General features: G+C 64.6%; 52 protein-coding genes (2 of these 52 cut by a window edge). 18 read left to right on the top strand and 34 right to left on the bottom strand.

Annotated features, from left to right (window positions below; all coding sequences use genetic code 11):
• The 3 genes in view from CH294_RS16145 to CH294_RS16135 are tightly spaced (at most 13 nt apart) and all read left to right on the top strand, a layout consistent with a single transcriptional unit that may run on beyond the window.
• A protein-coding gene (locus CH294_RS16145; RefSeq protein WP_094738504.1) for a lipid droplet-associated protein crosses the window boundary here: on the top strand, nt 1–136 show its 3' portion. Its footprint begins 464 nt before the window's first position; 136 of the gene's 600 nt are visible here — the last part of the coding sequence; its start codon lies off the left edge, out of view; the stop codon is at nt 134–136.
• Nucleotides 133–1,395, top strand: a complete 1,263-nt coding sequence (xseA, locus tag CH294_RS16140) for an exodeoxyribonuclease VII large subunit (RefSeq protein ID WP_094738503.1) — start codon at nt 133–135, stop codon at nt 1,393–1,395. The genes CH294_RS16145 and xseA overlap by 4 nt, the downstream gene beginning before the upstream one ends.
• A 13-nt stretch (nt 1,396–1,408) precedes the next feature.
• Nucleotides 1,409–1,633, top strand: a complete 225-nt coding sequence (locus CH294_RS16135; RefSeq protein WP_032380531.1) for an exodeoxyribonuclease VII small subunit — start codon at nt 1,409–1,411, stop codon at nt 1,631–1,633.
• Here the strand turns inward: CH294_RS16135 and CH294_RS16130 are convergent.
• Nucleotides 1,630–2,202: a DUF4245 domain-containing protein gene (locus CH294_RS16130; RefSeq protein ID WP_032402964.1), complete on the bottom strand. Its 573-nt coding sequence runs from the start codon at nt 2,200–2,202 to the stop codon at nt 1,630–1,632. The genes CH294_RS16135 and CH294_RS16130 overlap by 4 nt on opposite strands.
• A 135-nt stretch (nt 2,203–2,337) precedes the next feature.
• Between CH294_RS16130 and glpX the strand changes: the two genes are divergently transcribed.
• Both glpX and CH294_RS16120 read left to right on the top strand, forming a co-directional pair.
• Nucleotides 2,338–3,378 carry a class II fructose-bisphosphatase gene (gene glpX, locus CH294_RS16125; protein ID WP_032402963.1) on the top strand — a complete coding sequence of 347 codons (1,041 nt, stop codon included), beginning with the start codon at nt 2,338–2,340 and terminating at the stop codon, nt 3,376–3,378.
• 32 nt (nt 3,379–3,410) lie between these two features.
• Nucleotides 3,411–4,814 carry a class II fumarate hydratase gene (locus CH294_RS16120; protein ID WP_094738502.1) on the top strand — a complete coding sequence of 468 codons (1,404 nt, stop codon included), beginning with the start codon at nt 3,411–3,413 and terminating at the stop codon, nt 4,812–4,814.
• Between the two features lie 134 nt (nt 4,815–4,948).
• Here CH294_RS16120 and CH294_RS16115 read toward each other — a convergent pair whose 3' ends face one another.
• Nucleotides 4,949–5,806 (bottom strand): acyl-ACP desaturase, encoded by an 858-nt coding sequence (locus CH294_RS16115; protein ID WP_037153528.1) that lies wholly within the window; start codon nt 5,804–5,806, stop codon nt 4,949–4,951.
• A 173-nt stretch (nt 5,807–5,979) separates the two neighbouring features.
• Here CH294_RS16115 and CH294_RS16110 point away from each other — a divergent pair, with 173 nt between their 5' ends.
• Nucleotides 5,980–7,527, top strand: coding sequence for a serine hydrolase (locus tag CH294_RS16110; RefSeq protein ID WP_249305325.1), 1,548 nt, complete (start codon nt 5,980–5,982; stop codon nt 7,525–7,527).
• 26 nt (nt 7,528–7,553) lie between these two features.
• Nucleotides 7,554–7,931, top strand: a complete 378-nt coding sequence (locus CH294_RS16105; protein WP_094738555.1) for a limonene-1,2-epoxide hydrolase family protein — start codon at nt 7,554–7,556, stop codon at nt 7,929–7,931.
• A 150-nt stretch (nt 7,932–8,081) separates the two neighbouring features.
• Here the strand turns inward: CH294_RS16105 and CH294_RS16100 are convergent, their stop codons facing one another.
• The 3 genes from CH294_RS16100 to CH294_RS16090 all read right to left on the bottom strand — a co-directional run bounded on the left by CH294_RS16100 (nt 8,082) and on the right by CH294_RS16090 (nt 12,367).
• Nucleotides 8,082–9,407, bottom strand: coding sequence for a PhoH family protein (locus tag CH294_RS16100; protein ID WP_170944747.1), 1,326 nt, complete (start codon nt 9,405–9,407; stop codon nt 8,082–8,084).
• A 420-nt stretch (nt 9,408–9,827) separates the two neighbouring features.
• On the bottom strand, nt 9,828–11,111 hold the full coding sequence (gene glyA / locus CH294_RS16095) for a serine hydroxymethyltransferase (RefSeq protein ID WP_037153536.1): 1,284 nt from the start codon (nt 11,109–11,111) through the stop codon (nt 9,828–9,830).
• A 59-nt stretch (nt 11,112–11,170) separates the two neighbouring features.
• Nucleotides 11,171–12,367: a DUF885 domain-containing protein gene (locus CH294_RS16090; RefSeq protein ID WP_094738500.1), complete on the bottom strand. Its 1,197-nt coding sequence runs from the start codon at nt 12,365–12,367 to the stop codon at nt 11,171–11,173.
• A gap of 153 nt (nt 12,368–12,520) precedes the next feature.
• On the opposite strand from CH294_RS16090, the gene coaA reads away from it, so the two are divergent.
• Both coaA and CH294_RS16080 read left to right on the top strand, forming a co-directional pair.
• Complete coding sequence (gene coaA, locus CH294_RS16085) at nt 12,521–13,456, top strand: type I pantothenate kinase (RefSeq protein WP_176457345.1); 936 nt, start codon at nt 12,521–12,523, stop codon at nt 13,454–13,456.
• Nucleotides 13,457–13,470: 14 nt separating this feature from the next.
• Nucleotides 13,471–16,125 carry a LuxR family transcriptional regulator gene (locus CH294_RS16080; RefSeq protein ID WP_094738499.1) on the top strand — a complete coding sequence of 885 codons (2,655 nt, stop codon included), beginning with the start codon at nt 13,471–13,473 and terminating at the stop codon, nt 16,123–16,125.
• Here the strand turns inward: CH294_RS16080 and CH294_RS16075 are convergent.
• Nucleotides 16,094–16,864, bottom strand: a complete 771-nt coding sequence (locus CH294_RS16075; protein ID WP_094738498.1) for an AfsR/SARP family transcriptional regulator — start codon at nt 16,862–16,864, stop codon at nt 16,094–16,096. The genes CH294_RS16080 and CH294_RS16075 overlap by 32 nt on opposite strands.
• 143 nt (nt 16,865–17,007) lie before the next feature.
• Complete coding sequence (locus CH294_RS16070) at nt 17,008–17,790, bottom strand: isoprenyl transferase (protein ID WP_032380521.1); 783 nt, start codon at nt 17,788–17,790, stop codon at nt 17,008–17,010.
• A 132-nt stretch (nt 17,791–17,922) separates the two neighbouring features.
• Here CH294_RS16070 and CH294_RS16065 point away from each other — a divergent pair, with 132 nt between their 5' ends.
• Complete coding sequence (locus CH294_RS16065; protein WP_032380520.1) at nt 17,923–18,588, top strand: hemolysin III family protein; 666 nt, start codon at nt 17,923–17,925, stop codon at nt 18,586–18,588.
• 7 nt (nt 18,589–18,595) lie between these two features.
• Here CH294_RS16065 and CH294_RS16060 read toward each other — a convergent pair whose 3' ends face one another.
• From CH294_RS16060 to mca, 4 genes are all read right to left on the bottom strand, one after another.
• On the bottom strand, nt 18,596–19,534 hold the full coding sequence (locus CH294_RS16060) for a GGDEF domain-containing protein (RefSeq protein ID WP_052077447.1): 939 nt from the start codon (nt 19,532–19,534) through the stop codon (nt 18,596–18,598).
• 97 nt (nt 19,535–19,631) lie between these two features.
• A complete protein-coding gene (locus tag CH294_RS16055) occupies nt 19,632–21,656 on the bottom strand; it encodes a thioredoxin domain-containing protein (protein WP_094738497.1) in 2,025 nt (674 codons plus the stop codon).
• Nucleotides 21,656–21,928 (bottom strand): hypothetical protein, encoded by a 273-nt coding sequence (locus tag CH294_RS16050; protein WP_032401989.1) that lies wholly within the window; start codon nt 21,926–21,928, stop codon nt 21,656–21,658. Before CH294_RS16050 ends, CH294_RS16055 begins: the two co-directional genes overlap by 1 nt.
• Nucleotides 21,925–22,800 (bottom strand): mycothiol conjugate amidase Mca, encoded by an 876-nt coding sequence (gene mca / locus CH294_RS16045; protein ID WP_170944756.1) that lies wholly within the window; start codon nt 22,798–22,800, stop codon nt 21,925–21,927. Before mca ends, CH294_RS16050 begins: the two co-directional genes overlap by 4 nt.
• Nucleotides 22,801–22,903: 103 nt before the next feature.
• Between mca and CH294_RS16040 the strand changes: the two genes are divergently transcribed.
• Together CH294_RS16040 and greA are read left to right on the top strand one after the other, a co-directional pair.
• Nucleotides 22,904–23,344 carry a DUF4307 domain-containing protein gene (locus CH294_RS16040; RefSeq protein ID WP_032401988.1) on the top strand — a complete coding sequence of 147 codons (441 nt, stop codon included), beginning with the start codon at nt 22,904–22,906 and terminating at the stop codon, nt 23,342–23,344.
• Nucleotides 23,345–23,568: 224 nt separating this feature from the next.
• Nucleotides 23,569–24,063: a transcription elongation factor GreA gene (greA, locus tag CH294_RS16035; protein WP_008714076.1), complete on the top strand. Its 495-nt coding sequence runs from the start codon at nt 23,569–23,571 to the stop codon at nt 24,061–24,063.
• A 68-nt stretch (nt 24,064–24,131) separates the two neighbouring features.
• On the opposite strand, the gene CH294_RS16030 is transcribed toward greA, so the two are convergent.
• The 5 genes from CH294_RS16030 to ilvA all read right to left on the bottom strand — a co-directional run bounded on the left by CH294_RS16030 (nt 24,132) and on the right by ilvA (nt 31,137).
• Nucleotides 24,132–24,953 (bottom strand): endo alpha-1,4 polygalactosaminidase, encoded by an 822-nt coding sequence (locus CH294_RS16030; RefSeq protein WP_094738496.1) that lies wholly within the window; start codon nt 24,951–24,953, stop codon nt 24,132–24,134.
• The gene (locus tag CH294_RS16025) at nt 24,953–25,747 is read right to left on the bottom strand and encodes an ABC transporter permease (RefSeq protein WP_032380514.1); all 795 of its coding nucleotides are present in this window, start codon (nt 25,745–25,747) and stop codon (nt 24,953–24,955) included. The genes CH294_RS16030 and CH294_RS16025 overlap by 1 nt, the downstream gene beginning before the upstream one ends.
• Nucleotides 25,744–26,712, bottom strand: a complete 969-nt coding sequence (locus tag CH294_RS16020; protein WP_032401986.1) for a daunorubicin resistance protein DrrA family ABC transporter ATP-binding protein — start codon at nt 26,710–26,712, stop codon at nt 25,744–25,746. Before CH294_RS16020 ends, CH294_RS16025 begins: the two co-directional genes overlap by 4 nt.
• 55 nt (nt 26,713–26,767) lie before the next feature.
• The gene (locus tag CH294_RS16015; RefSeq protein WP_094738495.1) at nt 26,768–29,899 is read right to left on the bottom strand and encodes an arabinosyltransferase domain-containing protein; all 3,132 of its coding nucleotides are present in this window, start codon (nt 29,897–29,899) and stop codon (nt 26,768–26,770) included.
• A 74-nt stretch (nt 29,900–29,973) separates the two neighbouring features.
• Nucleotides 29,974–31,137: a threonine ammonia-lyase gene (gene ilvA, locus CH294_RS16010; RefSeq protein WP_283164508.1), complete on the bottom strand. Its 1,164-nt coding sequence runs from the start codon at nt 31,135–31,137 to the stop codon at nt 29,974–29,976.
• 182 nt (nt 31,138–31,319) lie between these two features.
• Here ilvA and CH294_RS16005 point away from each other — a divergent pair, with 182 nt between their 5' ends.
• From CH294_RS16005 to CH294_RS15995, 3 genes are read left to right on the top strand one after another with little or no spacing between them, the layout of a single operon-like run.
• Entirely contained in the window at nt 31,320–32,261 is a 942-nt protein-coding gene (locus CH294_RS16005) for a DUF6286 domain-containing Asp23/Gls24 family envelope stress response protein (protein WP_170944746.1), read from the top strand.
• Nucleotides 32,258–32,809: a hypothetical protein gene (locus CH294_RS16000; RefSeq protein WP_094738492.1), complete on the top strand. Its 552-nt coding sequence runs from the start codon at nt 32,258–32,260 to the stop codon at nt 32,807–32,809. The genes CH294_RS16005 and CH294_RS16000 overlap by 4 nt, the downstream gene beginning before the upstream one ends.
• 24 nt (nt 32,810–32,833) lie before the next feature.
• A complete protein-coding gene (locus CH294_RS15995; RefSeq protein ID WP_141215847.1) occupies nt 32,834–33,223 on the top strand; it encodes a hypothetical protein in 390 nt (129 codons plus the stop codon).
• Nucleotides 33,224–33,372: 149 nt separating this feature from the next.
• Here CH294_RS15995 and CH294_RS15990 read toward each other — a convergent pair whose 3' ends face one another.
• The 17 genes from CH294_RS15990 to CH294_RS15910 form a co-directional block, all read right to left on the bottom strand.
• Nucleotides 33,373–35,901 carry a polynucleotide kinase-phosphatase gene (locus CH294_RS15990; protein WP_094738491.1) on the bottom strand — a complete coding sequence of 843 codons (2,529 nt, stop codon included), beginning with the start codon at nt 35,899–35,901 and terminating at the stop codon, nt 33,373–33,375.
• Complete coding sequence (locus CH294_RS15985; protein WP_249305321.1) at nt 35,898–37,208, bottom strand: 3' terminal RNA ribose 2'-O-methyltransferase Hen1; 1,311 nt, start codon at nt 37,206–37,208, stop codon at nt 35,898–35,900. The genes CH294_RS15990 and CH294_RS15985 overlap by 4 nt, the downstream gene beginning before the upstream one ends.
• A gap of 282 nt (nt 37,209–37,490) precedes the next feature.
• On the bottom strand, nt 37,491–38,681 hold the full coding sequence (tuf, locus tag CH294_RS15980; RefSeq protein ID WP_032380840.1) for an elongation factor Tu: 1,191 nt from the start codon (nt 38,679–38,681) through the stop codon (nt 37,491–37,493).
• A gap of 102 nt (nt 38,682–38,783) precedes the next feature.
• Complete coding sequence (fusA, locus tag CH294_RS15975) at nt 38,784–40,886, bottom strand: elongation factor G (protein WP_032380505.1); 2,103 nt, start codon at nt 40,884–40,886, stop codon at nt 38,784–38,786.
• Nucleotides 40,887–40,981: 95 nt separating this feature from the next.
• The gene (rpsG, locus tag CH294_RS15970; RefSeq protein WP_003941856.1) at nt 40,982–41,452 is read right to left on the bottom strand and encodes a 30S ribosomal protein S7; all 471 of its coding nucleotides are present in this window, start codon (nt 41,450–41,452) and stop codon (nt 40,982–40,984) included.
• A 1-nt stretch (nt 41,453) separates the two neighbouring features.
• A complete protein-coding gene (rpsL, locus tag CH294_RS15965) occupies nt 41,454–41,828 on the bottom strand; it encodes a 30S ribosomal protein S12 (protein ID WP_008714048.1) in 375 nt (124 codons plus the stop codon).
• A gap of 293 nt (nt 41,829–42,121) precedes the next feature.
• Nucleotides 42,122–42,649 (bottom strand): DUF3558 domain-containing protein, encoded by a 528-nt coding sequence (locus CH294_RS15960; RefSeq protein ID WP_037153558.1) that lies wholly within the window; start codon nt 42,647–42,649, stop codon nt 42,122–42,124.
• A complete protein-coding gene (locus CH294_RS15955) occupies nt 42,646–43,167 on the bottom strand; it encodes a DUF3558 domain-containing protein (protein ID WP_032401979.1) in 522 nt (173 codons plus the stop codon). Before CH294_RS15955 ends, CH294_RS15960 begins: the two co-directional genes overlap by 4 nt.
• Before the next feature lie 89 nt (nt 43,168–43,256).
• Nucleotides 43,257–44,660 carry a guanine deaminase gene (locus CH294_RS15950; protein ID WP_094738554.1) on the bottom strand — a complete coding sequence of 468 codons (1,404 nt, stop codon included), beginning with the start codon at nt 44,658–44,660 and terminating at the stop codon, nt 43,257–43,259.
• A gap of 60 nt (nt 44,661–44,720) precedes the next feature.
• Nucleotides 44,721–45,347: a TetR/AcrR family transcriptional regulator gene (locus CH294_RS15945; RefSeq protein WP_032380839.1), complete on the bottom strand. Its 627-nt coding sequence runs from the start codon at nt 45,345–45,347 to the stop codon at nt 44,721–44,723.
• Between the two features lie 25 nt (nt 45,348–45,372).
• Complete coding sequence (locus CH294_RS15940; protein ID WP_094738489.1) at nt 45,373–46,125, bottom strand: enoyl-CoA hydratase family protein; 753 nt, start codon at nt 46,123–46,125, stop codon at nt 45,373–45,375.
• Nucleotides 46,125–47,285, bottom strand: a complete 1,161-nt coding sequence (locus tag CH294_RS15935; protein ID WP_094738488.1) for an acyl-CoA dehydrogenase family protein — start codon at nt 47,283–47,285, stop codon at nt 46,125–46,127. Before CH294_RS15935 ends, CH294_RS15940 begins: the two co-directional genes overlap by 1 nt.
• Nucleotides 47,282–49,255, bottom strand: coding sequence for a biotin carboxylase N-terminal domain-containing protein (locus tag CH294_RS15930; RefSeq protein ID WP_094738487.1), 1,974 nt, complete (start codon nt 49,253–49,255; stop codon nt 47,282–47,284). The genes CH294_RS15935 and CH294_RS15930 overlap by 4 nt, the downstream gene beginning before the upstream one ends.
• Before the next feature lie 4 nt (nt 49,256–49,259).
• Nucleotides 49,260–50,858, bottom strand: coding sequence for a carboxyl transferase domain-containing protein (locus CH294_RS15925; RefSeq protein WP_094738486.1), 1,599 nt, complete (start codon nt 50,856–50,858; stop codon nt 49,260–49,262).
• Nucleotides 50,855–52,003 (bottom strand): acyl-CoA dehydrogenase family protein, encoded by a 1,149-nt coding sequence (locus CH294_RS15920; protein WP_094738485.1) that lies wholly within the window; start codon nt 52,001–52,003, stop codon nt 50,855–50,857. The genes CH294_RS15925 and CH294_RS15920 overlap by 4 nt, the downstream gene beginning before the upstream one ends.
• Complete coding sequence (locus CH294_RS15915; RefSeq protein ID WP_094738484.1) at nt 52,000–53,694, bottom strand: acyclic terpene utilization AtuA family protein; 1,695 nt, start codon at nt 53,692–53,694, stop codon at nt 52,000–52,002. The genes CH294_RS15920 and CH294_RS15915 overlap by 4 nt, the downstream gene beginning before the upstream one ends.
• Nucleotides 53,691–54,488, bottom strand: a complete 798-nt coding sequence (locus CH294_RS15910; RefSeq protein ID WP_094738483.1) for a TIGR03084 family metal-binding protein — start codon at nt 54,486–54,488, stop codon at nt 53,691–53,693. Before CH294_RS15910 ends, CH294_RS15915 begins: the two co-directional genes overlap by 4 nt.
• A gap of 100 nt (nt 54,489–54,588) precedes the next feature.
• Between CH294_RS15910 and CH294_RS15905 the strand changes: the two genes are divergently transcribed.
• Nucleotides 54,589–55,656 carry an endonuclease/exonuclease/phosphatase family protein gene (locus CH294_RS15905; RefSeq protein ID WP_094738553.1) on the top strand — a complete coding sequence of 356 codons (1,068 nt, stop codon included), beginning with the start codon at nt 54,589–54,591 and terminating at the stop codon, nt 55,654–55,656.
• Nucleotides 55,657–55,663: 7 nt separating this feature from the next.
• Nucleotides 55,664–56,062 carry an ASCH domain-containing protein gene (locus tag CH294_RS15900; protein ID WP_094738482.1) on the top strand — a complete coding sequence of 133 codons (399 nt, stop codon included), beginning with the start codon at nt 55,664–55,666 and terminating at the stop codon, nt 56,060–56,062.
• Here CH294_RS15900 and CH294_RS15895 read toward each other — a convergent pair.
• Nucleotides 56,029–56,580, bottom strand: a complete 552-nt coding sequence (locus CH294_RS15895; protein ID WP_094738552.1) for a VOC family protein — start codon at nt 56,578–56,580, stop codon at nt 56,029–56,031. The two genes, CH294_RS15900 and CH294_RS15895, sit on opposite strands and share 34 nt — an antisense overlap.
• Before the next feature lie 189 nt (nt 56,581–56,769).
• On the opposite strand from CH294_RS15895, the gene CH294_RS15890 reads away from it, so the two are divergent.
• Nucleotides 56,770–57,671: the 5' portion of an HNH endonuclease signature motif containing protein gene (locus CH294_RS15890; RefSeq protein WP_094738551.1), read on the top strand. The gene runs 886 nt beyond the window's last position; only the first 902 of its 1,788 coding nucleotides appear in the window; its start codon is at nt 56,770–56,772; the stop codon falls past the right edge of the window.

Genomic DNA, 57,671 nt, shown 5'->3' with positions numbered 1-57,671 from the left:
GCAGCTGCGCGCACGGCTGCGCACACTCTCGGTCGAGGACCTCGAAACTCTGCTGGACTACGAGAACGACACGCTCGCCCGCGCGCCGTTCCGGACGATGCTGGCCAACCGAATCACCACCGCCAAGGCCAAGTGAGCACTCCCCCACCTCAGTCCGGTCCTACCCAGCCAGGCGCGAGCACCGCCGAACAGCCATGGCCGGTGCGTACCGTCGCGATGAAGGTCGCCGGCTGGATCGACAAACTCGGCAGCATCTGGGTCGAGGGGCAACTCACCCAGATCAACGCCAGACCCGGCACCCGCACGGCCTTTCTGACGCTGCGTGATCCGTCGGCCGACATGTCGTTGTCGGTGACATGTTCGCCTCAGCTACTCGACCGCTCGCCTGTTCCGCTGACCGAGGGCGCACGCGTCATTCTCTACGGCAAACTGTCGTTCTTCACCGGCCGCGGAACCATTTCGCTGCGCGCCACCGACATTCGCGCTGTGGGCGTCGGCGAACTGCTCGCCCGCATCGAACGTCTCCGAGCTCTGCTCGCCGCAGAGGGGTTGTTCGACCCGCGCCTCAAGCGACCGTTGCCGTTTCTGCCCGGCACCATCGGACTCATCACCGCCAGGGCCAGCGCAGCCGAGAAGGACGTCCTCACCGTCGCCCAGAGGCGTTGGCCTGCGGTTCGATTCGAGGTCCGCAACACCCCGGTTCAAGGACCTCAGGCGGTGCCGGCGATTCTCGACGCGCTGAAAGACCTGAACGAAGACCCCGCTGTCGACGTCATCATCCTGGCCCGCGGCGGTGGCAGCGTCGAGGATCTGCTGCCGTTCTCGGACGAGGCTCTGTGCCGCGCCATCTCTCGGGCCACCACACCGATCGTCAGCGCGATCGGTCACGAGCCCGACAGTCCGCTCAGCGACCACGTCGCAGACCTGCGCGCCGCAACCCCCACCGATGCCGCCAAACTCGTGGTGCCCGACGCCGTCGCCGAACAAGCGCTGGTGTCGGAGCTGAAGTCCAGAAGCGCTGCAGCTCTGCGTAACTGGGTCGAGCGCGAGGCACGTGGCCTCGATATGCTCCGGCACCGACCGGTATTGGCAGATCCATTGGCCTCCCTCGAACAACGTCGCGAGGAGATTCGACGGCTGACCGACGCGGCTCGACGCGACGTGCAGCGCGAACTCACCACCCAGGACACGCTCGTCGAACATCTGCGGGCGCGGCTGTCGACGCTGGGACCGGCTGCCACACTTGCTCGGGGCTACGCCGTCGTGCAGCGGGTGGTGGCGGGCTCCGATCCCGAAGTGCTGCGTTCGGTGGAGGACGCGCCGCCGGGTACACAGATCAGAGTGCGGGTGGCCGACGGTGCCGTCACCGCCGCAGTGATGGGCCGAGTGAAATGACGAAGGAGATTCGATGAGCGAGAACGAAGACAAGCCGGTATCGGAACTGGGCTACGAGGAAGCCCGTGACGAACTGGTGGGAGTGGTGAGGATTCTCGAGCAGGGCGGGCTCGATCTCGATGCGTCCCTGGCTCTGTGGGAACGCGGCGAGCAACTGGCATCGCGCTGCGAGGAACAGCTTGCAGGCGCCCGCAAGCGGATCGAGACCGCGCTCGCGAGCACCGAGAAGGACGGCTAGGGAACGAGCGGTTCGGTGGCCTCGAGGATCGACGCGAGAGTGGTGAAGTCCTCGGTGGTTGCGGTGCCGCCCAGCAGTATTCGGACGTCACCGAAATCGGAGACCCAGTAGTTTCGCGAACCTTCCTCACCGTATACCACCCAATCTCGACCCGACACGTTCTGTGCGCCCGACGCGTACGCAGTTTCACTTCCGGCCACGAACGGAACCAGCTGTTCCTCGGACGCCGAAGACTGGGTCAGTTGCAGGTAGGCACCGGTACCGGTGATGTATCCGACAGTCGATACCGCTCCGCCGTTGTCGCCGGAGATGGTCGCGCGACTGCCCGAGTTGGGCGTCCAGCCCTCGGGAACACTCGGATTACGCACCGGGAAGCCGATTTCGGATGCGTCGTACTGCAACGCGGTGTTCACGTCGAAGTTGGGGATGGGCCCCTGCTTGGGGCCACCGGGGCTCAGCGAGCACTGGCTGGCCACACCCGCGATCAGCAAACAGGCAATGACCAGCGGAATGAGCGACCAGACCATGTCGCGGTTGTTGTTGAGAATCCGAGGTTTGCTGTTCGCCACTTCACCAGTATCCCCTCTGCGCGGCAGTGCTCGGTCGGCGCGTACCTCACAGTCGACCCGACCCCACCGCAGGCATCACAGAAGTGGGATAATCGCGCCTGGGTAACACCCCACCAACCAGGAGGCTACAAACCGATGACGGCCAGCACCGAGTCCACTCGCGCCATGGCGCCAGATCGCAACCTCGCACTCGAACTCGTACGCGTCACCGAGGCCGGTGCGCTCGCATCGGGCCGCTGGGTCGGTCGCGGCGACAAGGAAGGTGGCGACGGAGCAGCGGTCGACGCCATGCGTCAGTTGGTCGCCTCGGTCTCGATGCGCGGCGTCGTCGTCATCGGTGAAGGCGAGAAGGACGAAGCGCCGATGCTCTACAACGGCGAAGAGGTCGGCAACGGCAACGGACCGGACGTCGACTTCGCCGTCGACCCCGTCGACGGAACGACGCTGATGGCCAAGGGCATGCCCAACGCCATCTCGGTCCTCGCCGTCGCCGAGCGTGGCGCGATGTTCGACCCGTCCGCCGTCTTCTACATGGAGAAGATCGCCGTCGGTCCCGATTACGCGGACGTCATCGACATCACCGTCCCCGTCGCCGAGAACATCGCTCGGATCGCCAAGATCAAGAAGGGATCTGCGTCCGACGTCACGGTGTGCATCCTCGATCGCCCGCGGCACGCCGAACTGATCCAGCAGGTGCGCGACGCCGGATCCCGCATCCGGTTGATCTCCGACGGTGACGTGGCCGGTGCGATCGCCGCCGCTCGTCCCGACTCGGGCACCGACATGCTCATCGGAATCGGCGGCACGCCCGAGGGCATCATCGCCGCCGCCGCGATGCGGTGCATGGACGGTGCCATCCTGGGGCGTCTGGCACCCACGGACGACGACGAGAAGCAGAAGGCCATCGACGCGGGCCACGACCTGGACCGCGTCCTCGACACCAAGGACCTCGTCTCGGGTGAGAACGTCTTCTTCACCGCCACCGGCGTCACCGACGGTGACCTGCTGCGCGGCGTTCGCTATGCAGGCGGCGGCGCGCACACCCAGTCCATCGTCATGCGATCCAAATCCGGCACCGTGCGCATGATCGACGCCTACCACCGCCTCGAGAAGCTGCGCGAATACTCCTCGGTCGACTTCGACGCCGACGAATCCGGCCAAGCACCGTCCTTCTGATCCCTGAAACCACGACTGGCAAAGTAAGGCTCATGACGCAGACAGACGAACAGCAGTTCCGGATCGAACACGACACCATGGGAGAGGTTCGCGTTCCCATCGACGCACTCTGGCGTGCCCAGACTCAGCGTGCGGTGGAGAACTTCCCCATCTCGGGACGTCCGCTCGAGCGCACCCAGATCCGCGCAATGGGTCTGCTCAAGGCAGCCTGCGCACAGGTCAACAAGGACCTGGGCCTGCTCGACGGCGCATTGGCCGACGCGATCATCGCGGCGGCCACCGAGATCGCCGACGGCAAGCACGACGACCAGTTCCCGATCGACGTCTTCCAGACCGGCTCGGGCACCAGCTCCAACATGAACGCCAACGAGGTCATCGCGTCGATCGCCAAGGCGAACGGCGTCGAGGTGCACCCCAACGATCACGTGAACATGTCGCAGTCCTCCAACGACACGTTCCCGACGGCCACCCACGTCGCCGCAACCGAGGCAGCAGTCACCTCACTGGTGCCCGCGCTGAAGCACCTGCACGAGGCACTGGCCGCCAAGGCAGTCGAGTGGAGGACCGTCGTGAAGTCCGGCCGCACCCACCTCATGGATGCCGTGCCGGTCACCCTCGGCCAGGAGTTCGGCGGCTACGCCCGTCAGATCGAGGCCGGCATCGAGCGCGTCGAGGCCACCCTGCCCCGACTGGGTGAGCTCCCCATCGGCGGCACCGCCGTCGGCACCGGCCTCAATGCACCCGACGGCTTCGGCCCGAAAGTTGTTGCAGAACTGGTCAAGTCGACCGGCATCGACGCACTCACCGCAGCCAAGGATTCGTTCGAGGCACAGGCCGCACGCGACGGACTCGTCGAGGCATCGGGCGCACTGCGCACCATCGCCGTGTCACTGACCAAGATCGCCAACGACATTCGCTGGATGGGATCGGGACCGCTCACCGGACTCGGCGAGCTCGCCCTCCCCGACCTGCAGCCCGGTAGCTCCATCATGCCCGGCAAGGTCAATCCCGTTCTGCCCGAAGCTGTTACGCAGGTCGCCGCACAGGTCATCGGCAACGACGCCGCAGTTGCCTTCGGTGGCGCATCGGGTGCATTCGAGCTCAACGTGTACATCCCGATGATGGCGCGCAACGTCCTCGAATCGTTCAAGCTGCTCGCCAACGTCTCGGTGCTCTTCGCCGACAAGTGCGTCGTCGGCTTGGTTGCGAACGTCGATCACCTCAAGACTCTCGCCGAGTCCTCGCCGTCCATCGTGACGCCACTGAACTCGGCAATCGGCTACGAGGAAGCGGCAGCCGTCGCCAAGCAGGCACTGAAGGAAAAGAAGACGATCCGTCAGACGGTCATCGACCGCGGACTGATCGGCGACAAGCTCAGCGAGGCAGAACTCGACAAGCGCCTCGACGTCCTCGCCATGGCGAAGGTCAAGGACTAGCTTTCCCGCTCGCCCAGCCGGACCCCTGAACGCGCCCGCCCCCGGTGGGATCAATGTGGGTTTCAGTCACTCAGACTGCAACAAAGTCGCATTGATCCGCCGGGGGCGGGCGCTTTCGAAAGGGGCGGAGAACCTCAGGCCAGGTGCGCGAGTTCCTCGCGTGCCTTCAGGCCGTCCTCGCCCAGATCGGTGCGATCGAAGATCTTCCAGCCGGCGAGCAGGGGCTTGAAGACCTTCTCGCGTTCCTGATCGGCGTCGTAGATGCCGGCTTCGGCGAGTGCGACGGTGCTGTTACCGCGCTCGGGCAGGTCGACGACGGGGATCGCGAACCCGTTGACGCGATCTGCGATTGCGCGCGCGGCCTGATCCGGCACCACGGCGAAGGCCTCATTCAGGATGTTGGCGTAGAACGTCGACTGCAGTGCATCGTCGTCGGCGATCTTGCCGAGGATGGTAGCCAGGACCGGATCCTTGCTGAGGGCAACCGTGTTGCGGTGACGCAGCGCGGCGGCAGCTTCCTCGATGGCGAAGTGGGCCAGGATATCGAGCAGATGATGGCTCGGCGCGTCGTAGCCGAGTGTCATGTGCTCCATCCGGACGCGCTCGAGCGCGACCGGATCGACGGCGCGGGTGAGTACCAGGAAGTTGCGCAGCACGATCGACTGCCGGTTCTCCTCCGACGTCCATCGGCCGGTCCACTTCCACCAGGCACCGAGGCCGGTGAGTGCATGGGCCAGTTCGCGGTGGTAGGCGGGCAGGTTGTCGGCCACCAGGACTGCAACCGTTGCGGCCAGGATTTCGACGTCGCTGAGGTGCGACTGCTCGGGCGTCCAGTCCTCGCCGCCGAGGAAGGCGAAGTTCTTGCCCTCGTCGAACGGTGCCAGGTCGTGGGGGTGCCACTCGCTCGCTACCTCGATGTGGCGTCGTAGATTCTCTTCGACCGCGGGCTCCAAACGGACCAGCAGATCACCGTCGGACAGGTTCGTAGACATGTGGTAACCGTAGCGCCTGCACTCCAGCGCCCGACGTCATGCCCCTGACCTCTGTGATTTCTCCTAACACCAGGTGGACGCAGGTCTATTCTCAGTGCATCCAGCCATCGACGTGAGGACTTCTCGTGATGCGGTCGGGTCGAAATTTTCTGTGTCTTTGTGTTGCGTGCTCGATGATCGTGCTGGTCGGGTGCTCGAACGACGCACCCGCCGCAGAAAGTCCACCGACCTCCGAGCCGGCGCCGACCGAGGATCTGTCCCCCGGCCAGGTCGCCGGCGTCGACGTTCCGGCCGGCCGCATCGACGAGGCCGTCGGCAAGCTCGATGGCATCGCCGATGAGCTGATGGCGTCGTCGAACATTCCGGGTATGGCCATTGCCGTCGTGCACGGTTCGGACGTCGTCTACTCCAAGGGCTTCGGCGTTCGCGAGATGGGCAAGGACGACAGGGTCGACGCCGACTCGGTGTTCCAGCTGGCCTCGCTGTCCAAGTCGGTGGGTGCGACTGTGGTTGCGACGCAGGTGGGCGCGGGCGTGATCGACTGGTCGACGCCGGTTGTCTCGCAACTGCCGTGGTTTGCGCTCGACGACCCGTGGGTGACTCAGAACGTCACGGTCGGCGACTTCTACGCGCACCGAAGCGGTCTGCCCGAGCACGAGGGCGATCTGCTCGAGGACCTCGGCTACGACCGCAGGCAAATCCTGGAGCGGTTGCGCGAGGTGCCCCTCGACCCGTTCCGGTCCACTTACCACTACACCAATTTCGGGATCACCGCCGCAGCCGAGGCCGTCGCTGCGTCGTCGGGCAAGGACTGGGACACCCTCAGCCAGGACACCATCTACGGCCCGCTCGGCATGACCTCGACCAGCTCGTCGTTCTCGGACTACATCGCCAGGGCCGACCGAGCCGTGCCTCACGTCCTCGTCGACGGTGAGTATCAGGCCAAGTATCAACGCGAACCCGATCCGCAGACCCCGGCCGGTGGCGTCAGCTCGTCGGTGAACGACCTCGCGAAGTGGCTGAAGATGCTCATCGCCGACGGCACCTACGACGGGGCGAAGATCGTCGATCCCGACGCTCTCCTTCCTGCCGTCAGCGCGCAGATCGTCTCGAGCCCATCCGCATCACCGGATTCGCGCGCGGGCTATTACGGGTACGGATTCAACGTCTCCACCAGTGCGGCCGGACGCACGACGGTGAGCCATTCGGGAGCCTTCGCGCTGGGGGCGGGCACCAATTTCCTGTGGATTCCGTCGCTCGATGTCGCCATCGTTGTCCTGACCAACGCCGCGCCCCTCGGCATCGCCGAAACCGTGACCGCTGAGTTCGCGGACCTCGTCCAGTTCGGCGAGGTGCGTGAGGACTGGCGAACACTGTACAAGAATGCCTTCGCCGGAATGAGTGAGCCGGAAGGCGAGCTCGCAGGTAAGACCGCGCCCACGAATGCCGCTGCACCACAGCCTCTCTCGTCGTACACCGGCGTTTACCAGAACACGTACTGGGGGCCGGCGACGGTGACCGAGGTCAACGGTAAGTTGGTGTTGTCCCTCGGACCGAACTCGACTTCGTACGAGTTGTCGCCCTGGGACGGTGACACGTTCACGTTCGAGCCGACCGGTGAGAATGCGCCCGACGGAACCATTTCCCAGGCGACGTTCAACGCGAACACGGTCACACTGGAGTTCTTCGACGGCGATGGATTGGGGCGATTCACCAAGTGACCGACACACAGCAGGCAACCGAGATCGTGGAAGATCTGTTCGACGCGTTGAGGCTTCGCGACACCGATCGCGCACTGGCCCTTCTCGACGACCGCGTCGTGTGGCACAACGTCGGGCTTCCGAAGGTGCGCGGCACCTCGAATGTCGGCAGGTTCCTGGCATTGCTGGCCAAGCCGACGTTCGGCTTCGACGTCACGATGCACAACATCGCAGCCGATGGAAACGTCGTCCTCACCGAACGCACCGATGCCCTGATCTGGCGTCGGCTTCGAATCGAGTTCTGGGTGTGCGGAACCTTCGAGTTGCGCGACGGCAAGGTGGCCGTGTGGCGAGACTACTTCGACACCGTCGATTTTCTGAAAGGTGTTGCACGAGGGGCACTACGGGCTGCGGTGGGCCGGTGACCCAGGTGAGCGGAACTTCGTAGTGGGCTACTAGGCAGGCAGGAGTGGAGCCTGCGGAATGACCACGCAACAGGAGTGGAGCCTGCGGAATGACCATGCGGCAAGAGTGGAGCCTGCGGAATGACCCGCAGGCTCCACGCTTACCTATGGTCAGGCTCCCGAAGGACCGAACTCCTCCAGCATTTCCGTCACCAGTGCGGCGATCGGTGAACGCTCACTGCGGGTGAGGGTGATGTGCGCGAAAAGCGGGTGTCCCTTGAGCTTTTCGATGACGGCGGCAACACCGTCGTGTCGCCCGACGCGCAGGTTGTCTCGCTGCGCGACGTCGTGTGTGAGTACGACGCGTGAGCCCGAACCCAGTCGCGACAGTACCGTCAGTAGCACGTTTCGCTCGAGAGACTGCGCCTCATCGACGATGACGAAGGAATCGTGCAGCGACCGACCGCGAATGTGCGTCAGCGGCAACACTTCCAGCATTCCGCGGGCGATGACCTCCTCCATGACCTCCGGGCTCGCGAGGCCTTCGAGGGTGTCGAAGACCGCCTGGCCCCACGGCCCCATCTTCTCGCTCTCACTGCCGGGGAGGTAGCCGAGCTCCTGGCCACCGACGGCGTAAAGAGGCCGGAACACAACAACTTTCCGATGCGAGCGACGTTCGAGGACGGCCTCGAGTCCGGCCGTCAGCGCCAGAGCGGACTTGCCGGTGCCGGCCTTTCCACCGAGCGAGACGATGCCGATGCTCTCGTCGAGCAGAAGATCCAGCGCCACTCGCTGTTCTGCCGAACGGCCGTGCAGGCCGAATGCCTCACGCTCACCGCGTACGAGCTGAATCTGCTTGTCGGGCGTGACGCGGCCGAGCGCACTCTGCCGTCCGGCAAGAAGTCGAACTCCCGTGTGGCACGGCAGGTCTCGCGCCTCTGCGAGGTCGATGACACCGTCGTTGAACAGTGTGTCGACCGCCTCGGACGGCACGTCGAGCTCGGTCATGCCGGTCCAGCCGGACGGCACCACGTCGTGAGCGTGGTACTCGTCGGCGGGAAGACCGACAGCACCGGCCTTGACGCGCAACGGAATGTCCTTGCTGACCAGCACGACGTCCTTGCCCTCAGCCGCCAGATTCAGGGCGCACGCGAGGATTCTGGAGTCGTTGGAGTCGGTACGAAAACCGACGGGAAGCACCGAAGGATCGGTGTGATTGAGCTCGACTTGCAGTGTGCCACCGGATGTTCCGATGGGAACCGGCTGGTCGAGTCGGCCGAATTCGACGCGAAGGTCGTCGAGCATGCGCAAGGATTCCCGCGCGAACCATCCCAATTCGTGATGGTGGCGTTTGCCCTCCAACTCGCTGATCACGATCAACGGAAGTACCACATTGTGCTCGGCGAACCGGATGACTGCCCATGGATCCGAGAGCAGGACCGAGGTATCGAGCACGAATGTCCGAAGAGGGGCGGAAACGGAGCGTGAAGTGGTCACGTGGGGCTCCTACGTCTGCGCGGCACCGCGCAAACTCTGTCGATCGGCCGGTCGGGTCCGATGTGTCAGGTGACACGAGGACCGGGTACCGGCCCTCTCGCGCTCACTAGCTCAGTCACGTATCAGAACCTCCCGCACAGGTAGCTTCCCCGCTGCCTGTTACTGCCGACGGTACCGCCGAACTCGAGGTTCGGCTCGCTGGAAGTCTGGCGTGTCGGTGAACAACGCGTTACGTCGACATCGCCCCAGGTCGCCGGCAGACCGGTGACGAAAGTGCCCTCCCCCGGGTGGATCAATGCGACTTTGTTGCACTCAGATCGACTGAAAGCCACATCGATCCGACGCGGATGGGTGAATGGACCACTGCACACGTCTGGGCGGTGTAATGGTCCATTGACGCGGGCGGGGTGGGCGCGTCGATCAGCCCAACAATCCCCAGTCTTCGAGGCCCTCGTACAGGGGCTTGCTCTGCGCAAGTTTCACGACACGTTCCTTCAGAGCGTCGGTGGCCTGACCGGTCGCCAGGGCGGTACCGATGATGTCGGCGACCTCGGTGAACTCGGCCTCGCCGAATCCGCGGGTGGCCAGTGCACCGGTGCCGATGCGCAGGCCGGAGGTGACCATCGGGGGGCGCGGGTCGAAGGGCACAGCGTTGCGGTTCACGGTGATGCCGACCTCGTGCAGGAGGTCTTCGGCCTGCTGGCCGTCGAGCTCGGAGTTGCGCAGGTCGACGAGCACGAGGTGGACGTCGGTGCCGCCGGTGAGGACCGAGACGCCCTTGTCGGCCACGTCGGAACCGGTGAGACGCTCGGCGAGCAGCGATGCGCCGAGCAGGGTGCGCTCCTGGCGCTCCTTGAACTCCGGCGTCGCCGCGATCTTGAAGGCGACGGCCTTGGCAGCGATGGCGTGCATCAGCGGCCCGCCCTGCTGTCCGGGGAACACTGCGGAGTTGAGCTTCTTGGCCCATTCCTTCTTGGCCAGGATGATGCCGGAGCGCGGTCCGCCGAGGGTCTTGTGCACCGTCGAGGAGACGACATCGGCGTACGGCACGGGCGACGGGTGTACCCCTGCTGCAACGAGTCCGGCGAAGTGCGCCATGTCGACCCAGAGCAGCGCGCCGACCTCGTCGGCGATGGACCGGAAGGCTGCAAAATCCTGGTGGCGCGGGTATGCCGACCAGCCGGCGATGAGCACCTGAGGCTTGGCGGAGATGGCCTGCTTGCGCACCTCGTCCATGTCGATGCGGTGATCTTCTTTGCTGACGCCGTAGGACTCGACCTCGTAGAGCTTGCCCGAGAAGTTCAGCTTCATACCGTGCGTGAGGTGGCCGCCGTGAGCCAGGTCCAGGCCCATGATCTTGTCGCCGGGGTTGATCAAGGCCATCAGCACCGCGGCGTTCGCCTGCGCGCCGGCGTGCGGCTGCACGTTGGCGAACTCGGCACCGAAGAGTTCCTTGGCGCGATTGCGGGCGAGATCCTCGACGATGTCGACGTGCTCGCACCCGCCGTAGTAACGGCGGCCCGGGTAGCCCTCGGCGTACTTGTTGGTCAGGACACTGCCCTGGGCCTGCAGCACCGCACGGGGGACGAAGTTCTCCGACGCGATCATTTCCAGGGTGTCGCGCTGACGTCCCAGCTCACCGGCCATCGCCTCGGCGACCTCGGGATCGAGTTCGGCCAGTGACAGGTTGTTGACGTCAGTCATAACAGGAGTCTCCAAAAGACAGCAGAAAAGGGGGCAGCACAGTAAGGGACTCGGCCAGTTTACGAGACGCGTAGTGCGCCCGGTGTCAGTGGCTCGTCGAGGAGCCTGCCGAACAGTTGCGCACGCTCGCTGACGGTCGTTCCCTGGTCCAGCCAACCGGCCAGCAGCTTGTAGCCCTCGACGTAAGTGCTGATGTACGCCCGCCACAGCGGTGAGGACAGAAAGCGCAGGCTGTGCCGGGCGCGCTGAGGTGAGGCCAACGACCACCGCTCCAGGTAGGCGGCCACATCGTCCTCGCTCTTGTGCTGGTCGTGCAGCAACAGCGCGGCGTCCTGACGCACCCCCAACAGCTGACTCGACGCAGCAGAGAGGCGCTCGGCCTTCTCACCGTCGAAGCGCAGTCCGAGGTCGGCGTAGATCTCTTGCGCCCACGCGCCCCAGCCTTCACCGACGATCGCGCCGAGAGCATGGTCGGCCAGCCCCTCGGCCATCAGGCACTGCGGAGTGTTGACCACGAACAGCGTCTGCTCGAGCTGGCCTGCACCGACGAGCCCCGTCTCCTTGCGGCAGTGCTCGGTGTGATGTCCGGGGTACGACTCGTGCGCGATCAGGTGCGGCAGATTGGCCATCTGCTGCTCGATGTCGGAGTTGATCGCGACGGTGGACTGGAAGTTGCCGAGGTAGTAGTTGAATCCGGACCAGGGCTTGTCTCCGACGACCTCGTAGGTGACCTTCTCGGTGTCCGGCAGCGTGTACTCGGCCCGGACGCGGTCGCGTAGCGCGGACGAGAACGCCTCGACGCAGTCCTGCAGTCGGTCGGCCGGAATGACGTCGGCACGGCGATGGGCGATCAACCGGTCGCTCAACGAGCCGGGACCGGCGAGAACCTCGTCCATCTTGCGGTGCGCCTGCAGGTACTGGTCCTGATCGCCGGGGGCGATGCGGACATCGAAGTAGGCGTCCACCTCGTCGACGAACCCGATGTCCTCGCCGGCGAACTTGCGCGCCGAGCACTCGAGAGCGCGCAGGTGGACGTCGAGGAACGTGGTGCGCTCGGGTGTCAGATCGACGTTGCCGAGCTCTGCGCGCAGCGTCTGTGCTCGACGGACGAGCTCACGAGGCTCCGGCGCGGGGGCGTTCTCGGTGATTCTGCGCAACTCCGGATCGCCGGTGTATGCGTCGACGAAGCCGTCTTCGAGGCGGTCGAAACTGAGGCCGAGCAGCAGGTATTCGCGTACCAGGGAAGCAGCATCCATACCCGAACCCTAGTACGGCGAACGACCCCGCCCGTGCGCGATCCACCGGCACCGAGCACAATCGGAAACCATGCGACTCGCGCTCCACGGGAGCTCAGCCGGACCCTCAGCATCTCCGATGTGGCAAGAGTGGAGCCTGCGGAACGACTGTGGTTGGAGCCGTGCGTGAGCGAGTCCAGCCCGTACGTCGAGTTCGACCGTGTGCAGTGGCGCACGCTGCGCCAATCCACGCCCTTGGTGCTCACCGAGGAAGAACTGATCGGGCTGCGCGGTCTCGGTGAACAGATCGACCTCGACGAGGTGGCCGAGGTCTACTTGCCCCTGGCGCGTTTGATCCACCTCCAGGTCGCGGCCCGGCAGCGGCTTTTCGCTGCGACTGCAACGTTCCTCGGCGAAAAGCATCCCGATCGTCAGGTCCCCTTCGTCATCGGTGTCGCGGGCAGCGTCGCCGTCGGCAAGTCGACGACAGCCCGTGTGCTGCAGGCACTCCTGGCCCGATGGGACCATCATCCGCGGGTCGACCTCGTCACCACCGACGGATTCCTGTATCCAACGGCCGAGCTCATGCGTCGAGGGATCCTGCACCGCAAGGGTTTTCCCGAGAGTTACGACCGGCGCAAGCTGCTCAGGTTCGTCACCGAGGTCAAGTCCGGGACCGAAGAGGTGGGCGCGCCTGTCTATTCACACGTCTCGTACGACATCGTCAAGGGCCAGTACCACATGGTCCGGCAGCCCGACATCCTGATCGTGGAGGGACTCAACGTATTACAGACCGGGCCTCGGTTGATGGTCTCGGATCTGTTCGACTTCTCCATCTACGTCGACGCTCGAATCGAGGACATCGAGAGCTGGTACGTCAAGCGTTTTCTCGCGTTGCGCAAGACATCGTTCACCGATCCGTCCTCGCATTTTCACCATTACGCCGGCCTGTCCGACGACCACGCGCAGATCGCCGCCGAGGATCTGTGGCATTCGATCAACCTGCCGAATCTGGTGGAGAACATCCTGCCGACGCGACCGCGAGCGACCATGGTGTTGCGCAAGGACAACGACCACGCGATCAACCGGCTGCGCCTGCGGAAGTTGTAGACCATAATCCAGCAATGACGCTGGAAAGGCGCACGATCGGCGAGGTTCCGCTGATCGGTCGAGACGACGAGTCGGCGCGAATTCTGCATGCCGCCCGCACGTACGGCGGAATGGCGGTCAAAGCCGCGCCCGGAGTCGGCCGTACCCGACTGCTGACCGAGGCGGTGCGGTCGCTGGTGCGTCTCGGCTGGCATCCGCACCGAGTGGTGACGGTGATGCCGACCGGCACCGGATTCGTCCCCGTCGAATCCGACCGGGCGCTGGCCGCCGCTCTGGCCGAGGCGCACAGCGGCCGACGCACGGTCGTGGTCATCGACGACGCCCAGTGGCTGGCCGATTCGACCATCGAGCTCCTGGCCCGCCGCATCGGCTCGAAGGACCTGTTCATTCTGCTCAGTGTCAGTGCCGGCCGACGTCGCACCCCGGTGCTCGACGGCCTGTGGAAGGACGGCCTGGTCGACCGCATCGATCTGGAGCCGCTCAGCCCCGAGCAGAGCCGATCCCTGGTGGAGTCCATGCTTCGTCGAGATGACGAGATCGTGGACAGTGCGGCACTTTTCGCCGTCACCGCATTGTCCGCGGGAAATCTGGTCGTGCTGCGTGATCTGGTGACAACCGCGGTCGAGCGGCAGGCGCTGACCGTCTCGTCGCGCGTGTGGCGACTCGCCTCTCCCCTGCCCGTCTCCGCCGGACTGGCCGATGTGGTGCGCGATCATCTGGCCGAGGTGGTCGCGCTCGCCGACTATGCGGCAGCCACCGAGATCGCCGATGCGCTCGACATCGTCGCCCTGGCCGGTTCCCTGGTGTTCGGAGCCGCTGCCGCGGTGATCGACCCGCGTCTGATCGAGGAACTCGAATCGGCCGGCGTTCTCACCGTCCGCACCGAGCACAACGTCGACCGGGTGACGTTCGCGACGCCGATTACCGCACAGGTACGTACCGAAGACATGGCCACGCTGCGCAGACGACGGCTGAGCCTGACGGTGGCCGACGCTCTCGACGCCTCCACCGACGGCCTCGGCCCCCGCGAGCGCGTCATCGCCGCACTGCTGCGCATCCACGCCGGCGTCGCACTCGATGCGCAGACGGCTGTGGAAGCGGCCCGGTTGTCGTGGCGTTTCGTTCCTCCCGAGACGACGCTCGAGCTGGCCTCGGCTGCTGCCGAGGCCGGCGGCGGGTTCGACGCTCAGCTGATTCTTGCGACCGCAGAGAGCCAGCTCGGCCTGACCGCATCGGCTCAGCAGCGACTCGACGAGCTACTACGCGGGTCCGACAACGACATCCGGCGCGCGACGGCGGTGCGCGCGTGTACCGACAACATGGTGCTGCGGCTGGCGGATCCGACGCGGGCGCTGGCCCTGAACGCGAGTACCGAGCTCGCCATCGTCGACCCCGGTATCCGAACGCAACTACGAGCGCAGCGTGGCCTGATGATGCACGCTATCGGCGATACTGCCGGCGCATTGGCCCTGCTCGAACCGCTGATGGACGACCTGGAGGGTGCGACGCTGATCTCGGCCAGTTTCGCCGTTGCCGCCGGGGCCACCGTCGTCGGCCGGTTGTCGGCCGCGTTCTCGGCGCTCGCCCGCGTGCAGCCCGAACCCGACAATCCGGCGGCAACGGTCTTGGATCTGACGCGATGCTTCACGATCGCCTGTGCCGGCAACTTCGAGGAGGCGTCGGCGCTCGCTCGGTACCGGTACGACGAAGCGGTGGAACAGTTCTCGCCGTTGCAGCAGGCGTGGTTCGGGTGGGCCCGCGGAGGTGTGTTGCTCTCGCAGGGCCACGCGGCCGAGGCGATCCGCTGGTGCTCGGAGGCCTACACGCTCGCGGGCACCCTCGGCCAGCGGTCGATGGAGCCGATGGTGGCGTGCGATCTGGTCCGTGCTCTCGCACTCGCCGGACGCGCAGAGGAGGCATCGGATCTCATCGCGGCCGCTGACCTCGACAACCCGGCCTCCCCTGCATTGTTCGGAGCTCGCGGGACCCGGCTCGCGGCACTGGGCTGGGCTGCGGCGGCGCGAGGAGACGTCGGCCGGGCGCGCGAGCTGCTCGTCGCCTCGGCCGAGGCGCACGCCGCCATCGACCATCATCTTCCCGCTCTGTTCTCCTACGTCGACGCCGCCCGCTGTGGCGCGGCGGCCGCGGTGCTGGCCCCCGTCCACTCCCTGGCGAGTCTGATCGAGGGTGACCTGGTCCGCACCGAGGTACGCATGGTCGAGGTTCTCGCCGCATCGCCCGGGTCGGATAGTTCGGCTAGTTCGGTATCGGAGCATGGGGTGGCCGAACAGGCGGTGTCCGTGGCTGCGAGCGCCGAGAAGCACGGCCTGGACCTGCACGCCGCAGAGATGTACTTCCATGCACGAAATCTTCTGTTGCGCAGCAACCCTCGCGCAGCCGCAACCGCAGGAAGGCAGGGCCACGTGCTCACCGAGCGGTGTGGACATCCGAGCACCCCGCTCCTGCGCGGAACACGAGACGCGGCTCTGACCACCCGCGAACGTCAGATCGCGACCCTCGCTGCTTCCGGCCTGTCGAACCGCGACATCGCCGACGCCGTCGTGCTGTCGATCCGCACCGTCGAGACCCACCTCAATCGCATCTTCGGGAAGCTGGGCATCAGCACCCGCGCCGAGCTCACATCGCTACGAGGCTCACTGCTCGATTGACCGAACCGCCGGTGTACAGAGAGGCCTCGATGTCGAGCAGGTAGCGCGACGGAGCCACCCCGAGTTCGGCCCGCAGAATCGTCTCGGCACGACGAAAGGCAACCACCGCCTCGGCCGTCCGGTGCGACCGATCGAGGGCGATCATCAGCTGGCCCCACAGGTGTTCGCGCAACGGCGAGACCCGTAGTGCGCGCTCGATCTCGGCGATCACCGTCTCGTGTCGACCGAGGTGGAGGCGGGCCTCGAATGCCGATTCCAGCACCACGGCGCGCACCTCGTCCAGATGCACCCGCTCGTCGACGGCGAAGCCCAGATCACCGAACTCGACGAAGGCGGGGCCTCTCCACAACGCCAGCGCACGACCGAACTGACCGTCTGCCTCGGCAAACCGGCCGCGCCCGAATGCATCACGGCCGCGGGCCGCGAGCATCTCGAACTCACGCAGATCGACTCGGTCTGCACCCAGGTCCAAGCGGTAGCCCCAGGACGTCGTGACGAGCCGGGCACCGTCGTCCGCACCGAGGACTCGCCGCAGATTCGCCACGTACGCACGCAGCGACGCCAACGCCTTGGCCGGCGGACGACGATCCCAGACGAGATCGATCAACCGGTCGAATTCGACGACGTTCCCCGCTTCCACGAGCAGCACCGCCAGCACGGCCCGCTGCTTGAGCCCACCGAGCGCCTTCACGCCGATCCCGTCGCGCACCACCATGGGTCCGAGCACGTTGTAGTCCACGATCGGAAATTTTCCGAGCCTCGCGCCGATCGCGCCACAGATTACGTAGCAGTACAGAGGTAAGTACGTAGTGCGTCGCCCCGGGTCGTGAGTGGAAATTCGTAGCAGGCTACGAGGTCCTGTGCACGTCAGATACCGAAGCGTCAGATACCGAAGCGCCGGTGTCTGGCGGCGAAGTCTCGCAGAGCGCGCAGGAAGTCGACGCGACGGAATTCGGGCCAGTAGGCCTCGGTGAACCAGATTTCCGAGTACGCGCTCTGCCACAGCAGGAAGCCGGACAGTCGCTGTTCGCCCGACGTACGGATGACGAGATCGGGATCGGGCTGGCCGGAGGTGTAGAGGTGACTGTCGATGCCGTCGACGTTGATGGAGGCGATCAGGTCGTCTCCGGTGACGCCCTCGGCGATCTTCTCGCTCACCAGGGATTGCACTGCATCGGCGATTTCTTGTCGACCGCCGTACCCGACGGCGACGTTGACGTGTGTTCCGGTCCGTCCCTCGGTGAGCGCGGCCGCTTCTTTGAGTCGACGCGCGGTCGACGCGGGCAGCAGGTCGAGGGTGCCCACGAGCTTGACGCCCCAATTCATCTCGGGCCCGCAGATTTCCTCGACGACGTCGGTGATGATATCGAGCAACGAATCCAATTCGTCGGCGTCTCGGCGGAGGTTTTCGGTGGAGAGCAGGTAGATGGTGGCCATCTCGATTCCGGCGGCGTCGCACCAGCCGAGCATTTCGGCGATCTTCAGGGCGCCCATGCGGTGGCCGTGCGCGACGTCGGTGAACCCGTTCTCGCGCGCCCAGCGGCGATTGCCGTCGCACATCACTGCCACGTGCCGCGGGTGCTGCACCCCTTCGAGCTGGCTCAGCAGACGCCGCTCGTACACGTTGTAGAGAACGCCGCGCACCTTCTGCGGAATGATCACCACTACTTCGTCACCGCTGCTCTCATCACCACGGAGGATTACCTTACGCCGACGTCTGCGAGCGGGCGGCCGGTACAGTAGCGTCTGAACCTACGGTTGCGTAGGTTCACGGCGGCGGCACGGGAGGCAATCGACATGACGATGTTCGGACTCGACGAGATACCCGTCAAACCGCGCATGCGCGGTTGGATTCACCTGTACGCGTTCTGTGTGGCGGTGGTCTGTGCGATCACGCTCGTCACGCTTGCGTTCAGCATGGTCTCGGTCAGCGCGGGGCTCGCGACGGGCGTCTACGCCATCACCGTCTGCGGGGTTTTCGGGGTCAGCGCCACGTACCACCGCGTGCCGTGGAAGACCACGGCGTCGCAGATCTGGATGAAGCGCGCCGATCATTCGATGATCTTCCTGTTCATCGCCGGCAGCTACACCCCGTTTGCCGTGCTGGGCCTGCCCGCCTCGACCGGACGCACATTGCTGATCATCGTGTGGCTCGGGGCCTTCGCCGGAGTGGCTCTGAAGATGTTGTGGCCCACCGCTCCCCGCTGGGTCGGTGTACCGCTGTACCTGATCCTCGGCTGGGCGATAGTACCGGTCGCCCCCACCCTGATCGAACACGTCGGCTACGCACCGTTCCTCTTGCTGCTGGTGGGCGGGGTGTTCTACAGCGTGGGAGCCGTGCTGTACGCCACCAAGTGGCCGAACCCATGGCCTACGACGTTCGGCCATCACGAATTCTTCCATGCCGCAACGGTATTGGCGGCGATCTGCCACCTGGTTGCCGTGTGGCTCGTCTTGTTCTGAGCACCCGTCAGGCGGGCCCGGATGCCTTGTCTCGGTACATCAGTTCGTCGGCGCGTTGAATGAGCCGATCTCTGGATTCACCGGGTTCTCGCACCGCGACGCCCACACTCACCGATACCCCGAGCAATCGAGATCCGAACGGCACCGGTTCGCTGCAGATTGCGGTCCGCACAGATTCGGCCAGTCTCGCGGCGTCGAGTGAACTGCCACCGACCGCGTCGGTCACCGCGAACACGAACTCGTCTCCGGCATATCGCCCGACGACGCTGCCGCGCGGCGACCACTGCTGCAGTCGACGCCCAGCTGCCTCGAGGACGGCATCTCCCGCAGGATGACCGTGGGCGTCGTTGATCGACTTCAAGCGGTCGACGTCGACGAACGCCAGGGCTACGGGTCGATCGGCCACGATCCACTCGTCGACGTGGGCCAACAGGGGACTCCGCCGCAGCAGGCCGGTCAGGTCGTCGCGTTCGGCGCGATCGCGCCAGTGCACGGTGTCGTCGACGACGGGATTGACCAGATCCAGTAGCGCGACGATGAACCGCCGTCCGAGGATGGTCGAGATCCCCACGTGCATCCAACAAGAGACGACCTCACCGTCGCTGCGCCGTACTCGACGAAGAGCTCCGATCGGACGACCGCCGTCGGACGAGCCGGCCGCGGGGTATCGGTTGTCGAGCTGCATCGCCATGTCCTTGGCCGACGCGCGGTCCCCGAGCGGAACGAAATCGGCCACCGGACGACCCAGCATGCCCTCCACCGGGCAGTCGAGTACCTCCTCGCAGAGCGTGTTGGCACCGACCACCTCGAACTGCATGGAATGGACCATCGCCGCCATCGGGACCGACGCGACGAACTCCGCGACGGCCGCGCGCTGCTCGTCGGTCACGGCCTCGTCGAGCATGCCGTCGCGCACGACACTGTCCTTGGTGACGCCTTCGCTCATGACACGCACCATCGATCCACTGATAGAAGTTCCCGCCCCGGGCCAAACAAGTTCCCGCAACAATACTGTTCTCGAGCAGAAGCATCGACGCGCTTCGTCATCTCTGCAGTGCGAGCGACAGATCTTCGGCAGAGGTCACAGGACGGTCGCAGACGAAGCCGCGACACACGTACGCCGTTTCGACGCCGTCGACGGGCGGACGGTCCATCAGCAATACGGACGAATCCGTTTCGCCCGCAACGACAACCGAGCCTCCCGGTGCCAATCGTCGGGCGGCGGACATCAGGTCGCCGCCCGGCGCGATCGACACCGCAATCTGGATGGGGCCGGATGCGGACGCTTCTGCGACCGCCAGCCAGTGCCCACCGGACCTGGGCGCGCGCTCGAGGATCAACGCCGCTCGCGCCAACGACGCCGCCGCCAGTTCGCCGTATCGCGCCGAGGATGTGTGATCGACCAGAGCGGCAGCTGTGAGCAACGCCTCTGCCATCGTGGATGCTCCCGATGGGGTGGCCCCGTCGATGGGATCTCGGGGCCGGGTCACGAGTGTCTCCGCGTCGTCGGCGGTGTCGAACCAACTGCCGGCGTCGTCCGGGTCGGCGAAGTGCTCGATCGCCGCATCGAGGAGCGAGACCGTGCGCTCGATCCATACCGAGTCTCCGGTGGCTTGGAACAGCGCTGCCGCGGCAACAGCGAGACACGCGTAGTCCTCGAGCACTCCGGTGGCGTCCCCCACCGCGCTACCCAGAGATGCGCGACGCACCCGCCCCGATTCGACGTGCGCGGCGAAGAGTTGCTCGCCGCATTCGACCGCCGCGTCCACCCACTTCGGCGTGTTCGACCCGATTCCGGCCTCGACCAGCGCGGTGATCGCCAACCCGTTCCACGCGGTGACCACCTTGTCGTCGCGGCCGGGCTGCGGCCGGATGGCGCGAGCGTCGGACAGCGCACGACGTACCCGGGCGAACCGGTCGTAGTCCTCGGGTTCGGCGGGCAGTTGCAATACCGACATGCCCGCTTCGAACGTGCCTGCCGAATTCACTGCGAACAACCCCGCAGCCCACACCCCGTCCTCGAAGCCGAGGGTCTCGATCAATTGCTCCGGCGTCCAGGCGTAGGTCAGGCCCTCGACGCCCTCGGTATCCGCATCGAGCGCCGACGCGAAACAGCCGTTGGCCGTGCGCAATTCACGGAGCATGAACTCCGCAGTGTCCGACGCCACCCGCCGAATCAGAGGATCGTCGTCGACCCGGGCCGCGTGCGCGTAGAACCTGAGCAGCAATGCGTTGTCGTAGAGCATCTTCTCGAAATGCGGGACGATCCACTCGGCATCGACGGAGTAGCGCGCGAACCCGCCGCCGAGTTGGTCGTAGATGCCCCCGCGCGCCATCGCCGACGCGGTGCGTCGAACCACGTCGAGAACCTCACCGTTACCGGTGCGCTCGTAGTGCCGGAGCAGACCCTCGAGCAGTGCGCCCGGCGGAAACTTCGGCGCCTGACCGAAGCCGCCGAAGGTCGTGTCCTCGTCGGCGCAGATCGCTGCGACGGACGCGGCCAGAAAATCGGCGTCGATCGGTCGTCCGCCGGCCGGAATTCCGGCGCTCTGCTTGCGCAGTTCGGTGACGATGGCGGCGGACGCGTCGAACACGTCCTGTCGGCGAGTCGACCAGGTGTCCGCAATGGCGGTGAGCAGCTGCTCGAACGACGGCATTCCCTGCCGCGGGGTCGGTGGGTAGTAGGTGCCGCAGTAGAACGGTTCGGTCTCGGGAGTGAGGAAGCAGGTCATCGGCCACCCGCCCTGACCGGTCATCGCGACGGTGGCGTTCATGTACACCGAATCGAGGTCCGGTCTTTCCTCGCGATCGACCTTGATGCACACGAAATTCTCGTTCATCAGCGCCGCGGTGGTCTCGTCCTCGAACGACTCGTGGGCCATGACGTGGCACCAATGGCACGCCGAATAGCCGATCGACAGCAAGATCGGAACGTCGCGATCGCGTGCGGACTGCAGAGCCTGCGGTCCCCACTGCTGCCAGTGCACCGGGTTGTCCGCATGTTGCCGCAGATACGGGCTGGTGGACTCGTCCAGCGCATTGGTGTTCAGGACCGTGGCGTCGAGCATCAGGTCTCGTCGGTGGCGGCAGGTTTTGCCGGACTCTGTTCCGGCGGAGTGGTGGTGGCGATTCCGCCGCGATCGGTGCCCTCGTCGAGCGCCTGATCCAGCGTCGGATCCTCCTTCTCGAACGTGGCGGGCAGACGCTTGATCTTCTTGTTCATCGACCAGATCAGCAGGGCTGTTCCGACCAACAACGCCACCAGGATCACCAACCCGATCGGCGAAGACTTACCGAACTCGGGGCCGGTGGGCTGCTGGGCGAGAATCGAGACGATCACCGGTCGGTCTCTTCGATTCCGGCGAACAGGTCCGTCTCGGGCAGCGAGGTCGCCACCCGGGTGCGAGCCAGCTCGAATTCCTCGGTGGGCCACAACTTGCGCTGCACGTCCAGCGGCACCGCGAAGAACGATCCGTTGGGATCGATCTGCGTCGCGTGCGCGCGGAGGGCGTCGTCGCGTTGCTCGAAGTAATCACCGACGGTCACCTGGGTGGTGATGCGGCCGATGATCTCGTCGCGCTGGCCGTCCCATCGCTTCAGCCAGTCGACGAACGGGCTCTCTTCACCGCGGTCGATGAACCAATCGTGGAAGAGCTGCATGCGCTTACGGATGAACCCGTGGGAGTAGTACAGCTTGAGCGGAGTCCAGGGCTCACCCGCGTCGGGGAAGCGTTCGGGATCGCCCGCGGCCTCCCACGCTGCCATCGAGACCTCGTGGCAGCGGATGTGATCGGGATGCGGGTAACCCCCACGCTCGTCGTAGGTGGTGATGACGTGCGGCTTGAACTCGCGCACCACCTTGACCAGCGCCTCGGTGGAGACCTCCAACGGCACCAGCGCGAAGCAGCCCTCCGGAAGAGGTGGTAGCGGATCGCCCTCGGGCAATCCGGAGTCCTCGAAGCCGAGCCAGGTCTGCTGGACACCGAGGATGCGAGCGGCCTCGGCCATCTCTTCGCGCCGAACCTCGTGGATACGCTCGTGCACTCCCGGAATGTCCATCGCTGGATTGAGAATGTCGCCCCGCTCGCCACCGGTGAGGGTGACGACCAGTACGTCGTGTCCTTCGGCCGCGTAGCGAGCCGTCGTCGCAGCACCTTTGCTGGACTCGTCGTCGGGATGGGCATGTACTGCCATGAGCCGCAGTCCGGACACGTTCTTCCTCACCTCGGATTCGCCTGGTTCTTGCCTGCCCTATAGTTCCACCTGACGCCGACAGGCCCCCAGCGGCACCCCCGAATCGACCCCGAGAGCGGCCATGACCAACGCACTTCCCGCAGGTAGGTACCCGTCGGGTTCCGGTCCCAGCGGAATTCGGCAGGCCCCGAAACGTGCGACGAAGATCGCACTGGTGGCCCTGGTTCTGCTGGTCGGACTGGGCGTGGCCTACTACGCGTACTCCAAGTTCTCGGTCAAACCCATCGAAGGCAGCCAGCTGTCGTTCGACATCGTCGACGACTCCACGATGTCCATCCGTTTCAGCGTCACCCGACAGGATCCCGAACAACCGGCCGTGTGCATCGTCCGTGTCCGCTCCCGCGACGGTTCCGAGACCGGCAGGCGTGAGGTGTACATCCCACCGGAGTCTGCGTCCGGCACCGTCGAGCTGACCACCGAGGTGACGACGTCGTCCGACCCCGCGGTCGGTGACGTGTACGGCTGCAGCCTCGATGTTCCCGAATATTTACGAGCCCGATAGGCGAACTACCTGTTCGTGGTAAGCTCGGCACATACACGGCCGCCGTAACAGGTGCCGTGTATTGCTGCATTGCGGGCAGGGTTCACCTGCGAACGATGACGACGGCTCCAGGATGCGGGCCGACCAAGGGGATCCAACCATTGGAGTCCCCTGTTCGTTGCGTGCCCTACCTGCTCAGAAAACGGAATCGATATCGAGATTCCGACTACGAGGGAGTGATCGAGATGACCGAGACCCAGGTGACCTGGCTGACCCAGGAATCACACGACAGGCTCAAGAGCGAACTCGACCAGCTCATTTCCAATCGCCCCGTCATCGCCGCCGAGATCAACGAGCGTCGCGAAGAGGGCGATCTGAAGGAGAACGGCGGTTACCACGCTGCTCGCGAGGATCAGGGTCAGCAGGAAGCACGCATTCGCCAGCTGCAGGAACTGCTCAACAACGCGAAGGTCGGCGAAGCGCCGACCCAGTCCGGCGTGGCACTGCCCGGATCCGTCGTCAAGGTCTACTACGACGGCGACGAGTCCGACACCGAGACCTTCCTGATCGCCACCCGCGAAGAGGGTGCCCGCGACAGCAAGCTCGAGGTGTACTCCCCCGCGTCGCCGCTGGGCGGATCGCTCATCGATGCGAAGGTCGGAGACACCCGTCAGTACACGCTCCCCAACGGCAAGACCATGAAGGTCACGCTCGTGAGCGCGGAGCCGTACCACACGTAAGCCTGCTCACCGAAGATGTGCTGCACCCCCGGTCGCTCGGCGACCGGGGGTGCACTCGTCTGGGCGGTTCAACACTGTTCGTACACGTACGCCGGATCGGACGGGGACACCAGGCCTCGATCTCGCAGAATCGTGACGGCCGGCCGATCCTGTCGGGCACACAGCCGATCGAACGGCTCCGGGAGGTTGTCGGTGTACTCGATGTCGTACACCCGTGCTCCGTATGCCGAAGTGTACGAGCCACATTCGTCGTAGGCGAGACACTCCTCGGCGACGGCGAAATCGAATCCGACGTCGTCCCTCATCCGGCCGGCTCCGTCCGGGGTGTTCTTCTGCGCGATCTCGATGCCCGACGCATGGGCACGGGCTGCGTACAGGCGCGCCAGTGCGAGTACCGACTCCTCGTCGATCGAATCCGGGAACCGAGTCCAGCTGTCGAGGTTGTCGATTTCGACGGCGTCGAATCCCCGTGCGGCGCAGCCTTCGATGACGGGCCCGATCACCGCGTCGATCGCCGCGCGCTTCTCGGGTGTACCCGGGTCGAGGATGTGCTCGTCGGGCCAGTCCGAATCGACCACAACCTCGCCGCCCGCATCGCGCAGCAATAGTTCCGGGTTCCACTCGGCTCCAGGCTGAGTCTGCAGGCCGTTGACATAGCAGATCGACACTGCGCCGGGCAGCGGCTCGGCGGTGGAATCGCGCACGACGGTGTCGAGACCGCCTGGCACGTCGTACGCCGCGCCGAGTTGGTAATCGAATCGCTCGGTCTGTACCGGCTCGGTCTGTATTTGGTCGGTCTGTATTCGGTCGGTCTGTGTCGGGTCGGAACTGCATCCCCCGATCGCTACCGCGGCGGCCAGCAGGCATGCTCCCGCCGCCGCGGTGCGCATCAGGCGGTCATCGTTTTCTGGTACTTGCGTACCGACAACGGCACGAACACCACGAGCATCACCACAACCCAGATCAAGGTGTAGAGCACTGGATTCTGCAGTGGCCACACCTCCGGCGGCGGTGCCATCGGATTGGTGTTGCCGAATTGCTCACGAACCGCCAACGTCACCGAGGAGATCGGGTTCCATTCCGCGATCGTCTTGAGCACGCTCGGAAAGTTGTCGATCGGGACGAAGGTGTTGGCGATGAACGTCAACGGGAAGATCACGATGAACGACGCGTTGTTGAAGATCTCCGGGGAGCGCACGATCAACCCCACCAGAGCCATCACCCACGAGATCGAGTACGCGAACAACAGCAGCAGCACGTACCCCAACAGGGCGTCGAAGAACGACGACGTGATGCGCCAGCCGACGATGAGCCCGGTGATCGACATGATCGTGATGGTGACGATGTTGTTGCCGACGTCGGCTGCCGTGCGTCCGATGACCACGGCCGATCGCGCCATGGGCAACGACCGGAACCGGTCCATCACGCCCTTCTGCAGATCCTCGGCCAACGAGGATCCGGTGATCGACGCGCCGAAAATCATGGTCTGGACGAAGATGCCGCCCATCAGGAAGCTCTTGTAGTCGATTCCGGGCACGTCGATCGCACTGCCGAAGACGTACGCGAACAACAGCACGAACATGATCGGCGACAGCGTCGCGAAGAACAGCAGATCGGGAACTCGCTTGAGCTTGATCAGGTTTCGCTTGGTGATGATCGCCGAATCCAGGAGAACGTTGCTCATTTCTCTTCCTCCGCAGCCTCGGGCTCGCCGGTGGTCTGACCGGTCAGAGACAGGAACACATCGTCGAGGTTCGGCCGTCGCAGACCGACGTCGACGACCCCGATCCCCGCTGCTTCGAGATAGCTCAACGCCGAGGACAGATCCTTGGATCCACCGTTGACCGGCATGACGATGCGGCCCACCTGCTCGTCCAGGGTGGGCGGCTCGACGCCGAGCGGTGTCAGGATCTCCTTGGCACGATCGGCCTGAGATCGGTCGGTGAGCACGAATTCGACTCGCTCACCGCCGGTTTGGGCCTTGAGCTCGTCCGCTGTGCCGCGGGCGATGATCTTGCCCTTGTTCAGCACGATGATCGAATCGGCCAGCCGATCGGCTTCTTCGAGGTACTGCGTGGTCAACAGAATTGTCGTTCCGTCGCGCACGAGGTCTGCGATGAACTCCCACATGGTGATTCGGCTGCGCGGATCGAGGCCGGTGGTGGGTTCGTCGAGGAACACCACCCGTGGTCGTCCGATCAGACTGGCCGCGATGTCGAGTCGACGACGCATGCCGCCGGAGTACTGCTTGGCAGTGCGATCGCGCGCGTACTCGAGGTCGAATCGCTCGAGTAGCTCACCGGCTCGCTGTTTCGCTTCCGCCTTGCGCAGCCCGAAAAGTCGGCCGACCATCTCGAGATTCTCGTAGCCCGTCAGATACTCGTCCACGGCCGCGAACTGGCCGGTCAATCCGATCGTGCCCCGAACCTCGTTCGCCTGCTTCAGCACGTCGAGACCGAAGATCTTCGCCGAACCGGACGTTGCCTTCAGCAGCGTGGCGAGTATGCGGACAGCCGTCGTCTTGCCGGCACCGTTGGGGCCGAGCACACCCAGCACCGTGCCCTCGGGAACTGTGAAGTCGATCCCACCGAGCGCGACGTTCTTCCCGTACCGAAGTACCAGGTTCTCTACTTCTATAGCGTTCGCCATGGCCCTCTCCCCGTTTCTTTCACTGTCGGTATAAGGACTTCCGAACGCGTAGAGATTAACCGGTTTTGATCGGACCGGGCGTCCACAGGCCCGAACGTTGGACGTCCGTGGTGGTGATCTGCGCCGGCTCCGCCGTCTCGTCGTACGGCGTGTACCGCTCGATCGATCCCCAGTCACGGTCCCAGTCGCCGGACAGATACGACGGTATGGTCCGGGCCGAGGCCACGATGTCGATCCACCCGAGCGGCCCGCCGCCGTAATGGTCCTGCCACGCATTGGTGATGACGGCACCGCTGCGGTCGGGGAGCACCCGGTACCCAGGCACTTCGGCGACGCCGAAGCGATGGTCGAACGGATGCTGGCACGGGAAGTTGAAGCCGACCTCCCAGTCCAGCAGCACGGGAGTCTCACGGCCGACGACGTCGTTCAGCGTCTGGGTGCGCGGTACTCGTGGCGGGGTGATCGCAAGCCATTGGTCGGGATCGCGATCGGTGTCGGAGAGCACAAGACGAATCGTGTTGGCACCAGCGGGAATCTGGTCCATCGGAACTCGCAGGTTGCGCCACGACGGCGTCGGGCCGATGTCGATCGGCGTCACTCGCCCCTGCGCGCGACCGTCGACTCCGTACTCCAGCTCGAGGCTCTGGCCGTACGTGACGATGCCGTCGGAGTTCACCGAGCGGATGCGTCCGGCAGCGGCGATGGAGATCAGGTCGCCCGGATCTGCGGGCAGCGTGTACCAGCCGGTGGTCAACGTGGCAGGGGTATCGGATCCGAACGATCCGAGCACCGGAACGGTTGCCGGGTCCAAGCCGAACGGAAGTGCGCTGCCACCGGTTCCGGCTCCGGTGGTCGACGTCGGCTGCTGTTGGTCCTCGGTATCGACGGTGTTCGAGGTGCCCGACGCCGAGGCCTCCTTGTCCGCGGTGAGGTCGCCCGCAACCCCGTCGGGGGTGAACCCGTCGTTGTCGGCACCCAATGCGGCAAACGCGTCGCCGCTGACCGGTTGCAGCACATCGGCATTGGGATCGGTTTCGAGCAGTACGTCGTTGGCGAGACCGCACGTGTTCCCGGCCAGGGCCGAGAGATTCGATTTCGCGATCGAGTACGACGGCCACTGCGCCACAGCGCCCTTGGCCATCGATGCCACGGCGAGCAGCACCATCAACGCGGCCGCAACGGCGATCGGCGGCACCGACCACCAGCGCGCCATGGGCTTGTCGGTGCGCACGTACGGCGCACGGAGATGGAACCACACGGCGGCGAGCAACAGCAGGAGCGTCAGTCCGAGGAACATCGTCGAGATGCCCAGGCCCGCGACGAGAATCGGCTTGTCCCAGAACGGAACTCCCCACGCCGAGACGTACCAGTAGCCGTTCGTTCCGGTGAACGCGACGGCCAGCAGGAACGACACCGCTGCGGCGAACAACAGTCGATTGCGCCGCGAGCGCAGCAGTGCCGCGCCGGTCGCCACGGCGGCGAGGACTGCAACCGAGGCGGCCAGACCGGCGAACACTCCGAAATGGTGTGTCCACTTGGTGGGGGTGATCATCATCAGCGCCATCGACCCGACGGTGATACCGACGATCCGGCGAGCCGGACCGGTTGCGGTGCCGGGGATCTTGCCGCCCTTGCGCAGCATCGCGACGACTACCGTGATCAGCGAGACGATCATGACGAACACCCCGAACCGGCGCGCGAGCGAGCCGTCGATGTCCATGTTCATCAACCACTGGTAGCGCAGGTACTCGTCGAACCAGGCCTGACTCGGCCCGGCCACAGTGTGCACTCGTTGCATCTCGAGCATGCCCGCCACGGTCTGGTTGCCGAAGGCGAACACCAGTACAACCGTGCCCGACGCCACCAACGGGGCGAGCAGCGTCACCGCGCCGAGTGTGGTGCTGCCGAACTCGCGAGCGCGGGCCACGACGATCTGCAGCACCGGTCGAGCTCCGGCGATCAGCGGCGCGAAGCAGATGAATCCGGACGGGGCACACGTGACCGTCAATGCCGCGATCAGAATTGCCGCCGCTGCGGGCAGCAACCTGCGGGTCGCGATGGATCGCTCCACAGAACACCACGTCAACAGCACACCGATCGCCACGAACGGTTCCGGTCGCAGCCCGTTGTTGTACGGCAACCAGAACGCGAGCAGCACCAGACCACCGGTCCACAGCGCCGTCTTCGAGGCACGAGCGGCGGCACCGAACCGCGGGATCACCTCGCGACTGATGACGAGCCACGCGACGACGGCGCAGATCAGCGTAGGCAACCGCATCCAGACACTGGCGGTCGAGACGTGCGACATGAGGCCGAACATGTCGTACAACGGTGTGCCGAACGGCGTCTCGGGCACACCGAAGTACCGGAAATAGTTGGCCATATACCCGGCATGGTCGGCCGTGCGGGCCATGCCGAGTTGATAGCCGTCGTCGGAGGTGTTCGCGCCGATGACGTGCCACACCAGCAGCGTTCCGATCACGACCGCGTCCACCAGCCCGAACGTCCACCAGCGACGCGGTAGGAACCGTCGGGCGCGCCGGCCGTCGGACAGGTCGAGGCGGTGCAGCGCCACCAACGAGACGATGGTGGCGAGCACGCCGACGATCATCGCGAACCACTTCAGGATGCTCGGCGTGGACGAGAACCTACTGTCCAGCTCGGCCTGCAGCTGCAGACCGGGAATGCTTCCCTGTAGATCACTGAACACGCCGACCATCTGTGGCCGGACGTCGCCGTCGCGCGTCACGGTGTCTTCGCCGGTCAGTCCGACAGTGGTCGCAGTGCCGTTCGAGATGATCGTCAACGAGCAGTCGCCCGCAGTCGATGGGCTCAGTTCCGAGACCGGCTTCTCGAGGAGAACCGAATCACGCAGCGTCACCTTCAGTTGCGACGCCTCACCGCCCGTTACTTCCGCGACGAGACCGTATCGATAGGCGTCGGGCGATCCCTTGGGTGAGGTGGACAGCAGTATCCCACCGCTGGGGAGCCTGCCCGCGGCGTCACACGGGACGTTGGCATCGACGCTGATCGGCGTGTAGCCGACGAGCGGAGCTTCGACATTGCCGACAGTATCGCTCTGCGGCCAGGTCAACGACGACTGCTGCTGCTCTATCGGCAACAGCGGTATCGAGATCGTCAGCAGAATTCCCAGGACAGCGGAGACGATCGCGACGAGCCGAGCCATGCAAATATCTCCCACCGATGTCCTGGTCCAAGTCGCTGATCAAGGTACCAGTGCAACCTGTGTGGCCCGGGAGGTCAGTTCTCGACGTGCACCGCATATCCGGCCGCGCCCAGGGCGTCGAGCACCGAGCCTCGGTGATCGGGTCCGCGCGTCTCGACGGTCAACATCACGTCGACTTCCTCGAGGCCGAGCCGGCCACCCGTGCGGGAGTGGACGACGTCGACCACACTTGCGCCGGCGTCGCGCACCACCCCGAGCACGCCGGTGAGCCCGCCCGGTCGGTCCGAAATGGTCACGCGCACAGCGAGATAGCGCCCACCCGCCCGGAGACCGTGGGTGATGACGTGGGTGAGCAGCAGCGGATCGATGTTCCCGCCGGAGAGGATGGCGCACACCGAGCCGGTCAAACCGAGTTCCTCGGCCGAGTGCGTCATCAGCGCCGCCACTGCCGCCGCACCCGCTGGTTCGACGATGAGTTTGGCGCGCTCGATGCACAGCACCAAAGCTCGCGACAGAGCGTCCTCGCTGACGGTGACGACGTCGTCCACCCAGCCCTGCACGTGATCGAACGGCACCGATCCGGGCAGGCCGATCGCGATGCCGTCGGCCATCGTCGACATCGATTCCAGCGCAATCGGGTGTCCCGCCTTCAGCGACGCGGGCCAGGCGGCAGCGCCTTCTGCTTGCACGCCGACGATCCTGATGTCGGGTTTGCTCAGCTTGACCGCCGCGGCGACACCGGCCAACAGTCCCCCGCCGCCGGTGGGAACCACGATGGTGCCGACGTCCGGCATCTGCTGCAGCAGTTCGGTACCGAGCGTCGCCTGCCCGGCGACGATGTCGAGATGGTCGAACGGATGGATGAGGGTGGCACCGGTACGTTCGGCGAATTCCCGAGCCGACTTCAACGCCTCGTCCACGGTGTTGCCCACCAGATGCACTGTCGCGCCGTATGCCTTGGTGGCCACCAGCTTCGGCAGCGACACGCCTACCGGCATGAACACCGTCGAGGTGATCCCCACCTGCGACGCGGCCCACGCGACACCCTGAGCGTGGTTGCCTGCGCTGGCCGCGACCACCCCGTGGGCGCGTTGCTCGGCGTCGAGCCTGGCGATGCGGTTGTACGCCCCGCGTGGCTTGAACGATCCGGTGCGCTGCAAGTTCTCGCACTTGAGGCGCACCTCGTGGCCGGTCAGATCCGACAGAATCCGCGAGGCCACCACCGGGGTCCGGCGCATCACCGGTTCCAGCAGCTCCTCGGCCGAGGCGATATCCGACGCGGTCACCCGCACAATTTCCGACACAGTCGCAGTATGCCAGGAACAATTACTCCCATGACGGCATGCGGCGTCGGTCGTCACTACAGTTGTGGAGCGCGAGCCGCACCAGAGCGAGCCGCGACCGGCGCAAAGGATTCTCGGTGACGACGCAGGCTGCATCCGACGAGGTCAGCGACGACCCCGGTTCGCGCGGCAGTGTGCAAATAAAGGATCGGGCCATCTCCCGGACCGCCATCGCTGCGGCCTTGAAAGACCCTCGGGTCACCCGCACCACCGGTGGCCTCTCGCGACTGACCGGGCGAGAGCTACCCCGCGCCGACGTCACCCTCGGCGCGGACACGATCGCCGTCAACCTCTACATCGGTGTCCGGTGGCCGTCGCAAATCACCGAGGTGACCCAGGCCGTACACGCAGCCGTCGAAGAAGCACTGGCGACGATGACGGGACTGCACGTGCATCGGGTGAACGTGCTGGTATCCGACACCACCCTCGACAGCGGTCCCGCACCTGAGGCGAATCCCGATGCTCCCCAGGCTGTTTCACCCCGTCCACCCACCGCCGGTCCGGCCGCGATGCCGGTGGCGCTGCTGTTCGGATTCATGCTGCTGGGCGTGGCCTTCGTTGCCGGCCGCGAATTCTTCATCGCGCACGGAAGCATCGGTGGCAGTCCGTGGATCGCCGACGCGACAGGCTGGGTCGCCCGATTGCACTGGCAGAGTTGGATGATCGCCGCCGCGATCGGTTCCGCAGTCGTCGGATTGTCACTCGTGTTCGTCGGAGTCAAACCGCGCACGAAAACTCATTCCGGCCTGGGCGACGGGGCGCCGACCGTCTGGGCAACCCCCACCGATATCGCTCGGTTGTGCAGTGCTGCAGCACAGTCCACCCGCGGAGTCACGGACGTGCACACCGTGGTGACGCGGAAGAAGATCGAGGTGCGGGTGGAACGCGATCCTGGTTTCGAGGTCGACAGTGTCGATCCTGCCGTGCGCGATTCCCTCGCTCCGGTGCTGTCCGTCGCCGCGGGTGGACGCAGGCTGACGGTTCAGCATTCGGTAGCGCAGCCGAAGAGGGTCTCGTGAAGACATTTGTCGCCGGGGTGGATCGGCTTCTCGCCGTCGTCGCCGGGCTCGTGCTCGTGGCCGGTGGCGGCTTCGCCCTTGCCTGGCACTACGACGTTCCGTGGGCACGAGAGACGCTGTCTCGCTTCGACCGTGCGCGTATTGCGGAGCTGCCGCAGCAGGGTTGGTGGATGCCGACGCTGGCGATCGCCGTCGCAGTGACTGTCGTGGTGGCTCTGGTGTTGCTGATCGGCAACTTCTCTCCGCGTCGGACCGGAACGGCGAGCGTGATCGAGGAGCCGCACTTCTCGGCGCACGTGGACCTCAGTGCGATCGCTTCGGGCGTGGCCGCGGAGTTGGCAGAATTTCACGGTGTTCGACGAGCCAGAGCAACAGCGATCGATGATCGCGGTATGCCCACCATCGCTGTATCGGTCTATGCTGCAGCAGACTTCGATGTAGTTGCGTTCACCTCCCTGGCCGAATCACGAGCCGCATTCGTCGCCGAATCTCTCGCCGGTACCTACGTCGCTACCCGCATTCAGTTGCACGTCGACAAGCGTCGGTAACAGTCCCGGCGGTACGGTATGGCCATGGTTGCATCGACGCGCAGCAAGTTCGAGAGATGGTCCGGTGGAATGCCCCTCGCCGTACCTCTGGCATTCGGGGCAGTGCTGGTGATTGCCACCTTCGCGTCGAAACTCGGTGACAGTTCTCTCTACTTCTACGTTCCCCTGGTATTCGCGGCCACCGGAACGATGATCTGGCTCACAGGGCGCCGCGCCCCCGACCGAAGCAGCCTGTTGCACGCCGCTGTCGGATCGGCGCTGCTGATCGGATGCGGCATTGTGGTTGCGGTCTGCGGACTGGCAGGCGGTCTGCTGCTGGACTCAACCACCTTCTGGGCGTCGATCGGGACAACTGCTGCAATCGCGGCACCGATCAGTGCCGGAATCACTCCCTTCGCGTCGCCGAAGAACTAGCGCCCGCGCCCTCCCCCTCCCCCCTCCCCTTCGGTCCGGATCAATGCGCCTTTGTTGCACTCTGACCGACTGAAAGCCACATTGATCCAGGCAGGGGTGGGCGCAGCACTCGACGTCCAGCGGACTGCCGCGCCTTCGATGATCGGCATCTACAACCGCGGGTCCACCGGCTCCGATTCCAGTGCCAGTACTGCGAACACCGCCTGGTGGATGCGATACAGCGGTTCACCACGCACCGATCTGTCCAACGCCTCCATGCCGAGTGCGTATTCGCGCAGAGCCATCGACTGCTTGTGTCCCACGTTCCGGTTGCGCAGTGCAGTGAGTCGATCCGGGTCGGTGTAGTCGGCACCGTAGATCAGCCGCAGATACTCTCGGCCGCGAACCTTCATGCCGGGCTGTATCTTTCCGCGCGGACTGTTCTCGGCAGGTTTGACGACCATGCCCTCGCCGCCCTGCGCCGTCAACTCCTTCCACCATTTCTCTCCTGCCGCAACCGAATCGGCCGATGACAGATCCACCTCGATCCGACGGGTCGAGGCGAACACCTCGGGAGCAGCCGTCACCATCCTGTCGGCGAGATCGAGGTGCCACTGGTGCGGACGTTCGGCATAGGTTCCGAGGTTCGACGCCAACACCTGGAACGGCGCAATCCGAACACCGTTCAACCCGTCGGTCGGCCAGATGTACCGCCGATAGGCAGCGGTGAACTCCATCAGATTGTCCTGACGAATTCTGTTGCGGTCTCGCAGTTCCTGCATGTCCAGACCACGCGACGCAGCCTGGGCAAGCACACCTGCTTCGGCCGCGAGAGTGGCCCGAGACTCCGCACCAACTGCGGCATACTCGGTCTTGATCAGCCCCTCCGCCTTCGCAGACCAGGGCATCAGCTCGCAGTCGAGAATCAGCCAGCGCGAATCCACTTCGTCCCACACCCCGGCTCTTTCGAGCGCGTCGGCCACTCCGGAGATCAGCTCTCCCGTCAGTGCTTCGTCGAAGACGGGACGACCGGTGCGGGTGTACGCGGTACCGAGCGCTCCCTCCGGTGCATCGAACTTCTCCCGTGCGGCCTCGGCATCGCGACACACCACAACGACGACCCGCGAGCCCATGTGCTTTTCCTCGCAGATCACCGCCGACGCACCGAGCGCCCGATACGCGTCGAACGCCTCCGTCGGATACTCGAGATACCCGTCGCGCTCCGAGGTTCGACTCGGTGCCATCGTCGGCGGCAGATAGTGCAGCCACTGCGGAGCGAGCGCAAACCGACTCATCACTTCCAACGCGCCGGCGGCATTCTCGGACCGAATCGACACTCGTCCGCGCAGCGACGTCTCGACACCCGTCGGGCCGATCACATCCGACAGATCGAGCGACGCCGCATCTCGCACGAATGCACCCACCGGACGGGCCGGCTCGTACCAGACCTGTTCGGCCGGCACCGACACGATCTCGCGCTCCGGGTAGCGCAGCGACGTCAACTTGCCACCGAATACGCAACCGGTATCGAGACACGCAGTGTTGTTCTCCCACTCCACTTCCGGTACCGGAGTGTGCCCATAGAGCACCGTCGCCGAACCGCGATAGTCCTTGGCCCACGGATACCGAACCGGCAGGCCGAATTCGTCGGTCTCCCCGGTGGTATCGCCGTACAGAGCAAAGCTCCGAACTCTGCCCGACGCCCGGTTGTGGTACTTCTCGATCAGACCGGCGTGCGCGACGACGAGCCTTCCGCCGTCGAGCACGAGGTGCGCGACGAGACCGTCGCAGAACTCGAGCACCTCTCGGCGGAACTCTGCCGGCTCGCCGTCGAGCTGTTCGAGAGTCTCGGCGAGACCGTGCGAGGCCGTCACTTTCCGACCTCGCAGTGCCTTGACGAGCTTGTTCTCGTGGTTACCCGGGACTGCCAGCGCCGCACCGGCACCGACCATCCCCATCACCAGCCGCAGTACTCCGACCGAGTCGGGCCCCCGATCGATGTAGTCACCGAGGAACACAGCTGTACGTCCGTCCGGCGGCGTTTTTGCGCCGACCGCTCGACCGGCCTCGTCACGCTCCACCGTGTAACCCAATGCTGCGAGCAAGGTTTCGAGCTCGGCGAGACAGCCGTGGACATCGCCGATGACGTCGAACGGCCCGGCCAGCTCACGTCGATCACTACGCAGAGGCGTACGAACGAACGTCGCCGACGCCACCGCATCGACACCGTCGAGCACATGAACCGAACGAAACCCTTCCTTGCCCAATCCGCGCATGGACCGCTGCAACTGTGACTGCTGGCGGCGCAACACATCTCGGCCGAACGTCCTGTCGGTGCGTTCGGCGTTGCGCTGTGCGCACACAGCTTCCGGCACATCGAGCACAACGGCAACCGGCAGGACGTCGTGTTCTCGGGCCAGCGCGATCAACGCCTTGCGGGCTGCCGGTTGCACGTTGGTGGCGTCGACGACTGTGAGCAGGCCTGCCCGCAATCTGGTCGCGACCAGGAATTCGAGGAGGGCGAACGCGTCCTTGGTCGCACTCTGCAGATTGGGATCGTTGCTGACCATCCCTCGGCAGGCATCACTCGACACGGCCTCGTACGGACCGAAGTGCTGCGCCGCGAACGACGACTTGCCGGAGCCGCTGATGCCGACGAGTACGACGAGGGACAGATCCGGAATGTCGAAAGTACTCACTGGGACTGCTCCTTTCGAGTGAAGACGGCCATCTGGGTCGGGGTGCCGTGCGTGTCGTCGACGGGGCCGATTCCCTCGACACGCACCTCATAGGCATGCTCATGTGCAACCAACGATCCCCATTGCTCGAACTCCGCGCGGGTGAACTCGAATCGGTGGTCGACATGACGGAAGGCACCCGCCTCGAGCCCGGGATACAGCACGTTGTATTCGGAGTTCGGTGTGGTCACGAGCACCGTCCGGGGACGGGCCTCGCGAAAGACCGAGCGCACCAACGCCGGAAGCCGATCGAGGTCGACGTGCTCGATCACCTCCATGAGCACCATTGCATCGAAGCCCTGCAATCGAACGTCTCGATAGGTCGCCGACGACTGGAGCAGCTCGATACGCGTTCGCTGGCGATCCGTCATGTCGTCCAGACGCAACCGGCGGTGCGCCTTCGCAAGTGCCCGATCACTCACATCGGCACCGACAATGCGCTCGAAAGTACTGTATGCGAGCAGTTCTCGCAGCAGACGACCCTCGCCGCAACCCAGGTCGATCACCGACTTCGCGCCGACGTCTGTCAGCGCCGCCAGTACGGTGCGTACCCGCTGCTCGGCCAACGTCGGATCCCGTGGGGTCGTGTCGTCCTGCGGCGCGTCGGGCACTAGTCGGTCCAGCGCGGAGGCCACGAGCTCGCGGCGGTGCGCCAGGTAGCGGGATGCGATCAACGACGATTCGGGATGATCTCCGAGCCAATCCCCCGCTGCTCGAACGAGTTTGTCTGCCTCGTCCTCGCCAACCCAATAGTGCTTGGCGTCGTCGAGAACTGGAAGGAGTACGTACAGGTGCCGCAGTGCTGCCGACAGAGTGAACGTGCCGGTCAGAACGAGGTCGACGTATTCGGAGTTGCCCCATTCCGGCTGCGTCGGATCGAGCGGAATGGGCGTCGCCTCCACGTTCCATCCCAGGGGACCGAACAACCGTGACGTGAGGTCGGTCGCACCACGAGACGGCGCGGCAGGCATCGACATGGTCAGATCGATTGCGACAGAGACCAATTCAGGCCTGGTGGCGCACACGCCGGTCAATGCCTGCTTGAACAACCGAGACAGTGCCACCGCAAGCCCCGATGCGGCAGGACTCTTGTCGTCGATAGCGTCGAGCAGTACTGCGAGGGTTGTCCGCTCTGCCGAGACCTCGGAATACAGCACCGTCGCGGCACCCATGGGCAGGTTTCGGCTCAGCACGCGATCGGGGTGCTTGTGCAACAGATACCCGATGTCGGAGGTGTCCGGGAAATCGGTTGTGGCATTTGCAGTCACGGTCAGTAGCACCGCAGCGACGTTACGGGACAGCCGCGTCCGATGCGTCCCAATTTTTCGGGTGTTCGCTTGGACCGCGTCAATGGACCACTGCACACGTCTGACCGCGACAAGGGTTCATTCACCCACTGTGGGAGGCCACCTCGGACCGCGTGAATGAACCACTGCATACGTCTGAGCGGTGCAAGGGTCCATTGACGCGGGCGGCGGAGCCGCACGCACGCAAAAGCGGCACCCACCAGAAGGTGGGTGCCGCTTTTTGTAGAGCAGGGTGAAACTAGGTCACTTGACGATCTTCGTGACGCGACCGGCTCCGACGGTACGACCGCCCTCACGGATTGCGAAACGGAGGCCGACATCCATGGCGACCGGCTGGATCAGCGTGACGGACATCTCGGTGTTGTCACCGGGCATGACCATCTCGGTGCCCTCGGGGAGGGTCACAACGCCCGTAACGTCCGTGGTACGGAAGTAGAACTGCGGGCGGTAGTTGTTGAAGAACGGCGTGTGGCGGCCGCCCTCGTCCTTCGAGAGGATGTAGGCATTGCCCTCGAACTCCGTGTGGGGAGTCGTGGTGCCGGGCTTGATGATGACCTGTCCACGCTCGACGTCTTCGCGCTTGATGCCACGAACGAGGAGGCCGACGTTGTCGCCTGCCTGACCCGAGTCGAGCAGCTTGCGGAACATTTCGATTCCGGTGACGGTGGTCTTGGTCGAGCCGGGGCGGATGCCGACGATCTCGACCTCTTCGTTGACGTTGACCGAGCCGCGCTCGATACGTCCGGTGACCACGGTGCCACGACCGGTGATGGTGAAGACGTCCTCGACGGGCATGAGGAACGGCTTGTCGGTCTCACGGACGGGATCCGGAACGGAATCGTCGACGGCCTGCATGAGCTCCAGAACCGACTCGCCCCACTTCTCGTCACCCTCGAGTGCCTTGAGTGCGGAGACCTTGATGACCGGTGCGTCCTCGTCGAACTCCTGCGAAGCGAGGAGCTCGCGGACCTCCATCTCGACGAGCTCGATGATCTCGTCGTCGTCGACCATGTCGGCCTTGTTCAGTGCGACCAGGATGTAAGGAACACCGACCTGGCGGGCGAGCAGCACGTGCTCGCGGGTCTGCGGCATCGGGCCATCGGTAGCTGCCACGACCAGGATTGCGCCGTCCATCTGAGCCGCGCCGGTGATCATGTTCTTGATGTAGTCGGCGTGACCCGGTGCATCGACGTGCGCGTAGTGGCGCTTCTCGGTCTGGTACTCGACGTGGGAGATGTTGATCGTGATACCACGAGCCTTCTCCTCCGGAGCCTTGTCGATCTGATCGAAAGCCGATGCCTCGTTCAGGTCCGGGAACTTGTCGTGCAGAACCTTGGTGATTGCAGCCGTCAGCGTCGTCTTACCGTGGTCAACGTGACCGATGGTGCCGATGTTGACGTGCGGCTTCGTCCGATCGAACTTCGCCTTCGCCACTGTGTGTCCTCCTGGACTGATCTGTGCGTACCCCTGCGGGGCAAGCACGCGTATGTGTTGTTACTTATTACAGGTCGAGCGTGGTCCAGCAAACGAAGAGAATTACTCTCCGTTGACCTTCGCGATGATTTCCTTCGCTACGTTCGCGGGAACTTCTGCGTACGAATCGAAGACCATGGAGTAGTTAGCGCGGCCCTGCGTCTTCGACCGAAGGTCTCCGATGTAGCCGAACATCTCCGACAGCGGAACCAGTGCCTTGACGATACGGGCACCGCTGCGTTCCTCCATGGCCTGGATCTGACCACGGCGGGAGTTCAGGTCGCCGATGACCTCACCCATGTAATCCTCGGGCGTGATGACCTCGACGGCCATGACGGGTTCGAGAATGACGGGGCTGGCCTTACGTGCGGCTTCCTTGAACGCTTGTGAGCCGGCGACCTTGAAGGCCATTTCCGACGAGTCGACATCGTGGTACGCACCGTCGAGCAGTGTGACCTTGACGTTGACCAGCGGGTATCCGGCGAGAACACCGTACTGCATGGCGTCCTGAGCACCTGCGTCGACCGAGGGGATGTACTCCCTGGGCACACGACCACCGCTGACCTTGTTCTCGAACTCGTAGGTCGCGCCGTCTTCGCCCTCGAAAGGCTCGAGCTTGATGATGACCTTCGCGAACTGGCCGGAGCCACCGGTCTGCTTCTTGTGCGTGTAGTCGTGCTTCTCGACCGTCTTGCGGATGGTCTCGCGGTACGCGACCTGCGGCTTGCCGACGTTGGCCTCGACCTTGAACTCGCGACGCATGCGGTCGACGAGGATGTCGAGGTGCAGCTCGCCCATGCCGCCGATGACGGTCTGGCCGGTGTCCTCGTCCAGCTTCACCGAGAAGGTGGGATCCTCTTCGGCGAGCTTCTGGATGGCTGTTCCCAGCTTCTCCTGGTCGGACTTGGTCTTCGGCTCGATCGACACCTGGATGACCGGGTCCGGGAAGCTCATGGACTCGAGGATGATCTGGTTCTGCGGATCGCAGAGCGTGTCACCCGTCGTGGTGTCCTTGAGGCCGATGACGGCGTAGATGTGACCGGCAGACGCGGTCGCGATCGCGTTCTCCTTGTTGGAGTGCATCTGGAAGAGCTTGCCCAGACGCTCCTTCTTGCCCTTGGTCGAGTTGATGACCTGAGCGCCGGAGTCGACCTTGCCCGAGTACACCCGGACGTAGGTCAGCTTGCCGAAGAAGGGGTGCGTCGCGATCTTGAACGCGAGAGCTGCGAACGGCTCGTCTGCGGACGGCTTGCGAGTGATCTCCTTCTCCTCGTCGCCGACGGCGTGTCCGATGGTCTCGGCAACGTCGAGGGGAGACGGGAGGTAGTCGATGACCGCGTCGAGCATGGGCTGAACGCCCTTGTTCTTGAACGCAGATCCACACAGGATCGGGTACAGCTCGCTGTTGACCGTCATCTTGCGGATGGCGCCCTTGATCTCGTCGATCGTGAGCTCTTCGCCCCCGAAGTGCTTCTCCAGAAGCGCTTCGTCGGACTCGGCCACGGTCTCGAGCAGCATGGTGCGGTACTCGTCCGCGCGCTCCTTGAGGTTTTCCGGGATCTCCTGGATCTCGTACTTCTCGCCGAGCTTGGTCTCGCCACTCCACACGAGAGCCTTCATCTGCACGAGGTCGATGACGCCCTCGAAATCGTTCTCTGCGCCGATCGGCAGCTGGATGACCAGCGGCTTGGCACCGAGACGATCGATGATGGTCTGCACGGTGTAGTAGAAGTCCGCGCCGAGCTTGTCCATCTTGTTGACGAAGCAGATGCGCGGCACGTCGTACTTGTCGGCCTGACGCCAGACCTGCTCGGACTGCGGCTCGACACCTTCTTTGCCGTCGAACACTGCGACAGCGCCGTCGAGGACGCGGAGCGAACGCTCCACCTCGACGGTGAAGTCGACGTGACCGGGGGTGTCGATGATGTTGATCTGGTTGTCGTTCCAGAAGCACGTCGTGGCAGCAGAGGTGATCGTGATGCCACGCTCCTGCTCCTGCTCCATCCAGTCCATGGTGGCTGCGCCATCGTGAACTTCACCGATCTTGTAGGAGATACCGGTGTAGAAGAGGATGCGTTCGGTAGTGGTGGTCTTGCCGGCATCGATGTGGGCCATGATGCCGATGTTGCGGACCTTGTTGAGGTCGGTCAGCACGTCCTGTGCCACGAGTTAACCCGCCTTGGTGTTGGAAGAGGTATTGCCTGAGCTGATCAACGCTCCGGCGGTATCGGATAGTTCCGAATACCGCCCGAGCGAGGAGATCACCAGCGGTAGTGGGCGAACGCCTTGTTGGCTTCGGCCATCTTGTGAGTGTCCTCGCGACGCTTCACAGCGGCACCGAGGCCGTTGCTGGCGTCGAGCAACTCGTTCGCCAGACGCTCGACCATGGTCTTCTCACGACGAGCGCGCGAGAACGTGACCAGCCAGCGAAGTGCCAGCGTGGTGGAGCGGCCGGGACGAACCTCGACGGGCACCTGGTAGGTGGCACCACCGACGCGACGGCTGCGAACCTCGAGGGCCGGCTTGACGTTGTCGAGTGCACGCTTGAGCGTGACGACGGGGTCGGTGCCGGTCTTCTCGCGAGCCTGCTCGAGCGCCTGGTAGACGATGCGCTCTGCGGTCGACTTCTTGCCGTCGAGGAGAATCTTGTTGACGAGCTGCGTGACCAACGGCGATCCGTAGACCGGGTCGTTGATCAGCGGCCGCTTGGGTGCTGGGCCCTTGCGTGGCATATCAGCTCTTCTCCTTCTTGGCTCCGTAGCGGCTGCGAGCCTGCTTGCGGTTCTTGACACCCTGGGTGTCGAGCGAGCCGCGGATGATCTTGTAACGCACACCCGGGAGGTCCTTCACACGACCGCCGCGAACGAGCACCATCGAGTGCTCCTGCAGGTTGTGACCCTCACCGGGGATGTATGCGGTGACCTCGACCGAGGAGGTCAGGCGAACACGCGCGACCTTACGGAGAGCGGAGTTCGGCTTCTTGGGGGTGGTGGTGTACACGCGAGTGCACACGCCACGGCGCTGTGGACTGCCCTTGAGGGCAGCGGTCTTCAGTTTCGCAACCTTGTCGGTGCGACCCTTACGGACCAGCTGGTTGATCGTTGGCATAAACCGGCTTTCTTCGTGTCGATAAACAGGGATCTAGCAGTTGGAGCAAGAGAACACTGCTCCTCACCCGGTACTGCTGCTGCTCCAGTACTGCTATCGCGGGTCTCTTGCACCCCGCGGTCGGGTGTGTCGCATACCCCCACACGTCCAGCCGGTTGCGCGCTCTTCGATCGAACGTGCGCACGGCTGTACCTCGCATAGGCACACAAACGGTCCGGCCAGGCCGGACACGACCCATAACGATACCCGGCGGCGCGGCCTCGGGTCAAAACACCCTTCGCCCGGTACGCAACCTATCTGCTCAGGTTGAGTGTGAGGTCGGCCAGCTTCGCCGCGGCCTGGCAGGGATCGGGGTGCGCGACATCCGGCTGATACTGCACCCACCACCCGAAGATGCCCGCCTGATCTGCACCGGCCGAGACACCGCACGACGCGGAATCGTTCGGACGCTGGGCCTGTATTGCCTTGCGGCCCTGCACTGTTGTGTCGCTGACGGTGTACATCATCTTCTCGTCGGCGGCCCGCTCGGCAGCGAGGGTGCCGGACTCGAACCAGTTGAACGTCACCTTCACCGTGCCCGCGGAGCCGATCAGATCCCATCGGCAGATGGCCCCGAAGAAGCCGCGCGCGATGTCTTCGGCACCGGTGGCGTCCACGATCTGGTCGTCGGAGACGGCATCACACTCGGTCAACAACTTGGTGAATTCTTGACTACCCGAGCCGGCGAAGCTCGCCGGCCGCGGCGTGCCCTCGACCGTCTGGGCGCATCCGGCGACGAGCAACAGGGTCGACGCCGCCGCGATCACTTGTCTGCGCGTCATTGCTTGCGCTCCACCGTCAGCTGTGCGAGCTCGTTTCCGACGTCGCAGGGCGGGCGCGCGGCGGGTTGGTCGGAGTACGTGATGGACCAGTGAAAGAAGTCGTCGCCGAACTGGACGCCGATCTCGCACAGCGAGCCCTGCTCGGCTTCGAACCCGGGGTTGCCGTCGATCTCGATGTCCTTGGCCGGACGGCCGATCAGCTCGGAGCCTGCGCGTTCACGTCCGATCGGGCTGCCTCGGTACCAGGAGAAGCTGACGCTCGGACCACTGAAGACCACGGTCTCCCACTGGCAGCCGACGGAGTTGCGGGTGATCTGGGAGAACGGGCCGGCTCCGAACGCCGATTGCACCTCGGCGTCGGTGATCGAGCCGCATTCACCGAAGAACGGACCGGGCTCGTACGCCCCGGTGGTCGTCGTCGCTGCCTCGGTCGAGGCATCGGCGGCGTCGGTATCGGAACCACCGCAGCCCGCGACCAGCGCGGCGACTGCGGTGATCACCAGTGCCACTCGCTTCATGCGGTCCTTCGCGTGTTGTCCGATCCTGCAGTTCGACGTTTACAGCAGTTCGACGCCGCACTGAACCTATCAATCGGAGGGCGTTCCAGTCATGTGCCGTGCACAGCGCGTCCCTGCACGTACACGCCGACGATGGCAGGCTCGCGCATCGCCAGCAGCAGGGCGAACAGAGTCTGGTCTCGGGCCAGTTCGGCATCGTCGGCGCGAACACCGTGGTCGATCGCTGAAGCCAACTGCGGCCACGCGGACGGATCGACGACGACAAAATCAGCTTCCTTGCCGGTGTCGAAATTGCCGATCCGGTTCTCCATGTCCAGGGCGCGCGCCCCGGCGAGAGTCCCGGTGAACAGCAGTTCCGCCGGGTGCAGCGACAACCCGTCGTCCCCGGCCTCGGAGATGTGCACCTTGAAGGCGTCGGCCAGCACCTGCGGTAGCAACCATTCGTCACCGCCGCCGAAGTCGGAGCCGATGGCGATGTTCACTCCCGCGGCGACGGTTCGCTTCCACGGCATCGTGCCCGAGCCCAGAAACTGTTGCGAGGTAGGACAGTGCGCGATGGAGGTACCGGTCTGGGCCATTTGCTCCAGTTCGGCGTCCTGGCAGTGCACCGCATGCGCCAGGATGGTCCGCCTGCCCAGGAAGCTCTTTCCGCCGACCTGTGAGCCCGGCAGAAACTTGCCGTCGTACGTGTCGAGGTAGGTGTGCACTCCGTAGGCATTCTTGGTGGCGTCGATCTCTCCCGTGCCCGGCCGATTGTTCTCGTTGAGGTGCGTGTGGAAGTAGACGCCGCGGTCGCGCACCGAGTCGTAGAGCTCGCCGAGGTTCTTCAGCGTCTCGGCCGTCACCGAGAGCGAGAACCTCGGTACGACGGCCACGTGCAGCATCGCCGTGTCGACGGCGCCGGTATCGGCGGCGTGCCACTTCTCGATTTCCTCCGACACCAGACGGATGGCCTCGTCCTCACCCGTGATCAACGCCTTCGCCGAAGCCGGGCCGGTGGTCTGCACACCACGGCCACTGACGATGCGCAATCCGTGCTCGAGCGTCTCGGAGAACAGCGAATCCTGTGCGTGTGGAAATGCCGACCCGAACACCATCGCCTGCGTGGTCCCGGCCCGGATGCGTGCGGCGCAGAAGTCCCTGGCCGCCGCCGCGGCGAACTCGAGATCGGCAAAGCGAGACTCGGACGGGAAGATGCAGGTGTTCAGCCATTCGAGAAGCTGACCGCCGCCGTAGGAATCGCCGGCGTAGGTCTGCGGAAAGTGAATGTGGGTGTCGACGAATCCAGGCAGCAGAAACCCCGGTCGATGATCGGCAACCGCCACGTCTGCGAATCGGCTTGGGAGAGAATCGAACTCACCGCAGAACTCGATGATGCCGTCGTCGCCGACGATAAGGGCACCGTCGGGAATCGACACCAGCGCGGTTGCGGCGTCCGTCACGGTGGGCGAGCCTGCAACGTGAAAGATGTGGCCGCGGTGCACGCGTGCGATATCGGAAGTCACCCGCCAGACTCAAGCACAGGTTCGTCGGTGCTGCAGAGCCTGTGAGTTCTACCCAGCTACCGAACCGGCGACGACGGAGTGCCTCGCGCCCAGCGATGCGTCGAGAACATCGGCCCACGTGCGGACGATTTCGACGCGTCGACGCGCGTCGTCGGTGAGGACATCGGCGAGTCCGAGACCACGGGCGAGGTCGAGCGTCGCCTGCACGAGGCGGTGGGTCACGGGGTCGTTGTCGTCGACCCCGAGGTTCTCGACGGCCATCTGGTGGGCACGGCGACCGAACCGTTCTTCGAGGGGCACTATTCGATCGCGCAACTCGGGATCGGCCGAGGCGGCCGTCCACACCTGCAGTGCGGCTTTGAACATCGGACCGGTGTAGTACTCGACGAGCCGCTCCACGACGAGCTTCGTCCGCCCCGGCCCCGGCGGAATGTCCTGTGCTTCGCGCCGCGCGTCGTCCATACGAGTGTCGAACATGTACTCGAGGGCACCGGTGATGAGGTCCTCACGCGTCGGAAAATGGTGTTGGGTCGCACCGCGCGAGACCCCGGCGCGCTCGGCGACGACACCGACCGTCGTTGCGACCCAGCCCTGCTCGGCGAGCGAGTCGATCGTCGCCTCGAGCAGTCGCTGGCGCGTCACCCTGCTGCGGTCCTGCTTGGGTTCGCGCGCCATCACCATCTCCCTGCTCCTTCTCGACCTACTTTTCGACCGCCCAGGACGGAGGTCTCTTCTCCAGAAAGGACATCATCCCCTCTCGGGCCTCGTCCGATGCAAACAACCTGGCCGATTGCTCGGCAACTGCCGTCCCTCGCTCGTCGATCTCGCGTCGGATCGTCGCGGTGGTGAGCTGTTTGGACTCGGCCAGGCCCTGCGGCGAACACTTCCGAAACATGATCATGTAGTCCGCCACCGCTGCCGCGGGAACGGCGTCGGCCACGGTGACCAGACCGATCGCCTCGGCGGTAGCACCGTCGAACGTCTCCCCGGTGAGGAAGTAGCGACTCGCCGCACGAGACGAAAGCCGCGGCAGCACAGCAACGGAGATGACCGATGCCGCCAGGCCGAGGCGAACCTCCGTCAGCGCGAACGAACTCTGGGGTCCGGCGACCGCAATATCGCAGGCCGCGACGAGCCCCATTCCACCTGCGCGCACATGCCCGTCGATCTGCACGACGACGGGTTTAGGGGTGTCGATGATCAACCGCATCAGGTCGAGCATCTGCCGGGTGCGCAGCTCCGGTGACGATCCGGCTTCTCGGAGGTCGGCTCCGGCACAGAACGTGGTGCCGGTGTGGCCGAGCACGATCGTTCTGACGTCGTCGTCGTGCGCCGCAGCGATGAGGCCCGCTGTCAGCTCCTCGACCAACACTGACGACAGCGCGTTTCGGTTCTGCGGCGAATCCAACGTCAAATACGCTGTGTCTTTGCCCGACTCGACGAGAACGGCCATCAGTAGCTCCTGGGCAGTCCGAGCGAGTGCTGGCTCACGAAGTTGAGGATCATCTCCCTGCTCACCGGAGCCACACGGGCGATACGGGCGGCCCCGAGCATCGCAGCCAATCCGTACTCGCTGCTCAAGCCGGCCCCACCGTGGGTCTGGATCGCCTGATCGAGCGCCTTGATGCTGGCCTCGGCGGCAGCGTACTTGGCCATGTTCGCAGCCTCGGCCGCTCCGAAATCGTCGCCGGAGTCGTACAGCACCGCCGCTTTCTGCATCATCAGCTTGGCGAGCTCGAGCTCGATCTTGCACTGCGCCAACGGATGAGAAAGACCCTGGTGCGCACCGATCGGCGTCTTCCAGACCGTGCGCTCCTTGGCATACTTCACCGCTGCGTCGATGGCGTACCGGCCCATGCCGATGGCCATCGCGGCCCCGAGAATGCGTTCGGGGTTCAGGCCCGCGAACAGCTGCATCAGAGCGGCATCGGCCTCACCGACGAGTGCCTCGGCGGGCAGCCGGACGTCGTCGAGGAACAGCACGAACTGGTGATCGGGCTCGACGATGTCCATCTCCATCTGCGTCTTCTGCAGTCCCGGAGCGTCGGTGGGCACGATGAACAGGGCCGGCTTGAGCTTGCCGGTCTTGGAATCCTCTGTCCGCGCGACGATCAAGACCGCATCGGCCTGGTCGACACCGGAGATATAGATCTTGTTGCCCTTGAGAATCCAGTCGTCGCCATCTCGGCGGGCGGTAGTGGTGATCTGATGCGAGTTGGATCCGGCGTCGGGCTCGGTGATCCCGAAGACCATGATCTTGGACCCGTCGGCCAGAGCGGTGAGCCACTCCTGCTTCTGATCTGCCGTACCGTACTTGCCGATGATGGTGCCGCAGATCGCCGGGCTGACGACGACGAGCAGCAGACCGGCACCGTGCGCAGCAAGCTCTTCCTGAACGAGCGCGAGCTCGTAGATGCCTGCGCCGCCACCGCCGTATTCCTCGGGCAGATTGACGCCGAGGAACCCGAGCTTGCCTGCCTCGTTCCACAGTTCGGTCAGTGGCTCACCCTTGCGCGCTTTGGGCAGAACGTAGTCGATGTAGTTGTAGCGCTTGCCCAGCGACGAGACTGCGTTGCGCAGCCCCTTCTGCTCTTCGGTCTCGATGAAACTCATGATTGCTCCGCTCCCTTTTCTGTGACCACGGCAAGAACAGCACCGACTTCGACTTGCTGACCTTCTGTGACGTTCAATTCGGTGAGCACACCATCTGCAGGCGCGGTCACTGTGTGTTCCATCTTCATCGCCTCGAGCCACAGGATCGGTTGACCGGCGATGACGGTATCGCCCTGCGCAGCAGCGATTCTGATGACGCTGCCCGGCATCGGAGCCAGCAGCGACCCCGCAGCCACCTCGTCGGTGGGGTCGGTGAACCGCGGCGCCCGGACCAGACGGACCGGCCCGAGCGCAGAATCGACGAACACGTCCGAACCGTAGCTGTGCACCTCGAAGATGCGACGAATTCCGTTGTCGTCGAGCGTCACCGATGTGGGTGCGTACTCGACGAGTTCGACGCCGTCCAGCGAGACACCGCCCACCGAGGAAGTCAGGCCACTGCGTCCGATCGAGTATTCGACCGTTCTGTCGTCGTAGGTTTTTCGCTGCGGCTGCGACCGGAGGTTGCGCCAGCCGCCGGGCAGTCCACGGTTCACACGTGCCTGCGCCGTGTTGTGCGCCGCGTCCGCGAGCGCTGCGGCGAGCGACGACAGCTCCATGCCGCGACCCTGCGCGATCGGTAGCGACAGCACATCGAGGCCGTGGGTATCGAAGAAAGCGGTGTCGGTGTCGCCGGCCAGAAACGACGGGTGCCGCAGGATGTTGACCAGCAGATCTCGGTTGGTCTTCAGTCCGTGAATGGTGGCTCGCTGCAACGCTTTGGCCAGCAGATTCGCCGCCTGGTCTCGCGTCGGTGCGAACGAGATGACCTTCGCGAGCATCGGGTCGTAATGCGTGCTCACCACACTGCCGGACTCGACGCCGGAATCGACTCTGATTCCAGCCTTCGCGAGAACCTCGAACTGCGCGCCAGGGATTTCGAAGCGGTGTACGGCACCGCTCTGCGGCTGCCAGTCCTGGGCCGGATCCTCCGCATACAGGCGAACTTCGATGGAGTGTCCGCGCGCCGCCGGCTGCTCGGCGGGCAACCGCTCCCCCGCCGCCACCCTGATCTGCAGCGCCACCAGATCCAGACCCGTCGTGCATTCGGTGACCGGGTGCTCCACCTGCAGACGAGTGTTCATCTCGAGGAAGAAGAAGTTGCCCTTCTCGTCGGCGAGGAATTCGACGGTGCCCGCACCTTCGTAGCCGATGGCCTCGGTGGCGAGTGTTGCTGCATCGAAGAGTTTCTCGCGCATACCGTCGATGCGTTCGACGAGCGGTGACGGCGCTTCTTCGACGACCTTCTGGTGACGACGTTGGATCGAGCATTCACGCTCGCCCACTGTCCACACGGTGCCGAACCGGTCGGCCATGACCTGAACTTCGATGTGTCGGCCGGTCTCGATGTAGCGCTCGACGAACACCGTTCCGTCACCGAACGCCGACAGCGCTTCTCGCCCCGCAGCTTCGATTTCGGACTGCAGCGTGTCGAGGCTGCGCACGATCCGCATGCCGCGACCACCGCCACCAGCGGAGGCCTTGATCAGCACCGGGAGTTCGTTCTCGGTGACGGACTCGGGATCGAGCTGCGTCAGTACCGGCACTCCGGCGTCGGCCATCATCTTCTTGGACTCGACCTTCGAGCCCATCAGCTCGATGGCCTTGACGGGCGGCCCGATCCACGTCAAACCGGCGTCGAGGACCTGTCGGGCGAATTCCGCGTTCTCGGAGAGGAATCCGTATCCCGGATGCACAGCGTCGGCCCCGGCCTGTACCGCCGCTGCGATGACGAGCTCACCACGAAGATAGGTCTCGGACGAGCTGTTGCCGGGTAGGCGCACAGCGGAGTCCGCCTCGCGCACGTGCGGGGAATTGGCGTCTGCGTCGGAGAACACCGCGACGGTGTCGATGCCTTCGGCGCGGCAGGTGGTAAAGACGCGGCGGGCAATCTCGCCGCGGTTGGCTACGAGGACGGACGATACGGTCATGGCTTCACATCCGGAAGACACCGAAGTTGGCGGTGCCTTCGATCGGGGCAGAGGCGATGGCCGACAGGCACATTCCCACTACCGTGCGGGTATCACGAGGGTCGATGACGCCGTCGTCGTACAGGCGTCCGGAGAGGAACATGGGTAGCGACTCGGCTTCGATCTGCGCCTCGATCATCGCGCGCATTCCGGCATCGGCCTCCGCGTCGAAAGCCTGGCCGCGGGCCTCGGCGGCGGCGCGTCCGACGATGGAGATGACACCGGCGAGTTGCGCGCCGCCCATGACGGCGGATTTGCTCGACGGCCAGGCGAACAGGAATCGCGGGTCGAAGGCGCGGCCGCACATTCCGTAGTGACCGGCACCGTAGGACGCACCGAGCAGGATCGAGATGTGCGGAACCGTCGAGTTGGAGACGGCGTTGATCATCATCGAGCCGTGCTTGATCATCCCGCCTTCCTCGTATTCCTTGCCGACCATGTAACCAGTGGTGTTGTGCAGGAACAACAGTGGCGTGTTCGACCGGTTGGCGAGCTGGATGAACTGCGTCGCCTTCTGCGATTCCTCGCTGAACAGCACACCGCGTGCATTGGCCAGGATGCCGATGGGATAGCCGTGCAGCTCGGCCCATCCGGTGACGAGCGAGCCGCCGTACATGGGCTTGAACTCGTCGAAATCGGAGCCGTCGACGATGCGGGCGATCACCTCGCGGGGGTCGAACGGGATCTTCAGGTCGGTGGGGACGATGCCGAGCAGATCCTCGGGGTCGGCCAGCGGCTCGATGGTCTCGGCGCGCGGCTCCGGGCCCTTCTTCTTCCAGTTCAACCGGGAGACGATGCTGCGTCCGATACGGATGGCATCCTGTTCGTCGACGGCGAAATAGTCTGCGAGACCGGACTTTCGGGCGTGCATCTCGGCCCCGCCGAGCGACTCGTCGTCCGAGTCCTCGCCGGTGGCCATCTTCACCAGCGGCGGGCCGGCGAGGAACACTTTGGATTGTTCCTTGATCATGACCACGTGATCGGACATCCCGGGAATGTACGCGCCGCCGGCGGTGGAGTTACCGAACACCAACGCGATCGTGGGAATGCCCGCCGCCGACAGCTGAGTCAGGTCGCGGAACATGCGTCCGCCGGGGATGAACACCTCCTTCTGGGTCGGCAGATCGGCACCGCCGGATTCGACCAAGGAGATCACGGGCAGTCGGTTCTGGGTCGCTATGTCGTTACCGCGGAACCCCTTCTTGAGAGTCCACGGGTTGCTGGCTCCACCGCGGACCGTCGGATCGTTGGCGACGATGAGGCATTCGACTCCGCACACGACGCCGATGCCCATGACGGTGCTCGCCCCGACAGGAAAGTCGCTGCCCCAGGCTGCAAGTGGGCAGAGTTCGAGAAACGCGGAGTCCTCGTCGATCAACAGCTCGATACGCTCGCGGGCAAGTAGCTTGCCGCGCTTCTTGTGCCGCGCCACGTACTTTTCGCCGCCGCCGAGAAGAGCCTTGCCGTGTTCGGCGTCGATCTCGGCGAGTTTGGTGTTCATGGCCTCGGTGGCACCGGTGAACTGTTCCGATGCGGTGTCGAGGGTGGACTTGAGCACGCTCATGCCTGATACCCCAATCGTTTTGCTGCCAGTCCGGTGAGAATCTCGGTGGTCCCGCCGCCGATACCGAGGATGCGCATGTCGCGGTACTGACGCTCGACTTCGCTCTCGCGCATGTAGCCGAGTCCACCGAAGAGTTGTACCGCCTGATTGGCGACCCACTCTCCGGACTCGACGGCGGTGTTCTTCGCGAAGCAGACCTCGGCGATGAAGTCCTGGTTCTCCTGCATGGACCGCTCGACGAGGGAGCGGGTGTATACGCGGGCGATATCGATCTTCCGCGCCATCTCGGTGACGGTGTTCTGTACGGATTGCCGTGCGATGAGCGGCTTTCCGAATGTCTCTCGATCGCGGACCCACTGCAGAGTGAGATCGAGGCACCGTTGCGCACTGGCGTAGGCCTGGGCGGCGAGGGCGATGCGCTCGGTGAGAAACGCCTGCGCGATCTGCGCGAAGCCACTGTTCTCGGCACCGACCAGGTTGCTCACCGGCACGCGAGCGTCGACGAACGAGAGCTCAGCGGTATCGGATGCGCGCCAGCCCATCTTGTCGAGCTTGCTGGTGACCTCGAACCCTGGTGTGCCCTTCTCGATGACGAGCAGCGAGACGCCGGCGGCACCGTCGCCACCGGTGCGAACCGCGGTGACGACAAAATCGGCTCGGCACCCCGAGGTGATGTACGTCTTCGATCCGTTGACGACGTAGTGCTCGCCATCCCTCACAGCCTTCGTCCTGAGGTGGCCGACGTCGGAACCACCGCCCGGCTCGGTGATCGCGAGCGATCCGATCTTCTCGCCGGCCAGCGTGGGCCGCACCCACTTCTCGATCTGGTCGGCGTCGCCGGCTGCCACCAAGTGGGGCAACGCGATTCCACTGGTGAACAGCGATGCGAAAAGCCCGCCGGACGCACCGGCCTGATGCATCTCCTCGCAGATCACGACCGCGTCGGCCAGATCTCCACCGTCCCCGCCGACCTCCTCGGGAAAGCCGGCACCGATCAGACCGAGGGCTGCCGCCTTCTTGTGCAGATCGCGCGGGATCTCGCCGTCGGTCTCCCACTTATTCATGTGCGGCGCAATGTCCTGCTCGACGAAGCTACGGACGGTCTTGCGAAGCTGCTGACGCTCGGGCGTCGTCCAGATGCTCATCCGAGTTCTCCTTTGTAAGCAATCGTTTCGGGGATGTCGATGTGCCGCGACCGCAGCCATTCACCGAGCCCCTTGGCCTGTGGATCGAACCTGGCCTGCGATGCCACGCCTTGGCCGAGGATGCCCTCGATGACGAAGTTCACCGCTCGCAGGTTCGGCAGCACATGCCGAGTGACAGTGAGTTTCTCGGCCTCGGGCAACATCTTCTTCAGGGTCTCGACCGTCAATGCGTGGGCGAGCCATGCGAATTCGTCATCGGTACGGACCCAGACCCCGACGTTGGCATTGCCGCCCTTGTCGCCGCTTCGGGCCGCGGCGATGGTTCCCAGTGGTAGCCGGATGGTCGCTTCGTCGGCTCTCGGTGCCGGGAGCGTCGGTTCATCGAGGGCCTCCAACGCCCGCGTGTCCGTCGACGGTGCGATGGCGCTTTCGGTGCCGTCGGCGAGATGCGCAACGTGCGACACCTGGGCCGCGTCGACGAAACCTGCCGTGAACACTCCGTACGGCGCTCCGTTTCCCGGCGGTGCGGTCACCGAGAATCCGGGGTAGCTGGCCAGTGCGAGTTCGACTGCAACCGCAGAGAACTGACGTCCGACGGCGTCGGGGTTGCTGTCGCGGGCCACGCAGCGCAGCAAGGCGCTGGCCGTCTCTTCCGTCTCGGCGTCCGGCTTGTCGGTACGTACCAGGGTCCAGTCCAACTCGGTGGGACGGGCCGCGAGCCAGGACTCGAATTGACGTTCTGCCAGTGCCGCTTTGGCCTCGATGTCGAGGCCGGTGAGCACCATCGTGAATTCGTTGCGGAAGCCGCCGAGCGCATTGAGCGAGACCTTGTAGGTGGGCGGCGGCGCTTCGCCGGTCACGCCGGTGATGGACACCCGATCGCTGGATTCCTGCGTGAGGATCGCCGAGTCGATCCGTGCGGTGACGTCGGGGTTCGCGTAGCGGCCGCCGGTGATTTCGTACAGCAGCTGAGCGGTCACGGTGCCGACGCTGACAGCCCCGCCGGTGCCCTCGTGCTTGGTGATGACGGACGACCCGTCGGACTCGATCTCGGCGATGGGGAAGCCTGGTCGAGACATGTCTGCGATCTCGGTGAAGAAGGAGTAGTTGCCGCCGGTCGCCTGGGTTCCGCATTCGATGACGTGCCCGGCGATCACGGCTCCGGCCAGTGCGGCGTAATCGGTTGCAGCCCAGCCGAAATGGGCTGCCGCAGGTCCGACGATCACGCTGGCATCGGTGACACGGCCGGTGACCACGACGTCGGCACCGGAGTTCAGGCATTCCACGATGCCCCACGCGCCGAGGTAGGCATTTGCGGTCAGCGGATTACCGAGGCCTAGTTCGGCCGCCCTGCCGAGAAGGTCGTCGCCATCGACGTACGCGATTTTGGCACCGGAGTCGAGCTTCTCCAGCGCCTCGGCCAAGCCACGTGGATTCAGACCACCGGCGTTGGCGACGATCTTGACACCTTTGTCCAGTGCCAGTCCCAGGCAGTCCTCGGCCTGGCGCAGAAAGGTTTTGGCGTAGCCACGGGTCGCATCCTTCATCCGGTCGCGGCCGAGGATGAGCATCGTGAGCTCGGCGAGGTAATCACCGGTGAGGTAGTCGAGTTCGCCGCCCTCGAGCATCTCGCGCATGGCCGACAGGCGGTCTCCGTAGAAGCCCGAACAGTTGCCGATTCGTACGGTCATGCTTTCTCTCGTCCCGATCCTGGAGGGCCTGCGAAGGCTTGGGCGATGGTGAGCCAGTGCGCGGCGTCTGGTCCCTCGGCACTGATGTCGAGGTTGTCGCGATGAGCCCGCTGGGTCACGAGGAGGCAGAAGTCGAGCGCCGATCCGCTCACGCGTTGGGCGGCGTCTTCGGGGCCCCAGGACCACAGCTCACCCGAGGGCGCGGTGAGCTCGATGCGGAACGGATCGGCAGGAGGGGTCTGCTCATTGACCGCGTAGGCGAAATCTCTCGTACGCACACCGATATGAGCGACGCCGCGGATTCGGTCGGTGGGCAGGCGGGAGACGCCCAGTGCGTCGGCGACATCCTGGCCGTGGGCCCAGGTCTCCATCAGCCGCGCGGTCGCCATGGACGCGGCACTCATCGGCGGTCCGAACCAGTCGATCTTGATTCCGGGCGGCACCTGGACCAGAGCATCGGTCATGGCGTGGCGTCGGGTACGCCAGATGCTCAGTAGTTCGGGATTGCGGGCTTCTTCCTCCGCAGCCTCGTCGACGAAACCGGTGGGGTTCTCCCACGCTGTCTTCAGAGTGAGAGCGAACTCCTCCTTGGCCGCGGTATCGCCCGATGCCGCGGACGTGGTGCGCTCGGCCACGTGGTCGGTCCAGGACAGATGTGCGATCTGGTGTGCGATCGTCCAGCCCTCGGCCGGTGTCGGTGCCGCCCACTGCTGTGATGTCAATTCTGCGACGAGCGCATCGAGGTCGTCGCCCTCGGCACGGAGGTCGCCGACGAGTGTGTCGAGGTCTGCCATGGGTCCAGCTTCACAAAGCCACGAGAAAAAAGCAAGCACGCTTGCTTGTTAATTCGTAACCTTACGTTCGCTTGCCGTCCCTACGGTGACGACTGTGAAAATGTCGAGACTCGCAGCCGTCACCGTTACCCTCGCTTTCATGGCCGCCGGTTGCTCCTCTGTGAATCCAACCGCTGCGGACCCGGCCCCCGAGGGACCGTCGAGCATTCGGGTCGCGACGTTCAATGCGAGCCTCAATCGATCGGCAGCCGGGCAGTTGGTGACCGACCTGCAGGGCGAGAATGCTCAGGCCCGCGCGGCGGCCGATGTGATCTCCGCGAACTCACCGGATGTGTTGTTGGTCAACGAGTTCGATTACTCGGGTGACGATGCGGTGAGGCTGTTCAACGACAACTATCTGGACGGGCAGTACCCGTACTCCTTCACTGCGCCCGTGAACACCGGCGTCGACTCGGGACTCGACCTGGACATGGACGGCGCGCTCGGCGGCCCGGGCGATGCCTGGGGTTTCGGGCAATTCCCAGGCCAGTACGGCATGGTCGTGTACTCGAAGTATCCGATCGACACCGAATCGGTACGCACGTTCCAGAACTTCCTGTGGAAGGACATGCCGGATTCACTACTGCCGCGCGACTACTACGGAGAGGTATCCGACGCTCTGCGGCTGTCCAGCAAATCGCATTGGGACGTGCCGATCGACGTGAACGGCAAGACGCTGCACGTACTGGCCTCTCACCCCACTCCCCCGTCCTTCGACGGACCCGAGAACCGCAACGGCAAACGCAATCACGACGAGATCCGGCTCAGTGCCGACTACATCTCGGGCGCGGATTACCTGTACGACGACAAGGGCGTGCGCGGCGGACTCGAAGAAGGAGCGTCGTTCGTCACGCTGGGTGACCAGAACAGCGATCCGGTCGACGGAGATTCGGTTGCGGGTGCCATCGCGCAGGTACTCGACCTTCCGCGGGTCCAGGATCCTGCACCTACCTCGGCTGAACACGGTACGGACACAGCCGATTTCGCCGACCCGACGCCGGGCGACCTTCGGGTGGACTACGTGCTGCCATCGGACGATCTGACAGTGGTCGATTCGCAGGTGTACTGGCCCAATCAGGCCGAGCACCCCTCGGACCACCGACTGGTGTGGGCCGACCTCGAAATATGATGGGTGCGTGACCGATCTACCGATTGTCGAGTTCGCCTACCCGGGTCCCCTTCGGGACAAGCTGGTTGCAGCCGTGCTGTCCGGTGCGAAGACCAGCACGGCAAGCCTGCTGGTGCAGTACACCGACGAAGAATTGCCGAAGGTCGGCCAACGCGGTGCGGTGGTGGATTCGGCGGGAGTCGTGGTCGGAACCATCGAAACCATTGCCGTCGATGTCGTTGCACTGAAAGATGTTTCGCTGCAACACGCCCTCGACGAGGGTGAGGGTTACGCCGATGTGGCGCAGTGGCGATCCGGACACGAAAGATTCTGGCACTCGGCCGAGGTCCGCGAGGAACTGGGCGATCCACACTTCAGCGTCGACGACGACACTCAGGTGGTCCTGGAGCGGTTCGTACTCGTGTGAAGTCGTGGCTCGTTTTGTTCCGACGGTTCGATGCCTACTGCTCGAAGGGTTGCAGCTTCTGCGCTGTCCGGATCATACGGCCGTGCCGCTGTCATGATGACCCGCGCATTCTCCGGAGTGTGGATCTCGAGCTCGACGGAATTCCACGGTCGAGTATGCGGCCCGGTGACCGAGCCGGGTCGGATTTGCGTGCAGGCCTCGACTACGGCGTCGAGCTGGTCGAGAACACAGGCGAAGCTCACAGTCATCTCGGGCAGAGTGGCCGATCGGTCCACGGGTACCAGTAGAACATCTTGGAACGCCCAGCGGCGCAGGTGAACCAATCGACCTGGGATCGAGAAGAGCTCGAAGAAACCCAAGGCATCGATCCAGAATTCGGTCGACTCCGCGAGATCCGCGGTGGGGATGGTGACGAACATGGGCATGCCGTACAGGCCACGAAACAGTGGGGGCGCGGTGGCGTCCGGGCCCGGAATCGGTACGGGGCTCACCTCGAAGGCGGGGTAGTTCTCGTTCATGCTCACCATCCTGAAGCCTGACGCCACGTCAGGGTCAAACAGTATTGTCGGTGGGCGGGTGTATGGACACTCGATGTCCAATTCTCCATCATTGCAACATGATTGGGGTTGACGACCGGCCCACATCTCGGTATTCTCGAACATACGTTCTACGTCTTGTTGGACCATCCGCCGGGGGGCGACCACACAATGACCACATTCAGCTCGACGCGCAGTCGATTCGCGGCCTATCTCGGGCCGCAATCGAAGCCGTACATCGAGGGTGCTTCTCTGGCCGAGATTCGAGATGTCGCGATGCTGGAGAATCAGGCGTGCGCACGGAAAGTGGCTGTAGCCGCCGAGATCTGGGACGCGTGTATTCATCAGAACGTGCTCGTTGGTGACATCATTCAGGATGCCGGCAATTACGCGGCGTCGGAGATTGCGCACGTTCTGGGTTGCTCGAAGACCGTAGCGAACACGTACGCCGAGATCGGCATGGACTTACGGCTCCGGCTTACCGATGTTGCAGCAGCGTTCGAGGCCGGCGAACTCGATCTGCCCCGGGTCCGCGCGATATACCGGTGCACCCACAATCTGACGCAGAACGCCGCGACGGCCGTCCAAGGGGAGGTTCTGCACGCTGCCCGACGTCTGTCACCGGGTCCGCTGGCGACCGAAATCTGGTCGATCATGTACCGCATCGCGCCCGAGCAGGCTGCCGCTCTGCGCAAGGACCTGGAACGACACACCAACGTCACGTACACCGACAAAGACGTGCTCTCGACGCTCAAAGCCGACCTCACCGCCGCCGACGCCGCAGCTGCTTGGCAGTTGATCAACGAGATGGCCGCGACCGTGTGCCGACGTGATCCGCGAAACAAGGGGCAGAAGCGTGCCGCAGCGTATGTTGCTCTGCTGCAGCAAGAGTCGTCGATGGCATGCATGTGCGAACCCGACGACGACAATCCGTGCACGGCCGATACTGTGCGTCCTGATCGACGTGCCCCACTGACAGTGATCACCGTCGACCTCGCCACTCTCGCCGGTCTGCTGTCCAATCCTGCTCACCTGGCCGGCCACGGCCCCATCGATGCCGAGTACGCCCGGGA

Origin of the sequence: Rhodococcus sp. 14-2483-1-1, assembly GCF_002259335.1 — a bacterium.
Taxonomy (GTDB): Bacteria; Actinomycetota; Actinomycetes; order Mycobacteriales; family Mycobacteriaceae; genus Rhodococcoides.
The sequence above is the reverse complement of the archived record's forward strand: the minus strand, read 5'-3'. Positions and strand labels throughout refer to the sequence as shown.

Coding starts and splice junctions, on each gene's coding strand:
- CH294_RS15905 (WP_094738553.1), top strand. CDS start 54,589: ATGTCGAGACTCGCAGCCGTCACCGTTACCCTCGCTTTCATGGCCGCC.
- CH294_RS16090 (WP_094738500.1), bottom strand. CDS start 12,367: ATGGATGCTGCTTCCCTGGTACGCGAATACCTGCTGCTCGGCCTCAGT.
- CH294_RS16080 (WP_094738499.1), top strand. CDS start 13,471: ATGACGCTGGAAAGGCGCACGATCGGCGAGGTTCCGCTGATCGGTCGA.
- greA (WP_008714076.1), top strand. CDS start 23,569: ATGACCGAGACCCAGGTGACCTGGCTGACCCAGGAATCACACGACAGG.
- CH294_RS16110 (WP_249305325.1), top strand. CDS start 5,980: ATGATCGTGCTGGTCGGGTGCTCGAACGACGCACCCGCCGCAGAAAGT.
- CH294_RS15955 (WP_032401979.1), bottom strand. CDS start 43,167: ATGAAGCGAGTGGCACTGGTGATCACCGCAGTCGCCGCGCTGGTCGCG.
- CH294_RS15940 (WP_094738489.1), bottom strand. CDS start 46,125: ATGGCCGTTCTCGTCGAGTCGGGCAAAGACACAGCGTATTTGACGTTG.
- ilvA (WP_283164508.1), bottom strand. CDS start 31,137: ATGCGCCGGACCCCGGTGGTGGCCTCGCGGATTCTGTCGGATCTGACC.
- CH294_RS15930 (WP_094738487.1), bottom strand. CDS start 49,255: ATGACCGTATCGTCCGTCCTCGTAGCCAACCGCGGCGAGATTGCCCGC.
- CH294_RS16120 (WP_094738502.1), top strand. CDS start 3,411: ATGACGCAGACAGACGAACAGCAGTTCCGGATCGAACACGACACCATG.
- CH294_RS16115 (WP_037153528.1), bottom strand. CDS start 5,806: ATGTCTACGAACCTGTCCGACGGTGATCTGCTGGTCCGTTTGGAGCCC.
- rpsL (WP_008714048.1), bottom strand. CDS start 41,828: ATGCCAACGATCAACCAGCTGGTCCGTAAGGGTCGCACCGACAAGGTT.
- CH294_RS15895 (WP_094738552.1), bottom strand. CDS start 56,580: ATGAACGAGAACTACCCCGCCTTCGAGGTGAGCCCCGTACCGATTCCG.
- CH294_RS15960 (WP_037153558.1), bottom strand. CDS start 42,649: ATGACGCGCAGACAAGTGATCGCGGCGGCGTCGACCCTGTTGCTCGTC.
- CH294_RS16135 (WP_032380531.1), top strand. CDS start 1,409: ATGAGCGAGAACGAAGACAAGCCGGTATCGGAACTGGGCTACGAGGAA.
- CH294_RS16020 (WP_032401986.1), bottom strand. CDS start 26,712: ATGGCGAACGCTATAGAAGTAGAGAACCTGGTACTTCGGTACGGGAAG.
- CH294_RS15920 (WP_094738485.1), bottom strand. CDS start 52,003: ATGAGCATCTGGACGACGCCCGAGCGTCAGCAGCTTCGCAAGACCGTC.
- CH294_RS16015 (WP_094738495.1), bottom strand. CDS start 29,899: ATGGCTCGGCTCGTCGCGATCGTCTCCGCTGTCCTGGGAATTCTGCTG.
- glpX (WP_032402963.1), top strand. CDS start 2,338: ATGACGGCCAGCACCGAGTCCACTCGCGCCATGGCGCCAGATCGCAAC.
- CH294_RS16040 (WP_032401988.1), top strand. CDS start 22,904: ATGACCAACGCACTTCCCGCAGGTAGGTACCCGTCGGGTTCCGGTCCC.
- CH294_RS16030 (WP_094738496.1), bottom strand. CDS start 24,953: ATGCGCACCGCGGCGGCGGGAGCATGCCTGCTGGCCGCCGCGGTAGCG.
- CH294_RS16060 (WP_052077447.1), bottom strand. CDS start 19,534: ATGAGCGAAGGCGTCACCAAGGACAGTGTCGTGCGCGACGGCATGCTC.
- rpsG (WP_003941856.1), bottom strand. CDS start 41,452: ATGCCACGCAAGGGCCCAGCACCCAAGCGGCCGCTGATCAACGACCCG.
- CH294_RS16055 (WP_094738497.1), bottom strand. CDS start 21,656: ATGCTCGACGCCACGGTCCTGAACACCAATGCGCTGGACGAGTCCACC.
- CH294_RS15935 (WP_094738488.1), bottom strand. CDS start 47,285: ATGAGTTTCATCGAGACCGAAGAGCAGAAGGGGCTGCGCAACGCAGTC.
- CH294_RS15995 (WP_141215847.1), top strand. CDS start 32,834: ATGGTTGCATCGACGCGCAGCAAGTTCGAGAGATGGTCCGGTGGAATG.
- CH294_RS16065 (WP_032380520.1), top strand. CDS start 17,923: ATGACGATGTTCGGACTCGACGAGATACCCGTCAAACCGCGCATGCGC.
- CH294_RS15925 (WP_094738486.1), bottom strand. CDS start 50,858: ATGAGCGTGCTCAAGTCCACCCTCGACACCGCATCGGAACAGTTCACC.
- CH294_RS15910 (WP_094738483.1), bottom strand. CDS start 54,488: ATGGCAGACCTCGACACACTCGTCGGCGACCTCCGTGCCGAGGGCGAC.
- CH294_RS15915 (WP_094738484.1), bottom strand. CDS start 53,694: ATGACCGTACGAATCGGCAACTGTTCGGGCTTCTACGGAGACCGCCTG.
- CH294_RS15945 (WP_032380839.1), bottom strand. CDS start 45,347: ATGGCGCGCGAACCCAAGCAGGACCGCAGCAGGGTGACGCGCCAGCGA.
- CH294_RS16025 (WP_032380514.1), bottom strand. CDS start 25,747: ATGAGCAACGTTCTCCTGGATTCGGCGATCATCACCAAGCGAAACCTG.
- glyA (WP_037153536.1), bottom strand. CDS start 11,111: ATGACTGACGTCAACAACCTGTCACTGGCCGAACTCGATCCCGAGGTC.